The following is a 48,993-nucleotide window of genomic DNA, read 5'->3' as shown; positions in this document are numbered from 1 at the left end:
GCACCTCGACAGCTGTATCGGTCGGCGGAACCACACGAGCATGCCCGTCGATCTTGCTGCCGCACCGGGAAACTCCAAGATTCCCGACAGAGTCAAGCTCAGGGGATTGGTCGGTCGCGCTCGATGCTGGCGGCGAACGCCGCGGCCTGACGGACGCAGTCGGCGGCATCCTTGGTGATCTCCGAGCCGCTGAAGCGCACGATCCGCCAGCCGTCAAGTTCGAGTTCGCGCTGCCTGGCCCGGTCTCGGGTGAAGGCTTCGGGACTGGAGTGCCATGCGTACCCGTCGAGTTCGATGCCGATCTTCTGTTTGGGCAGAGCGAAGTCGATGCGGTACCGACCGCCGAAGACTGGGTGCTGAGCCTCCAGGCAGCGAATTCCCCAAGGACACCGGTACCCGGCCCCGCAAGACCGCAAATTCTGCACCACCCTTGCTCACCACGGCGACGGCGCCCGCCCCCTCCCTTCGCCTACACTGCCCGCGCTCTCACCTATGACACCAACGCCCTCACTCGTGAAATCAGCTCCCCCCCGCCGCCCACTGCAGTCTCGGCCCAGTCCGAAGCGCCCGCCACCGAGGAGACCGACGAAGCCGTTAGCTCCATGCCCTCCCTCGAGGAACCGCTAACCCCTGAGACACTGATGACCCGTGTCGAAGAACGGATCCGTGGCCTGCACGCGGCCTCCGCCGAAGTCGGCGAACTCCTCGGCCACCTCGCGGACCAGAGCCGGGCGGCGTCTCTCGCCCAACCTATCGGCCGACAGCAGGCCGATAGGACCGTGCGCCTCCTGAACCAGACGCTATCCAGGTTGCGCAGACTGCCCGAGCTGATGGAGGAGATGACGGAACCCGTCTGACGCACTTCGTCCGGCGGGGCCGACCTGGAATGGGACGGCGAGCGTCGAGGACGCTGCCGAGGCGTTCAGCTTGTCGAGATCGAAGAGCTATCACCTCGTTCGCCGAGGAGCATTCCCATGCCGCGCGCTACCGATAGGCCGCCCCGCCCGCGTTGTCACCGCCTCGCTCCTCCGCGTACAAGCCCCAATCCGTCATGGCCAACTGCACGACGACGCCCCGCCGCGGCAAGCCAGCGGGGCGTCGTCGTATCAGGTCCCGTCTACGCAGGGCTCCCGCCGGAGCAAGCCGACGGGGGGCCTCATGTGTCACGGACGATCACAAGCGTGTCACCAACCCCGCGGACGCACTCACGTAACAAGGCCCTGACCTGGACTACGCGCTCACGCTGGACCAACTGGACGCCCCTGGACGGTTTCTACGACATGTGCCATGTGGTGCCGCAGCCCACTCGCTAGCACCACGTACCACTCATCAAGATCCGGACCAGGTGCGGACCGAATCAGCCTGGCACTCGGCGTTTCCATTCTTTGTCGCAGGTCAGGAGCGACGTGCTGATTTCCTGGCGATCCCCGGCCGCTTTGGCGACCCGCTACGTCTCGCCAGTTTTACCAGAAAGGCTGACTGAGCCGCTTACGGGCAGGTACAGTCCGCGCGAAGGCGCGACGGCAACAAGGATCGCCGGAGATTTCAGCATGACCGGCTGAGCCAGCGTCTCACTGGCCGGGCCTTGTCGAGTTTCCACAACTTGAGACCGTGGCCATGCGGGCACCCCCTACTCGCCTTGCCAAGTCAGCATGAGTCCAGGCTCCCGCCGCTGCGGCACCGCCTCTGCACACCCACGACCAGACAGGACGCACACAGAGCACGACCTGATGACTCGTCAGTAAAGTCAGCACTGGGTCAGCAAGAGTCCTACTACAGCCGTCCATACACGCCCACAGGCTGGAATCACGAACGGCGTCAGCGATGCCTCCAGAGGGCGGGAAGGAGGGGCGTTCCGTGGGCATGGCATCCTCCGGTTCCGCCGCCGCCGCACTCGGCCCTTGGCCCCTCTCTCACGACATGATCCCAGCTCAGCGCACCCGCCCCCGCGGCTTCAGCGGCACCGCGGGAAGCGTAGGAGCAGGCAGCGGCCCCCCGTCGTACCCCTTCACCTCACCGAAGCGGGAGCCCGTCATCCAGTCGGCCCGCGCCTGCTCGATCTCCGCCTGCGTGCGCCCGATGAAGTTCCACCACATGATCAGCTCCTCCTCGAACGGCTCGCCGCCGAGGAGCATCAGGCCGGCGTCGGACTCGGCGCGCAGGGGAAGTTCGGTGCGGCCAGCAGCCCAGGTACAGCATGGAGCCGGGGAGGACCGGGACGCCGTCCACGTGGGCCTCGCCCGTCATGGACAGGACGGCGTACTCGAAGTCGGGCCGCAGGGGAAGGCGTGTGTCCGTTCCCTGGGTGAGGGTCAGGTCGGCGCCGACGAGGGGCGTGTAGGTCGTGCCGGGCGACTCGGCGCCGTCCAGGGCGCCGAGGAGGACCTTCGCGCTCAGGCCCGGCGCGGTGACCACCGGCAGGTCCGCGTGGTGCTCGAAGTGCGCCTCGGTGTGCCGGTGGGTGTCCGGCAGGGCGACCCAGAGCTGCGCGCCGTGCAGGAGGCGGGCGTGCGCCTTGGGGCTTTCCTCTGAGTGGGAGATGGCCCGGCCCGACGTCATGAGCCCCAGTTCGCGGGGGCGGATCGTCTGGAGGCTGCCGGTGCTGTCCCGGTGCAGGACCTCGCCCTCGTGCAGCCAGGACACGGTCTGGAGACCCATGTGCGGGTGCGGCGGCACCTGCATGCCGGGCTCGTCGGCGATGTCGTCGGGACCGTAGTGATCGACGAAGCACCAGGCGCCGACCATGCGACGCCCCAGGTTCGGCAGCAGGCGGCGTACCTCGGTCGCCTCGCCCAGCTTCACACGCCGTGGACTGAGGAGTTCCCGCACCGGCTCCGCGACGACGAACCCGCGGCCGCCGCAGAGCGCGGGCACCGCCTCACGATCAAGATTGCTCATGGCGCCCAACTTAGCCCGGGGCCCCCGGAGCGGACAGGGCAACTCCCCGCCCCGGGGCTCCGCGGGCCGGTCAGAGCTCGGAGCCGGTGTCCAGCGTGGCGTAGTACGCGCCCACCTCGTTGAGGTACGCCGGATCCCTCGTCTCGCTGTCGGTGGTGAACTGCGGCGCCTCCTTCACCTGATCCTTGGAGTGACCGACCGTCACCGTGCCCGCCTCGCGGTCGATGCGGGTGACCGCGCCGGCGGGAATGAGCACACTCTTGCCGAAGACCCACACGCCGGTGTCCACCACCAAGTGCTGTCTGCCCAACTGGTCCACGTGCCGGTCCACCTGTCCGATGACTCCGTCCGTCGCCTCGACCGTGAATCCGGTCAGGGACTCCTGCTGCTCGCCTTGGTGACCACTGCCGGGCGGGTAGGCCCAGATGTCGTTCACGGCATGCGCTCCTGGTTCTCGCGGTGTACGCGGTTCGACTCGTTCGGTGTACGCGGTGTGCGGTGCGCCCGGTGTGCGGTGTACGGGGTTTGTGGTGTACGTGGTGTGCGGTGCACGCGGTGTGCGGAGGCGGCCCATTGTCCACCCCGCGCCGCCGCACGCCCGCCGGTGTCCGGCACAACTCCGTTTTCCCGTTCCCGGCGATGCATGCGGCCCCGGGGCGGGCCGCTCCCCGCACCGGTGGCCGCCCGGTCGCGGCACCGTACGGAGGGCATCACCATGGACGGATGGGGAAGAACGGATTCCGCGTCCTGGTGACCGGAGCCACCGGCTACATCGGCGGCCGTCTGGTGCCAGAGCTGCTCGACGCCGGGCACCGCGTGCGCTGCCTCGCCCGCTCCCCGGAGAAGCTGCGCGACCACCCCTGGTCCGGGCGCGCCGACGTCGTCCGCGGCGATGTGACCGACGCGCGGTCCGTGGGCGACGCGATGCGGGACATCGACGTCGCGTACTACCTGGTGCACGCGCTCGGCACCGGCTCGGGTTTCGAGGAGACGGACCGGCGCGCCGCCCGCGTCTTCAGCGAGGCGGCGCACGCCGCCGGGGTCCGCAGGATCGTCTATCTGGGCGGGCTCACCCCAGCGGGGAAGCCGGAGGCGGAGCTGTCCCCGCATCTGCGCTCCCGCGCCGAGGTGGGGCGGATCTTCCTGGACTCGGGCGTCGAGAGCGTCGTGCTGCGCGCCGCGGTCATCATCGGCTCGGGCTCGGCGTCCTTCGAGATGCTGCGCTACCTCACCGAGCGGCTGCCCGTCATGGTCACCCCCAGTTGGGTCCGCACCCGCGTCCAGCCCATCGCCGTACGCGACGTCCTGCGCTACCTGGTGGCCGCCGCCCACCTGCCCGCGGGCCTGAACCGCACCTTCGACATCGGCGGCCCCGACGTCCTCACGTACCGCGACATGATGCGCGCGTACGCCGTGGCCGCGGGCCTGCCGCGGCGGGTCATCCTGCCCGTGCCCGTCCTCAGCCCGACCCTGTCCAGCTACTGGATCGGCCTGGTCACGCCCGTCCCGCACGCCATCGCACGGCCGCTCGCGGAGTCCCTGCGCCACGAGGTGGTGTGCGCGGAACACGACATCGCGAGGTACGTGCCCGACCGGCCCGGACAGCCGCTGACCTGCGCCGCCGCACTGCGCCTTGCCCTGCGGCGCATCCACGAGGCGCAGGTCTCCACCCGCTGGTCCTCCGCCGCCGTGCCGGGCGTACCCAGCGACCCGCTGCCCACGGACCCCGACTGGGCCGGCGGCAGCCTCTACACCGACCGCAGACAGCTCGCCGTGGACGCGTCGCCCGAGGCGCTGTGGCGGGTCATCGAGGGCATCGGGGGTGACAACGGCTGGTACTCCTTCCCGCTGGCCTGGGCGGTGCGCGGCCGGCTCGACCGCCTGCTCGGCGGGGTCGGGCTGCGGCGCGGGCGCAGGGACGCCGCGCAACTGCGGGTCGGGGACTCCCTGGACTTCTGGCGGGTGGAGGAGATCGAACCCGGCCGGCTCCTGCGGCTGCGCGCCGAGATGCGGCTGCCCGGCCTGGCCTGGCTCGAGATGTACGCGGAGCGGGGCGCCGACGGCCGTACGCGGTACCGGCAGCGCGCGCTGTTCCACCCGCACGGGCTGCTCGGGCACGCCTACTGGTGGAGCGTCGCGCCCTTCCACACCGTGGTCTTCGGCGGCATGGCCCGCAACATCGCGCGGGCCGCGACCAGGGAGCCGAAGACCGGGCGGAGCGCCCCCGCCACCTAGGCGGTGGAATATTCAACCACTGGGTCCCGTTGTCGCCGCCGAGGAGGCACACAGTGGAGTTCACCTACTTCGACCACGGCACGCCCGCCGAGCGCTGGGAGCGTGCGCAGCAGTTCTTCGACGCCAAGGAGTACGCGACGGCGGCGCGCGTCCTCGCCCCGCTGGCCGACGAGGTGCCCGAGCAGGTCGCCCCGCGACTGCTGCTCGCGCGCGCCTACTACCACTCGGCGCAACTGCGGCGCGCGGAGGCCGCGTTGCGGATGGTCGTCGACCTCGACCCGGTCGAGGGGTACGCCCGGCTGATGCTGGGCCGCACGCTTCAGCGCCAGGGCAGGGACGACGAGGCGGCGGCGCACCTGCGGATGGCTGCGGCGATGTCGGGCGAGTCCGTGGCCTGATCCCTCGCGCGCGGGGGCGGGCTCTGCCCCTGGGGCAGCCGGACAGGTGCGAGATCCTGCTCCCCCGCATCCCCCACGCGCCCGGGCGGGCTCACGCCGGGCCGACCGTGAAGCCCACCACCGTGCCGCCGCCCGGCCGCGCGTGCGCGAACACCCGGCCGCCGTGGGCCGTGGCCACCTCCCTGACGATCGCCAGACCGAGGCCGGAGCCGGGGAGGCTGCGGGCGTCGTCCGCGCGGTAGAAGCGGTCGAAGATCCGGCCCAGATCACCCGCGGAGACGCCCGGGCCGCGGTCGCGTACGTCGATGCGGGCGCCGCGGACGGTGAGCTCGATGGGGGCCGTGCCGTCGCGGTCGAATTTTGCCGCGTTCTCCAGGAGGTTGGTGACGGCGCGCTGCACGGCGACGGGGCGCGCCCTGACGACGGCGGCACCCGCCGCGTCCACGGTGATGGTGCGGCCCGTGCGACGGCGCGCGAGGGACGCCGCCTCTTCCGCGAGGCCTGCGAGGGCGACATCGGCCGGCTGCTCGTCGTCCTGCCGGCCGGCCGCCAGCTCCACCAACTCGTTGACCAGGTCGGTCAGTTCGCGGGACTCGTCGGCGAGGTCGGTCACCAGTTCCGTGCGCGCCTGCGGCGGCAGCGCGTCGATGCGGTCGAGCAGCGCGATGTTCGTCCGCAGCGAGGTGAGCGGGGTGCGCAGTTCGTGGCCCGCGTCCTGGACGAGCCGCCGCTGGTCGTCCTCGGCCCGCGCGAGGCGGCCCAGCATCCGGTCGAAGGAACGGCCGAGGCGGCCGACCTCGTCCCGCCCGGCCACCGGCACCGGCCGGTCGACCCTGCCGGTCGCGGCGACGTCCTCCGCGGCGCGGGCGAGGCGCACCAGGCGCCGGGTGACGCGCCGCGCGAGCCACCAGCCGCTGAGGCCCGCCGCGACCACCACGAGGGAAGCGAGCAGCAGGGTGCGCCGCTGGAGCGAGTGCAGCAGGTCCTCGGTGTCGCTGTAGCGCTGGGCCAACTGCACGGCCCCGCGGCCGCCGCCCAGGGACACCGTGGCCATGCGGTAGTCCCCGTCGCCGAGTTCGAGGTCGCGGCGCGTCACCATGCCGGGCTGACGGTGGGCGGCGACCCCGCGGTCGGCGCCGGAGACGGGCATCCGCGGGGTGCCGCGGCCGACGACCCTGCCGCCGGGGTCGATGATCTGGGCGTCCGAGCGGGCGGGCCGGGTCAGGTCGTCCCGTACCCCGTCGTGGTCCAGATCGGTGACGATCACGTAGTCGTCGGTGTCGATGCTGCGCTGCCGGACCTGGGAGCGCAGTTCCTGGACGACTTCCGCGAACTGCGTCTGCTGGTCCCTGCGGACGAGACGCGCCGCGGCGTCGTAGCTGAGGAAGCCCACGAGCAGCGTCACGGCGACGGCCACCGCCGCGAACAGCGCGGCGAACGTCGTGGCCAGGCTGGAGACGGGGGCCACGGGCCACCGCATGCCCCGCACACCCCTCATGACGCCCGCAGCACGTAACCGACACCCCGCACGGTGTGGATCAGCGGGACCGCGCCGGGAACGTCGATCTTGCGGCGCAGATAGCCGACGTACACGGCGAGGTTCTTGGAGGCAGGGCCGAAGTCGTAGCCCCAGATGCGGTCGTAGATGGTGCCGTGGTCGAGGACGATGCCCTCGTTGCGGGCGAGGAGTTCGAGGAGGTCGAACTCCGTGCGGGTCAGCTCGACCTCGCGCGCTCCGCGCCAGGCCCGCCGCGCCCGCGGGTCGATGCGCAGGTCGGCGGCCACGAGCTGGCCGCCGGGGCCCTCGCCGCCGGGCCCGGCCGCTGCCCTGCCGCCGGGGCCTTGGTCCGCCCGGCGCAGCAGGGCCCGCAGCCGGGCGAACACCTCCTCGACGTCGAAGGGCTTGGCGACGTAGTCGTCGGCGCCGGCGTCGAGCCCGGCTATGCGGTCGGCGGTCTCCACCCGTGCGGTGAGCATCAGGACCGGGGTGCGGTCGCCCTCGGCGCGCAGCACCCGGCAGACCTGGAGGCCGTCGATGCCGGGCATCATCACGTCGAGGACCAGCAGGTCAGGCGGGTCCGTGTGGGCGTGGGCGAGGGCCTGGACGCCGTCGGGCACGGACGTGACGCGATAGCCCTCCAGGGTCAGCGCGCGCTCCAGGGAGGTGCGGATGGCGCGGTCGTCCTCGGCGAGCAGCACGGTGTGAGGCATCGGGCCAGTCTGCCAACCGCGGGGCGCGCCCCGGGCGGGGGCCGTCCACCGCGCCCACCAGGGATGGCGTGTTCTTACCGCCCTCTCACCTTGGCCGGATTCCCGGCTTACCCCGGGGCACAAGAGTGGCCTTTCGTTTCCCGTACCGCCGCACACCGTTCACCGACCCGCACCGCTTTACTCTTGATCGTACATATCCATGCAGAACCGAACGCTCGCACGGTTCCGTCGAACGTCACCGAGTTCCACCCAGGGGGACCTCTCCGCATGAAGGCTCTGAAGGTCGTGTTCCTGCTGCACAACGCCTACGGCGTGGGCGGCACGATCCGCACCACCCTCAACCTCGCCTCCGCGCTGGCCGACCGCCACCACGTCACCATCGTCTCGCTGCAGCGGCACCGCGAGGTGCCGCGCTTCACCGTTGACCCGCGCGTGACCCTCGTACCGCTGGTGGATCTGCGCCCCGACAGCGCGGACGCGGCGGATCCGCTGTTCGATGAGCCCGCCAGGGCGTTCCCGTCCGCGGAGGGCCGGCACCGGCAGTACTCACGCCTGCACGACGTGCGTGCCGCGGCCTGGCTGCGGGACTGCGACGCCGACGTGATCATCGGCACGCGCCCGGGCCTGAACGTCTACCTCGCCCGCTACGGGCCCCGTCGCGCGCTGCGCATCGCCCAGGAGCACCTGCGCCACGACGCGCACAGCAAGCGGCTGCGCGGACAGCTCGCGCCGCACTACCGGAAGCTGGACGCCCTGGTCACCACCACGGAGGCCGACGCCGCGGTCTACCGCGAGCGGATGGCGCTGCCGGGCGTGCGGGTGCTCGCCGTGCCCAACATGGTGCCCGACCCGGACGTGCCCCCGTCCGACGGCACCGCGAAGGTCGTCGCCGCGGCGGGGCGGCTCGCCCCGGGCAAGCGGTTCGACCTGCTGGTGCGGGCGTTCGCGACGGTGGCGGAGCAGCACCCCGACTGGCGGCTGCGGATCTATGGCGCCGGCACGCAGCAGGAGCCGCTGCGGGAACTGATCGACGAGCTCGGGCTCGGCGAGAACGTGGAGCTCGCGGGGGTGCGCTCCCCCATCGAGCCCGAGTTCGCCCGGGCGTCGATCGTCGCTTCGGCCTCGGACGCGGAGTCGTTCGGCATGACACTGGTGGAGGCGATGCGCTGCGGGGTCCCCGTGGTGTCCACCGATTGCCCGCTCGGCCCCGCCGAGATCATCACGGACGGACACGACGGCAGGCTCGTGCCGCGCGGCGACGCCGCGGCGCTCGCCAAGGCCCTCGTCGAGCTGATCGAGGACCCCGGGCTGCGGCGGACGATGGGCGCCGCCGCCCTGGAGAGCGCCCGCCGCTACGACCCGGGGCCGATCGCCGCCCGCCACGAACGCCTCTTCGCCGAGCTGCGCACCGCACGCCGCAAACGTGCTTTCCGGAGCGCGCCGAGACGGTCCGTGCGGCGGGCGCGGAAGCTGGCGGGACGGGTGCTCCGGCGGCTGCGCCCCGCTCACTAAAGCGCATTAGTTCTCTCCGTGCTCTAGCCTCCGCTCGCCCCGCTCGCCAGAATTGCCGGCACCCGGAGCGGCATTACCCGGGCAATTCCACGTACCCGGAGGAGAGTTCAGGATGAAGAGACGGAGCGTCCTTCTCGGCGCCCTCGCCCTGACGGTGGCGACGGGCGCGACGGCGACGGCCGCGCCCCGCGCCGCGGCGGGCAGGCGCGTCGTCGTCTATTACCAGACGCAGTACACCAACGGCAGATATGTCTCGCCGCTGGGTCTGACCAGGAACAACACCGGTGTGACGGATGTGCTCGTGGCCGCCGTGCACCTCAACGACATCAACGGCCCGTATGCGCCGGTGCATCTGAACGACGATCCACCGACGGCCGCGAAGTTCGACCAGATGTGGCGCGACCTGAAGACGATGCAGGGGCAGGGCGTGCATGTCCTGGCGATGGTCGGCGGTGCGGCGCCGGGCAGTTTCACACGGCTCGACACCGAATTCGACACGTATTACCCGTTGTTGCGCGACTTCATTCGGCGGTACGGGCTCGACGGTGTCGATCTGGACGTGGAGGAGCGGATGTCCCTCGCGGGCATCGAGCGTGTCATCGACGCGCTGCGCGCCGACTTCGGTCCCGGGTTCCTCATCACGCTCGCCCCGGTGGGCTCGGCACTCAGCGGCGGCGGCAATCTCTCCGGGTTCAACTACGAGCGCCTCTACCGGGACCGGGGCAAGGACATCGCCTGGTTCAACGCCCAGTTCTACAACGGCTGGGGCAGCATGACGTCCACCGCCAGTTGCGACGCGGTCGTGCGGCGCGGGGTCGTCCCGGTGTCGAAGGTCGTCGCGGGCACCCTGACGGACCCCTCCAACGGCGGCAGCGGCTATGTCGACCCGGCACGGCTGAAGTCGACGGTCCGCAGCCTGGTCGCCAAGTACCCGGACATGGGCGGCGTCATGGGCTGGGAGTACTTCAACTCGCAGCCGGGCGGTACGGCGGAGCCGTGGCGGTGGGCGGCGGAGGTGTCGTCGGCGCTGCGGGGCTGAGGTGTCGTCTGCGCTGCGGGGCTGAGGGTACGGGGACCGTCCCGGTGGGGGGCGCCTGCGCAGGGCTTCGCCGCTCACCGGGCCTGGTCGGGTTTCTCACGCCCGCCGGGTCCGGACGGGTTTCTCACGCCCGCCGGGACCGGTCGGGTTCCTCATCCCCACCAGGCCTGCGCGCAAGCGGCTCCCGCGAACGCGGCCCCGAGCCCGGCGAGCACACTCGCGACGGCGTTGACGAGGGCGGGGAGCCGGGCGCCCTCCTCCGCGAGCCTGAGGGTCTCGTACGAGAACGTCGAGTACGTGGTCAGGGCGCCGCACAGGCCGGTGCCGAGGAACAACTGCGTGTGCGCGGACGCGGCCCCCGCCACCGCCGCGCCCGTCACCAGGCCGAGGACGAGGCTGCCCACGACGTTCACGGCGAACGTGCCCCAAGGGAAGAGGGTGTCGTACCGCGTCCGGACCGCGCGGTCGGTGAGATATCTGAGGGGCGCGCCGATCATCGCCCCGGCCACCACCAGGAGCCAGCTCACCGGACCTCCCCCGGGCACGGGCGCCGTCTCGCCACGGCGCGCCGCGTGACCGCTGTCGCGCACCACACGGCCGCGAGTGCCGCGAGCAGCGTCAGGGCCAGGTAGGCGAGGCCGGTACGGACGTGTCCCGCGTCGGCGAGGCGCTCGACGTCCACGGTGTACGTGGAGAACGTCGTGAAGCCGCCGAGAACCCCGGTGCCGAGGAACGGGCGCAGCAGCGGGTGCGCCGGGCCGCTCTCGGGGGTGACGTCGGTGACAAGGACCATCAGCACGCCGATCGCCGCGCACCCGACGGCGTTCACCGCGAACGTCGTCCAGGGGAAGCCGCCTGCGGCGACCGGCCAGATCAGCGCGGCACCGTACCGGGCGGCGGCGCCCAGCGCGCCGCCGATGGCCACGACCGCGAGGACGTGCCCTTGCCCGCGCAGCAGGGCGGGGTGCCGACCGGGTTCCGTGGACATGCGTACGTCTCCTACTCGCCGCGCGCCCCGCACCGGGCGCGCTCCGTCGCAAGCAGGGACCGTTGGCGGCGCCGTCGCCGCGGTTCGGGTGCGGCGGGCCCCACCGCCGCGCGGCGTCCGCAGAAGATCACCGCGGGGACCAGGCTAGCCGCCGCCCCGGGGGCCGGGCCACTCGGGCCGTCCGGGCGGCGTACGGAAACTCGGTGGACATCCTTTCGCCCGGTGGGTGGGATGAGCGTCCGTGTGTCCGGCTGCCGCCGGGCCCGGTCCGGTTGAGGTCCGCAGAGGAGAGTTCGTGTCAACAGGTGGTGGCGAGGAGCCGACGGCGTACGCGGAGTACGCGGACCACGACGAGTTCGAGGACCACGAGGACGTCGACGAGGTCGACGGCGCCGACGGGGCCCTGGGCACGGCCGGCAGGCACGATGGAGGTTCCGGAGGTTCCGGACGTGCCGGAGGTTCCGGACGTGCCGGAGGTTCCGGACGTGCCGGAGGTTCCGGACGTGCCGGGGACGACGGGGACGACGAGGTCGACGGGGGTCCTCGCATCGACGAGTCGCTGTTGCGGCGGCTGCTCACCGCGCAGTTCCCGCAGTGGGCCCATCTGCCGATCAGGCCGGTGCCGCGCTCGGGGATGGACAACGCGACGTACCGCCTCGGTGACGACATGGCGCTGCGGCTGCCCCGGTACGAGCGCTGGGTCGGGCAGGTCGAGCGTGAGCAGCGCTGGCTGCCGTGGCTGGCGCCGCAGTTGCCGCTGGAGGTCTCCCGGCCTCTCGCGCAGGGCGAGCCGGGCGAGGGCTATCCCTTCCCGTGGTCGGTGTGCCGGTGGCTGGAGGGTGTGCCCGCGACGACGGACGGCCTGGCCGATCCGCACCGTACGGCGGCGGAGCTCGGGGCGTTCGTGACGGCTCTGCGGGGGATCGACGCGACGGGTGGCCCCGGACCGCAGTGGAGCAACGCCTTCCGCGGCGCTCGGGTCGGTGCCGAGTGCGACGCGCTGACCGCCGACTCCTTGGTCCGCGCCAAGATCGCGAAGCTGCGGGGAATGGTCGACACGGACGCGGTCACGGCCGTGTGGGAAGAGGCGCTGGCGGCGCCCGCGTGGGACAGGGCGCCGGTGTGGCTGCACGGGGACCTCGCCACCGGCAACCTCCTCGCCGTCGAAGGCCACCTCTCCGCGGTGATCGACTTCGGCACGCTGGCCGTGGGCGACCCCGCCTGCGATCTGATCCCGGCGTGGCTGTTCCTGCCCGCCGCGGCGCGTGCGACGTTCCGTGCGGCGGTCGGCGCCGACGACGCGACTTGGGCGCGGGGCCGCGGGATCGCTCTGGCCGGGTCGCTGCCGGTTCCTGACGACCCGTTCTTCCAGCAGGACCCGGCCCGGGTGACGACGGCGCTGCGCCATCTGGAGGCGATCCTCGCGGACGGGGCGTGAGGCCGGGGGCACGCGATTTTCCGAACTCCGTTTGTCCATCGATGCGTCGGGCACCCGCCGTCGCATGGATGAGGTACCCCTGCGACAGGAGTGGATCCACGAGGCCGCGTGTGCCGACGAGGATCCGGAGCTGTTCTTCCCGGTCGGCACGACCGGCCCAGCGGAACGTGATCAGGAGGAGGCGAAGCGGGTGTGCGAACGCTGCCCCGTGGCACGCCAGTGCCTCACGTACGCACTGCGGACAGGCCAGATGTCGGGCGTGTGGGGCGGCAAGGACGAGAGCGAGCTGGCGGCACTGCGCCGCAGGCGCCGCGCTGCGGAGCGACGCGGGGCGCCTCCCGGGGCTGCGGCCCGGGAGGCGGCGGAGGCGGGCTTCCGGCGCGCGGGCTGAGCCGGGCTTGCGGCACGCGGGCTGAGCCGGGGCCCGACCCGCCGGGTCACCCCTCGGCTGCTGCTGAGCGCGAGCCGGCCGCCGGACAGCCCGCCGACCGCCGCCCGACCCGCCGGGTCGCCCATGGCCCACGCGGGGCCCGACCCGCCGGTAAGTCCGTCGGCTGCCACTGGCCCAACCCACCGGGCCGCCCCTCGGCTGCTGAGCCCAACCCGCCGGGTCACCCGTGGCCTACGCGGGGCCCGACCCGCCGGGCCGCCCCTCGGCTACCGCTGAACCCGACCCACCGGGTCACCCATGGCCCACGCGAGGCCCCACCCGCCGGTAAGTCCGTCGGCTGCCACTGACCCAACCCACCAGGCCGCCCCCCGGGCTACCGCTGAACCCGACCCACCGGGTCACCCATGGCCCACGCGAGGCCCGACCCGCCGGGTCACCCCTCGGCTGCCGCTGAGCCCGACCCCGCCGCCGGGTAACTGGCCACCGGACAGCCCGCCGACCGCCCCCGCGCCCGACCCCCAGGCAACCCCTGCCTGAGCCAGGCCCGGCCCGGCCGGGCAGGTAGCCCGAGGACTGCCGCCAGGCCCAACCACGAGGCAGCCATCGGCTGGCGCCGGACCCGGCCCGTGCGGCAGTTCGCCGACTGGTGCTGCGCCGGGTGCGCCGGACAGCACGTTGGCTGACGCCAGGCCCGGCCGGTCCGGCAGCAGCTCGCCGCTGCCCCGGACCCGAGCCGCTCAACCGCCTGCGGCTGGTGCCAGGCCTGGCCCGCCAGGTAGACCGTCGCCAGAACCAGCCCGCCCGGCAGGCTGCCCCTGGCCTCGGGACCCGACCGCCGGGCCACCTGTCGGCTGGCCCCGGGCCAGATCCGCCGGGCGGTTCACCGGCTGGTACCTGCCCCCAACCGCCAGGCAGACCGGGGCTGGCGCCGGACCCGGACGGTCCGGCGGTTCGCCGACCGGCGCTGCACCCGGCCCGCCGGACAGCACGTCGGCTGACGCCGGGCCCAGCCCGTCCGGCAGGTCACCCCAGCCGCCGGACCCGACCGCCAGGCCGCCTCCGCCAGGCAGCCCGGGCGGCTGGCGCCGAACCCGGGCCGCCGGACAGCACGTCGGCTGACGCCAGGCCCGGCCGGTCCGGCAGCAGCTCGCCGCTGCCCCGGACCCGAGCCGCTCAACCGCCTGCGGCTGGCGCCAGGCCTGACCCGCCAGGCAGACCGTCGACGGACGCCAGACCCAGCCCGCCCGGCAGGCCGCCCCGGCCCCGGACCCGTCCGCTCGGGCACCCAACCGGCCGGTCCCCCACCCGCCGGGCAGCCCGGACCCCCCGGGCCCGCACCCGCCGCCCCGCGGCCCCCTCACCCCCGATACGTCTCGAGCAACCGCAACCAGATCTCGCTGATCGTCGGATACGCGGGCACCGCGTGCCACAGGCGGTCCATGGGGACCTCGGCGGCGATGGCGATCGTGGCCGAGTGGAGGAGTTCGCTGACGCCGGGGCCCACGAAGGTGACGCCCAGGAGGATCTCGCGGTCGAGGTCGACGATCATGCGGGCGCGGCCTCGGTAGCCGTCGGCGTACAGGCCGGAGCCCGCGACGTTCGCGAGGTCGTAGTCGACGGCTCGTACCCGGTGGCCGGCGGACTCGGCGGCGGCGAGCGTGAGGCCCGCCGATGCCGCCTCGGGGTCGGTGAAGACGACCTGCGGCACCGCGGCGTGGTCGGCGGTGGCGCTGTGTGCGCCCCAGCGGTCGGTCTCCAGGAGGGGGACCCGCTGGGCGCGGGCGGCGATGGCGGCGCCCGCGATGCGCGCCTGGTACTTGCCCTGGTGCGTCAGGAGTGCCCGCCGGTTCACGTCACCGACGGCGTACAGCCAGTCCTTGCCGGTCACCCGGCAGCTCTCGTCGACGGGCAGCCAGTCGCCGGGTTCCAGGCCGACGGTGTCCAGGCCGATGTCGTCGGTGCGCGGGGCGCGGCCGGTGGCGAAGAGGATCTCGTCGGCCTCGACGGCGCTGCCGTCGTCGAGGCCGACGGTGACGGTGTCCCCGTTCCGGCGGACCTCGGTCACGGAGACGTTCGTGCGTACGTCGGCACCCGCCTCGCGCAGCGCGTCCGCGACCAGTTCCCCGGCGAACGGCTCCATCTTCGGCAGCAGCCCCCCACCGCGTACCAGCAGCGTCACCCGGGAGCCGAGTGCCTGCCAGGCGGTGGCCATCTCCACGCCGACCACCCCGCCGCCCACCACGACAAGGCGCCCGGGCACCCGGTCCGCGCTGGTCGCCTCCCGGCTCGTCCACGGCCTGGCGTCGGCGACGCCCGGCAGGTCGGGCACGACGGCGCGGCTGCCGGTGCACACCGCGACGGCGTGCCGGGCGGTCAGGCGCACGGTGGTGCCGTCGGCGCCGGTGACCGTGACCTCCTTGGTGCCCGTGAGGCGGCCGTGGCCGCGGTGCAGGTCGACGCCGACGGACTCCAGCCAGCCGACCTGGCCGTCGTCCTTCCAGTGCGAGGTGTAGTCGTCACGGTGGGCGAGGACGGCGGCCGCGTCCAGGTCGCCGTCGACGAGGTGGCTCAGGCCCGGGACCCGGCGGGCGTCCGCCCGGGCCACGACCGGGCGCAGCAGGGCCTTGCTGGGCATGCAGGCCCAGTACGAACATTCGCCGCCGACGAGTTCGCTCTCCACGATCGCGGCGCTCAGACCGGCCGCGCGGGCCCGGTCGGCGAGGTTCTCGCCGACGGGTCCGGCGCCGATGACCACGACGTCGTAGGGAATCGTCCGGCTGGCTTGTTGGGCTTCCGTCATGGGGACAGTCTGGTCCCAGGTGTGCGGCGTGGCCACACGGGTACGCGCGCGGAATACGGCCGTCCCCCCGGCCGTTGTGCACGACGGCTTCGCCCTCATCAGGAAGAGAGACAGACCATGAGCAGCACGACAGTGGAGCTCACGAAGGAAAACTTCGACCAGACGATGACGGAGCACGACTTCGTCCTGATCGACTTCTGGGCGTCCTGGTGCGGGCCCTGCCGCCAGTTCGCGCCGGTGTACGAGAAGGCCGCGGAGGCCAACCCCGACCTCGTCTTCGGCAAGGTCGACACGGAGGCCCAGCCGGAGCTGGCCGCCGCGTTCGGCATCCAGTCGATCCCCACCCTCATGATCGTCCGCGATCAGGTGGCGGTGTTCGCGCAGCCCGGCGCCCTGCCGCAGGAGGCCCTGGAAGACGTCATCGGTCAGGCCCGCAAGCTGGACATGAACGAGGTGCGCAAGTCCGTCGCCGAGCAGCAGGCCGGCGAACAGGGGCAGTGAAGGGCCACAGGGCCTCGGAGCCGAGCGGAGTCGGGTGGGGGCGGCGAAACATATGTTTCGCCGCCCCCACCCGACTCTGTGCGTGCGGTCAGCTCGACTCGCGGTGCACCACGCCCGCGCCGAGCACGTCGTGCACCTCCGGCCGTCCGCCGGGCTCGCGCACCACCCGGTCGACGAGCTCGGCGAGCTCGCGGCCCGAGGGCAGCTCGATGCGCACGCTGCTCAGGCGGGGTCTCAGGAGCCGGGCCAGCATCAGGTCGTCGGCGCCGACGACGGCGGTGTCCTCGGGGACGGCGACGCCACGGTCCTGGAGGGCGCGCGTCAGGAGCATGGCGTAGTCGTCGTTGTACGCGAAGACCGCGTCGAGGCCGAGCGCGGACCAGTGGTCGGTGAGGTGGGCGGCCGACTCCTCCGTGTAGGCGAGCGGCAGCTCGGTCACCTCGCAGTTGTCCGCACCGCGCACGGCGGCGCGGACGCCGTCCAGCCGCGGCCGGGAGAAGACTTCGAGCCCTGGTTCCTCGGGGACGACGACGCCGATGCGGCGGCGGCCGCGGGCCAGCAGGTGCTCGGCGGCGGCGCGGCCCACCAGACGCTGGTCCATGAGCAGGGCGTGCGCGCCGTCGGCCCGCTGCGGGCCGAGGGTGAAGACGGCCTTGGCGCCGGAGCGTTTGAGTACGGCGACGCCGCGGGCGCCGAGCGCGGTGGCGTCGGGCGCGAGGACGGCCACCGGACGCAGTTCGGCCCAGGCCCGGGCCGCGTCCTCGCCGGTCAGGCCGAGGCTGCCGTACTGCACGACCGTGTAGTCGAACCGGCTGAGCGCCCACTGGAGTTCGTTGAGGAACGCGCTGAACAGCGGCCCCACAGCGATCTGTGGCGTGGGCATGAGGACCATACGGGAGTGCCCGGCACGCAGGCTGCGGGCGGCGGCGTGCGGGACGTAGCCGAGTTCCTTGGCCGCGGCGCGCACACGGCGGCGGGTCGGCTCGCTGATCCGGACGGCGCTGGTGTTGTTCAGGACATAGCTGACGGTGGCGCGCGAGACGCCGGCGAGGCGGGCGACGTCGGCGCTCGTCGGCACGGAGTGCGGCGTGCCCTGCGGCACGGGGTCGGGCGGGGGGCTCGGCGCGGCCGGCGTCGGGCCCGGCACGGGCTGCTGCTTCGGTATCTGCACCATGACGTCCGCAATCCTTCCAGACGAACCCGGGGCGCACCCAGGCGGGCGCGGGGGCGCTGCCGGGCAGGCGGCGGGGCATGGCCGCGCACAGCCTCCTGCCTGGTCGCGCGCCTCGTCATGCGCGCCCCGCAGCGGCGCACACGCGACCCCGGCGGGGGGTCGCACGCCGCCCTCGCGCGCCTCCGCGGTGGTCGCCGCGCCCGGGGGCGGCGTGAACTCCTCCGCGCGGATGGCGCGTTGGGACGCCGGAGGCTACCGTGCGCTCACCCACACGCCCACCCGGTCCCCGACCCGGCGCCCGCCCGGCCCCCGACCCGCCCCCGCCCACCTGCCCGGCCACCGACCGGTACGCCCGTCCGGTCACCGCCCCGCCGCCCCGCCGCCCGAATAAAGGTGCCGCCACATGACCGCCGACCGTTCCGCGGGACTCGCCGAGACCGCCCGTGCCCTCGCCGAAGGGGAGGTGTCCGCGCGGGAGGTGATCGAGCGGGCGCTCGTCCGGGTCGAGGCGGCGCAGCCCGTGCTCAACGCGTTCCGGGTGGTGCGCGCCGAGGCCGCGCGGGCCGAGGCGGACGCGGCCGACCGGCAGTTGGCGGCGGGGGTGCGGGCGCCGCTGCTCGGCGTGCCGGTGGCCGTGAAGGACGACACCGACGTGGCCGGTGAGCCCACCGCGTTCGGCTGCCCGGGGGACTTCCCGCCGAAGGCCGAGGACGCGGAGGCGGTGCGCAGGCTGCGGGCGGCGGGTGCGGTGATCGTCGGCAAGACCAACACGTGCGAGCTGGGGCAGTGGCCGTTCACGGAGGGCCCGGCCTTCGGCGACACCCGCAACCCGTGGCACACCGGGCACACCCCGGGCGGCTCGTCGGGGGGTTCGGCGGCGGCGGTGGCCGCGGGCCTCGTACCCGCCGCGCTCGGTTCGGACGGTGCGGGATCGGTGCGGATACCGGCGGCGTGGACGCATCTGATCGGTATCAAGCCGCAGCGCGGGCGCATCTCGACCTGGCCGTGGCCGGAGGCGTTCAACGGCATCACCGTCAACGGCCCGCTGGCCCGTACCGTCGCCGACGCCGCGCTGCTCCTTGACGCGGCGAGCGGCAACCACACGGACGACCCGCACCGGCCCGCCGCCATCCGGGCCGCCGACGCGGCGCGGCGTGACCCGGGGCGGCTGCGGATCGCCCTGTCCCTGCGCATGCCCTTCACCGCCACGCCGAAGCAACTGCACCCGCTGGTGCACGGCAAGGTCGTCGAGCTCGCGGAGCGCCTCGCCGCGCTCGGCCACGAGGTGGCGGAGGCCGATCCGCACTACGGCCAGATCGGCCTCGCCTTCGTGCCGCGGGCCACGGCGGGCGTCGCCGACTGGGTGCGCCGGGTGCCCGACCCGTCGCTGCTCGACCCGCGCACCAAGGAGGCCGCGCGCCTCGGCCGTCTACTCGGCGGCGCGCCGCTGCGGCTCTCGCGCCGCGCCGAGGCGACGCTGCACCGCCGGGTCGGCGCGGTGTTCGACACCTACGACGTGGTGCTCGCGCCGACGACGGCGACCCCGCCGCCCCGCGTGGGCGCCATGGCCGAGCTCAGCGGCTGGCGCACCGACCAGGCGATGATCGCGGCCTGCCCGTACGCGTGGCCGTGGAACGTGCTCGGCTGGCCCGGCGTGAACGTGCCCGCGGGCCGGGTCGCGGGCGGTCTGCCGGTCGGCGCCCAACTCCTTGGCCCCGCGGGCAGTGAACCCCTGCTCATCTCGCTCGCCGCCCAGTTGGAGGACGACCTGCGCTGGCACGAGCACTGGCCCGAGCCGCTCGCCGACGCCCGGGCGACGCCCTGACACCGGCAAGCGGTGAAAAACCTGTGCGTACGCGCTCCCGTGCGCCTAACGTCCAGAACGTGCAGATCTACGAAATCCACATCCACGGATGCGCCGGGACGGACGAGGCCCTTGCCCTCCAGGAACCCCTGGCCCGGCTCCTGTGTCCCGTCGAGGACCACGAGGGCCCCTGCGAGGTGCCGTGGGGCTGCACGCTGCGCGACAAACCGGGCAACGGCGACGGCGAGGGCGACGGCGATCGCGATCGCGACGGCCATGGCGAGCCGGAGCATGTCCTCGTGCTCGGCATCTTCGCGGACGCCCGGAAGGCCGCGGAGGTCCTGGCGCGGGTGCGGTCGTTCGTCGGCGCCGCGCACCGGGTGGTGCTCCGTGAGGCCGTCACGGACACCTTCGACGAGCTGGCGGAGCAGTACCGCATCGAGCAGGGCCTCGGCACCACCTGAGCCGGGCGCTCACCCTCGCCCGCCCCGGACGCCCCCCAGGTCGCGAAGACACGCCCGGACGGCCGGCGCGCCCGGCAGCGCGCCGGCCCGCTCGGGCGCCGTGCGCCGCACCACGCCCGCGTTGGGCGCGGGCGAGGTGCGGAACCCCGCCTCGTACGGTGTGTCGAGGAGCCGGCCGCGGTCGTCGCGGAAGACGGGGACGGCGGGCGCGTGGACGACGCGGTCGCTGTACGCTCACCGCCGCCCCGGCGCCCCGCGCCGCACTCCACGTGCCCCGCGCCGCGACCTCGCACATCCTGTACATGAACCCGTCCGTCGGACCGATCTCCCCCGTGCCGTGCGTGAACAGATGGTGTGCCGCTCCTGACGGCCGTCGCAACAGCGTTTCCCGGCCATGAAGGCAGTCTTGTGCGAAATAGCTTCAAGGTCTTGGGTGTTACGAGCGCTGCCGGGCAGTTCGCCCGTGCACACCGGAACAGGAGGATCCCCGACATGCCAGAGGGAGACTGTACGGAACGCCCCGCGCGGCTCGGCCGAGCCGTGACGGAGCCGGAGATCGAGGCCCTGGTGCGCGGCATCTGTTTCAAGACGGGGCCGCCCACCGTCACCGGTGTGGAGCTCGAATGGCTCCTGCACCGACCGGAGGCACCCGGTTCCCCCTTGACGTCCGCCCGCGTCGAAGCCGCCCGCGCGGCCCTCGGGACGAAGTCCCTGCACTCGGCGGTCACCGTCGAACCCGGCGGCCAACTGGAGCTCAGCTCGCTGCCCGCCGGCTCGCTCATGGAGTGCGTCGCAGCCGTATCGGCCGATCTGGCCGTCGTGCGCGACACCCTGAGACACCTTGATCTCACCCTCACCGGCCTCGGCGCCGACCCCTGGCGCGCCCCGAGCCGCATCCTGCACGAGCCGCGCTACGACGCGATGGAGTCCTGGTTCGACCGGGCGGGTGACGCGGGGCGCCGGATGATGTGCTCCACGGCGTCCGTGCAGATCTGCCTGGACGCGGGGTACGAGGAGCCGGGGCCCCTCGGCTACGCCCGCCGCTGGCGGCTCGCGCACCTGCTCGGGCCCGTCCTGGTCGCCGCCTTCGCCAACTCCCCGTTGCAGGAGGGCCGGCGCACCGGCTGGCGCTCCACGCGGCAGGCGGTGTGGGCGGGCATCGACCCCGGCAGGTCGGGTGCTCCCGCCCTCGACGAGGAGCCGCGGGCGGCCTGGTCACGGCACGCCCTGGACGCGCCGGTGATGTGTGTGCGTACCGAGCCCGCCGACAGCGCGCCGTGGCTGGTGCCCGAGGGCCTGACCCTGCGGTCCTGGGCGCGCTCCAGGGCACCCCGTGCGCCCACCCGCGAGGACCTCGACTACCACCTGACCACGCTGTTCCCGCCGGTCAGGCCGCGCGGGCACCTGGAGCTGCGGATGGTCGACGCGCAGCCCGGCGACGACGGGTGGATCGTGCCGCTCGCGGTGACCTGCGCGCTGTTCGACGACGCGGAGGCGGCCGAGACGGCCTACCGCGCCGTCAAGCCCCTTGCCGAGCGCGCGGGGGCCACGCCGCCGCCGCACAGCCCGCTGTGGCTGGACGCGGCCCGGCACGGCCTCACCGACCCGGAGCTGCACGAGACCGCCGCGGTCTGCTTCGCCGCCGCGCTCGACGCGCTGCCGCGGCTCGGCGCCGACCGGCAGGTGCTCGCGGCCGTCGCCGCGTACGCCGAGCGGTACGTGGCCCACGGCCGCTGCCCCGCCGACGACCTGCTCGACGGCGAACCCGCGCACGGGACACACGAGACACACGGGACGCATGGGGCACAGGGACTTGGCATGCCCCTCCCGGGAAGGACGCACACCGATGACCGGTGACAGGACCGGAATCCAGGACGACGTTTCGACCGCCCCCCACGACGTTTCGACCACCCCCCACGACGCCCCGGCCGATCCCGAGGCGCTGCGCGAGCGCGCGCACACCGCGCTGCTCGCCGCGCGGGAGCGCACCGCGCTGCTCACGTCCTGCGTCGAGGACCCCGAACTGACCGCACAGCACTCACCGTTGATGTCCCCGCTGGTGTGGGACCTCGCGCACATCGGCAACCAGGAGGAGCAGTGGCTGCTGCGCGCCGTCGGCGGCCGTGACGCGCTGCGGCCCGAGATCGACTCGCTGTACGACGCCTTCGAGCACCCTCGGGCCGCCCGCCCCTCGCTGCCCCTGCTCGCGCCGGACGAGGCGCGCCGCTACGCCGCCGACGTGCGCGGCCGTGCGCTCGACGTCCTTCGGAGCACGCCGTTCCACGGCTCGCGGCTCACCGACGCGGGCTTCGCCTTCGGGATGATCGCGCAGCACGAGCAGCAGCACGACGAGACCATGCTGATCACGCACCAGTTGCGCGCGGGCTCCCCTGCGCTCACCGCCCCCGATCCCGAGCCCGCTCCCCCGTTCACCGGCCCCGCCGAGGTCCTTGTCCCCGGCGGCCCGTTCCGGATGGGCACGACGACGGAGCCGTGGGCGCTCGACAACGAACGGCCCGCGCACCGGCAGGTCGTGCCGCCGTTCTTCCTCGACACCACACCGGTCACCAACGCCGCCTACCGGCGCTTCATCGACGCGGGCGGCTACGACGACCCTCGCTGGTGGGACGAGCGCGGCTGGGACACCGTACGCCGCGACAAACTGACGGCGCCGCTGTTCTGGCGGCGCGAGGCGGGCCAGTGGCTGCGGCGCCGCTTCGGCCACATCGAGCCGGTGCCCGACGACGAACCGGTCCTGCACGTGAGCTGGTACGAGGCGGACGCCTACGCGCGCTGGGCCGGGCGGCGGCTGCCCACGGAGGCCGAGTGGGAGAAGGCCGCCCGCCACCACCCCGGTGAGGACCGCTCGACGCGCTACCCGTGGGGGGACGCCGACCCGACGCCGGACCGGGCCAACCTGGGCCAGCGGCACCTGCGTCCGGCGCCCGCGGGCAGTTATCCGCAGGGCGCGTCGCCGCTCGGCATCCGGCAGTTGATCGGCGACGTGTGGGAGTGGACGGCGAGCGACTTCCTGCCCTACCCGGGCTTCGTCGCCTTCCCCTACCCTGAGTACTCGGCAGTCTTCTTCGGCGACGACTACAAGGTGCTGCGCGGCGGCGCCTTCTCCGTGGACGCCGTCGCCTGCCGCGGCACGTTCCGCAACTGGGACCACCCGGTGCGGCGGCAGATATTCTCCGGCTTCCGCACCGCGCGCGACCTCACGGCGGCCGAGACCGCCGCGGGACTCGCCTGATGTGCCGCCACCTCGCCTTCGTCGGCGAGCCCGAGACCCTTGGCGCGCTGCTCGTGACGCCCGCGCACAGCCTCTTCCGGCAGTCGTGGGCGCCCCGCAGACAGCGGTACGGGACGGTCAACGCGGACGGCTTCGGTGTGGGCTGGTACGCGGACGGCGATCCGGTGCCCGCGCGCTACCGCAGGGCCGGGCCGATCTGGGCCGACCAGTCGTTCGCCGACCTCGCCCGCGTGGTGCGCTCGGCGGCGGTGCTCGCCGCGGTGCGCGACGCCACCGAGGCGGGCGCGGACGGGGAGGCCGCGGCGGCGCCGTTCGGCTCGGGGCCCTGGCTGTTCAGCCACAACGGCGCGGTGTCCGGCTGGCCCGGCACGCTGGCGTCGGTCGCGACCGCGCTGCCGCCCGCCGACCTGCTGTCCCTGGAGGCGCGCTGCGACTCCGCCCTGGTGTGGGCCCTGGTCCTGGAGCGGCTGCGGCGTGGCGACGCCATGGCGCAGGCGCTCGGTGACGTCACCGTCGAGGTCGCGGGGGCCGCGCCGGGCTCCCGGCTGAACCTGCTGCTCACCGACGGCGAGACGATCGCCGCGACGGCCTGGGGCGACACCCTCTGGTACCGCGCCGAGCCCGGCCGGAGCACCGTCGTGGCCTCCGAGCCGTACGACGAGGACCCGCGCTGGTGCGAGGTGCCCGACCGCACCCTGCTCGCCGCAGGGCGCACCGACATTCTGCTGACCCCGCTCAAGGAGCCCACCGCGTGAGCCCGTTCCTGCTGACCCGCACCCTGCCCGAGGACGCCACCGGCGCCGCGCTGCGCGCCGACGTCCTGCACGGCCTCACCCGATCCGCCGCCCACGACCCCGCCCAGGACTCCGCCCGCCCCGGCCCGGCCCCGACGGTGAAGTCGCTGCCGCCGAAGTGGTTCTACGACGCGCGCGGCAGCGTCCTGTTCGAGGAGATCACCACCCTGCCCGAGTACTACCCGACGCGTGCCGAACGGGAGATCCTGGTGGCCCGCGCCGCCGAGATCGCCGAGGTGACGGGCGCGCGCACCCTCGTCGAGCTCGGTTCGGGCTCCTCCGAGAAGACCCGGCACCTGATCGACGCGCTGCCCGCCCTGCACACCTATGTGCCCGTCGACGTCAGCGAGTCCGCGCTCACCGGCGCGGCGAACACCCTGCTCGCCGAGCGCCCCGCCCTGAACGTGCACGCGCTCGTCGCGGACTTCACCCGCGGTCTCGCGCTGCCCGGCACGCCGGGGCCGCGTCTGGTCGCGTTCCTCGGCGGCACCATCGGCAATCTCCTGCCCGCCGAGCGCGCCGCGTTCCTCGGCTCCGTACGCGGCCTGCTGTCCCCAGGTGACGCGCTGCTCCTCGGCACGGACCTGGTCAAGGACGAGTCGGTGCTCGTGTCGGCGTACGACGACGCGACGGGGGTGACGGCCGCGTTCAACAAGAACGTCCTGCACGTCATCAACCGCGAGCTGGGCGCGGACTTCGATCCGGACGCGTTCACGCACGTCGCGGTCTGGGACTCCGCCCGCGAGTGGATGGAGATGCGGCTGCGCTCGGGCGTGGACCAGACCGTGAAGATTCCCGCGCTCGACCTCGCGGTGCACTTCGAGCGGGGCGAGGAGATGCGTACGGAGATCTCCGCGAAGTTCCGTGCGGAGGGCGTACGCGCCGAGCTGGCCGATGCCGGTCTTTCGCTGACCCACTGGTGGACGGACGAGCGGAACCGCTTCGCGCTGTCGTTGAGCACACCGTCCTGAGCGGCCGACCGGAGCGGGTCGCCTTCTGACCGTGCGCCGGGGGGTGGGGCACACCACGCGCCCCGACCCCCGGCGTCGCGGTCAGGAGGCGTCCAGTTCCTCGGTGAGCCGGGCGGACGCCGCCCTGGCCGCGGCGGGCGCGTCGGCGCCGCCGAGCACCTTGGACATGTACTTCTTGATCGGGTTGTCGGCCTCCACGGCCGCCCACTGGGGCGAGTTGGGCGTGGCCCGGCCCTGCGCGGCCCCGGTGGCCATCGCGGCGACGGCGGCCTCCCCGGCGACGGCGGAGGCCAGCGTCGTCTTGTTCGGCACGTAGTCCATGGTGCGCGCGAGGTCCCGCTGCCACTTCTCGCCCGCGAGTGCCTTCACGACCTCGACGGCGCCCTTGCGCTCGCCGGTGCCGTCCCGCACGACCAGGTCGGAGCCGCCGGTGAAGACGGCGCCGGGCTTGCGGGCGGTCTTGCCGGGGACGGGGAAGTAGCCGAGCTTGCCCTTCAGTTCGGGGTTCTTCTCCTCGATGGCGCGGGCGACACCGGGCACGGCGATGAGCTGCGCGACGTCGCCCTTGGCGAACACGCCTGCCTGCGGCGGGTGTTCCTCGTCCGCGTTCGGCGGTCCTTCACCGAGTGCCTGCAACTGCCGGTAGAAGTCCATGCCGCGCAGCGCGGCGGGCGTGTCCAGGGCGCCCTGCCAGTTGCCGGAGCTCTCCTTGGCGAGGTCGCCGCCCTCGTCCCAGATGAAGCCGGCGAGGGTGTACCAGTCCTGGCCCGCGAGGTAGATCCCCTGGGTGGAGCCGGAGTTGAGCCGCTCGGTGTCCGCGAGCCACTGCTGCCGCGTCTTGGGGGGCTGCTTGATCCCGGCCTGCGCGAACAGGTCCTTGTTGTAGATCACGACACGGTTCGCCGCGTACCAGGGGATGCCGTACTGGCCCCCGTCGTAGCGGCCCGGCTCGGCGAGGCCCGGCAGCCAGTCCTCCATGCCGAGGTCGCGGGCGGACTCCAGGGTGAGGTCCTCCAGGCCGCCCTGGTCGACGTACTGGGCGACCTGGGTGTTGCCGACCTCGATGACGTCGGGCCCGTCGTCGTCCTTCAGTGCCGTCTTGACCTTCTCGCCGATACCGGTCCACTCCTGGAGCTCGATCTCCAGGTCGAGGTTGCCGTGCTGCTTCTCGAAGTCCTCGGTGAACCGCTTCAGGAAGGCGTCCGAGGCGCTCCCCCGCATCAGCCACACCGTGACGGTGCTGCGGTCGTCACCGCCACCGGGCAGATGGCTGCAGCCGGGCAGCAGGGCGGTGGAGGCGAGAGCCAGGGTAAGGGAAAGGGCGATACGGAGGCGGCGCGGGTTCACGTCGGTCACTTTCTGACTGCGGACAGCACGGGGGTAGCCCGACGTGGGGAAGAGCTCAAGCTCGAAGGAGCACAAGCTCGAACGGGTGTGCAGGATTTTGGTATGGACCAACTCGCCGGTCAAGGGGCGTGCGCACATTTGTGGCACATCTGTGGCACTTAGGTGGACGCGTGCCCACAGATTCCCACGATTCCTCCGGGAGGCCCGCACACGTACCCGGCACTACCGTGGAGGGCACCGCACTGCCGCGGAGAGGAGAAGCCCGCCCATGTCCGACCACACCTACCGGGTCACCGAGATCGTCGGCACCTCGCACGAGGGCGTCGACCAGGCCATCCGCAACGGCATCGAACGCGCGTCACAGACCCTGCGCGGCCTCGACTGGTTCGAGGTCACCCAGGTACGCGGCCACATCGAGGACGGGGAGATCCAGCACTTCCAGGTCGGCATGAAGGTCGGTTTCCGCCTGGAGGACGCCTCCTAGGCCCCGCGTTCGAGGACGCGTCCCGGGCCCCCGCGTTCGAGGACGCGTCCCGGGCCGCCCCGTTCGAGGTCGCGTCCCGGGGCGCGACCGGCCCGCACGGCTCGGCTGTCGGTCGCGCGCCTCTCACGTACGCCCCTGCCGCTCCTGCGCGTCCCGCAGCTCCGCCGACGCGCTGCCCCAGCGCGCCCGCACCACCGTGAACCCGGCCCGCTCCGCGTCGGCGCACACCAACTCGTCGTCGTCCACCAGCATCCGGACCTCCCGGTTCCGGGCGAGGCGGCGCAGGATCTCCAGCTTGGTGTGGCGGGCGGGGCGCCGGTCCTGGTCGCCGCGCATCCAGACCCGCCCGGCTGGCAGGCCCTGCGCGGCCAGCCAGGCCTCGGTGTCGGCGCGGCAGCGCTCGGGCCGCCCGGTCAGATAGACGACCTCGCACTCATCGGCGCTGTCGCGCGCGAGCCGCACACCCCGCTCGAGCGGCGGGTCGGCGGAGGCGGCCGCGAAGAACGCGTTCCAGTCACGCGGTCTGCGCCGCAGATGGCGCTGGCGGTGCGCGGTGTCCGCGAGCGTGTTGTCGAGGTCGAACACGGCGAGGGGCCGCTCGCCCCAGCTTTTGTCGTACGTCACGCGGCCAGCCTAAGGAACCCGCCCGTCACCTGCCCGTCGGGCACCACTCAAGGAGCAACAGCGTCGCGTCGTCGCGCAGTTGGTTCCCCTGCCGGTCGAGGATGGAGTGGATGAGCTGGCGCAGCGCCTCCGGGGCCGACTCACCCGCGGCCGTCGCCCGGATGATGCTGTCGGTGAACCGCTCCAGACCGAACTGGGCGCCGCCGCCGGTGCGCAGCTCCGTCACGCCGTCCGTGTACATCAGCACCCGGTCGCCGGGTTCGAGGGGCTCCTCGTGGACCACCCACGGGACGTCGGCCAGCAGGGCGGGCGTGCCGAGGGGCGGCTGCGGCGGGCGTTCGAGCGCGCCGCCGAGCACTCGGTGGTCGCGGATGAGCAGGGGCGGCGGGTGCCCGCAGTTGCACCACCGCAGCACCCCGCTCGCGAGGTCGAGCTGGCCGAGGATGCCCGTGCAGAACTGCTCGGGCAGCCACCGCGCGAGCGCGTGCTGGATGGTGTCGACGAGCTCGGGCAGCTCGGCCTCGGCCCGCCGGGCGTTGCGGCAGCCTGCCATGGCCACGGACGTCGTCAGGCCCGACGCGAGGTTGTGGCCCATGGCGTCCAGGATCGCCACGTGCAGGGTGGAACTGGTCAGGGAGTGGTCGAAGACGTCGCCGCCGATGTTGTAGGCGGGTTCGAGTACGGCGGTCGAGACGACCTGGGAGTTGCCGACCGTACGGGGCGGCAGGAAGGCCCGGAGCATCTCGGCGGGGAGCTGCATGGGCTGGGAGCGGGTGCGGAGCGCGAAGCTGTCGCTCGACGCCCGCTTCGAGGTGATCACCATGGCCAGGATGGAGGCCAGTATGCGGCAGCGCCGCAGCAGCACCCCGTCGATCAACGGTGCGGTGGCGCCGATCACGCCGAGCCGCTCGGCCCCGTCGATCAGCGGCAGCCACGTGGTGATCTTGCCGCCCCTGGCCAGTTCCTCCACGCGCAGCTCCTGCGCCCGATAGGCCGATCCGGCGACGGACGCGGACACGCTCAGGGCGGGCGGCCCCTGCGCCAGCGGCACCAGGGACCGCTGCTGGAGGTCCACGAGGTACACGTCGATCCGGTCCAGGCCCTCGACGTCGGCGAACCGCTGCACCAGGGCGGGCAGCTCCGCCGGGGTCGCCGCGTGCGCCGCGGCGAGGAGCTCTTCGAGCAGTTGCTCCCCCGGCCCGGACGCCCTCGGTTGGCTCACCATCTGTGATCACCGCCTCGGGAGCAGTCTCACACCGGGCTCCGGATCCCGCCCGTGCTCGGCCCCGGTGCGTGCGCGGGTCCTCTGGCCTCCCGGCCGAGGGGCCATGGTCCCGGCGGTTCGTGCGCAAGGTCCCCGTGTGCGGCGCCGCCGATCGCGGAACCAGACGCCAGACCGCACGAACCGGCTGAGGGAGTTAGGGCTGTGCCAAGCAAGACCGGTATGCGCCACGCCAGGGGGCACGCACGCTCCCGTACGGCCGACGTCGACCTGCCGTGGATCGAGGAGGCGGTCCAGGTCGCGCCGCGCGACGCGCGGGAGCTGACGAAGCTCTTCTTCGACCGGCTCCAGAGCCTGGAGCCGGACACGCCCGAGTACGCGTACGCGCGCGACACCCTGATCGAGATGAACGTCACCCTGGTGCACTACGTGGCGAGCCGGTACCGCAACCGCGGCAGCGGCCACATGGAGGACATCGTCCAGGTCGGGACGGTGGGGCTGATCAAGGCGATCGACCGGTTCGACGTGGGCCGCGGCTTCGAGTTCACCTCGTTCGCCGTGCCCTGGATACTCGGCGAGATCAAGCGCCACTTCCGTGACACGAGCTGGGCCGTGCACGTGCCGCGCAGACTCCAGGAGCTGCGGTCCGAGCTGTCCAGGTCCCAGGAGCGGCTCTCCTGCGTCCTCGGCCGTGAGCCGACGGTCAAGGAGCTCGCCGCCGACCTGGGAGTGCCGCAGGAGCAGGCCCTGGAGGCGATCGTGGCCGCCAACGGATACGCCGCCGGGTCCCTGGACGCCCCGAACGATCCGGGCGAGGACGGCGACACCCGGAGCGGCGGCCGCTCGGTCGCCGATGTCATGGGCGCGCCCGACCCCGCCCTGGAGATCGTCGAGCAGTTGCACGCCCTCGCCCCGCTCCTGGCGGAGCTCGGCGAGCGGGAGCGCCGCATCATCGAGATGCGGTTCGGTCAGGAGCTGACCCAGGCCGAGATCGGCCGGGTCCTCGGCCTCTCGCAGATGCATGTGTCGCGGCTGCTCTCGCACACCCTGGCACGACTGCGCGCGGGCCTGCTCACCTGCGACTAGCGGGCAGGGGCACGGCTGGCGGGCAGGGGGCACGGCTAGCGGGCAGGGGCACGGCCGGTGTCCAGGGGAGCCGACCCGGCCCACACGCCCGGGACGCGGTGGGCCCAGGGGGCGGCGCGCTCCAGTTGCCCGGCGAGGCGGAAGAGGGTGTCCTCGCGGCCGTGTCCGGCGGCGAACTGCAGGCCGACGGGCAGGCCGGTGGCGGCGTCGGACTCCAGCGGCACGGACATGGCGGGGGTCCCGGCGACGTTGTGGACGGCGGTGAAGGGCGAGCGGTCGAAGATCCGGTCGATCCATCCGGCGCCGTCGAGGTCCTCGACTCCTTCGGCGTACTCGCCCAGGCGCGGCGGCAGTTCCGGCAGGGTGGGGCTGAGCAGCACGTCGTACCTCAAGAAGTGGCGGCCGACGCTGCGGGCGACGGTGTTGCGCACACCGAGCGCGCGGACGAAGTCGGCGCCGGTGACGCGGCGGCCCCAGAAGTAGCCAGCGAGCGTCTCGGGCTGCACGGTGCTCAGGCCGACGGTCCTGCCGGTGGCGGCGGCCAGGCCGTCGAGCCAGGGGACCAGGTTGGCCGTCCACAGCCGGGCGTTGGCGAGCACGTACTCCGCCCAGCTCACGCCGAGGTCCAGCGTGGCCTCCGACACCTCGTGGCCGAGCGAGGCGAGGAGTTCCGCGGTGCGGGACAGGGCGGCGGCCACCGGGCCCTCGGTGCCGCGGCCCCCGCCCGCCCCGGCGACGACGCCGACGCGCAGGCGGCCCGGGTCGCGGGTGACCTCGTGGGCGTAGACGCGGTCCGGCTCCGCGGCGAAGTACGGGTCGCCGCTCTCGGGCCCCCGCATCCGGTCGAGCAGCGCCGCGCTGTCGCGCACCGTGCGGCTGACGGAGCCCTGTACCGCGAGGCCGTTGAAGATCTCGTCGGCGTCGGGCCCCAGGGAAACCCGGCCCCGGGTCGGCTTCAGACCGAACAGTCCGGTACCGGACGCCGGTATGCGGATCGAGCCCGCCGCGTCCGTGCCGTGGGCGATCGGGACGACACCGGCCGCGACCGCCGCCGCCGCGCCGCCGCTGGAGCCACCCGCCGAACGGCCGAGGTCCCAGGGGTTGCGGGTCGGCCCGTACAGGACTGGCTCGGTGGTGATGCCATAGGCGAACTCCGGGGTCGCGGTGCGGCCGAAGGTCGCGAGGCCGGCCGCGCGGAAGCGGCGCATCAGATACGAGTCGTCCGGCGCGATCAGGCCTTCGGCGAGGCGGCTGCCCAGCTCCGACCGCTTGCCCGCCATGGTCACGCCCACATCCTTGATCAGGAAGGGCACCCCGGCCAGCGGCGCCTGCCCGGCGGCCGCCGGGCCCGCCGTCTCGCCGCCTTCGGCGGGCCAGGTCTCCACGACCGCGTTGACCAGCGGGTTGACGGCGGCGACTGCCTCCAGCGCGACCGCTTCGAGTTCGGCCGCTGTCACCTCACCACGGGCGACGAGCCCGGCAAGCCCCACGGCGTCATGGGTCACGTACTCCGACAGCTTCATGGGAATCCCTTCACAGCCAGTACCGTTCGGTTCCGAATGATACCGATCGGTATCATGCAAGACCGGACGGTACCGTAGCATGGGATCTCGCCGACGGTCGGACGGGGTCCTTCCAGCCCGTCAGGCGTTTGCGGACGAGGCGCGAAGCGCCGATTGTCTGAACGGATCCCAACGGAAGGGGGCAGACATGCCGGAAGCAGCAGAAGAGGCGAGGCCCGGCCGCGCGAACCGCGTGGCCAAACTGCCACCCCGTGAGCGCATCCTCGACGCGGCCGAGGAGCTGTTCCACGCCGAGGGGATCAGGGGCGTCGGCGTCCAGGCCGTCGCGGACAGGGCCGGGACCACCAAGGCCGCGCTGTACCGCCATTTCGGCACCAAGGACGCGCTGGTCGCGCAGTGGCTGCTGATCGTCGCCGCCGACTACGTGGCGGCCTTCGACCGGGTCGAGGAACGGTGGCCGGACGAACCCCTGGCGCAGATCAGGGGAGTCGCGGCGTTCGTCGTCGACACCCTGTCGACGATCTCGCACCGGGGCTGCCCCTTCATCAACTCCCTGGCCGAGCTGCCCGACCGCGACCACCCGGCGCGCCAGGTCATCGAGGCACACAAGGCGCGACAGCTCCGCCGTCTCACCGCCATGTGCGCGGCGGCCGGTCTCACGGACCCCGAGGGGGCCGCGGCGGAGATCACCTTCGCCCTGGAGGGGGCCCAGGTGAGCGCGCAGAACGGCAGCGTGGACCGCATCGGCGAACGGCTCGTCACGTTCGTCGACGCCGTACTCGTACGGCACACGGCATGAGCGGCGGCACGCGGGACCGAGAGCCGGGCGGCTCCCCCGCGGCAACGGGCCGGGCCCCCGCCGTCCCCAGGGTGCGGTTCTCGGTGCTCGACCGCTCCCGCACCCGGGAGGGGCACGACGACACCGCGGCACTGCGGGACTCCGTGACGCTCGCGCGGGAGCTCGAAGACCTCGGCTACCACCGGTTCTGGGTGTCCGAGCACCACGGTGTGCCCGGGGTCGCGGGTTCGGCGCCGACCGTTCTCGCGGCGGCGGTCGCCGCGGCCACGCGCACGATCCGCGTGGGCACCGGCGGTGTGATGCTGCCGAACCATCAGCCGCTGGTGGTGGCCGAGCAGTTCGGGGTGCTCGAAGCGCTCTTCCCGGGGCGGATCGACATGGGGCTCGGCCGGTCCGTCGGCTTCACCGACGGTGTGCGCAGGGCGCTCGGCCACGACAAGCACGACGCGGACGACTTCGCCGCCGATCTGACCGAACTCCTCGGCTGGTTCCGCGGCACGTCGGGCACGGGCGTGCACGCCCGTCCGAGCGAGGGCCTGAAGGTCCCGCCGTTCGTCCTCGCCATCGGCGAGGGCGCCGCGATCGCGGCGGCCGCGGGTCTGCCGCTGGTCATCGGCGACATCAGGGGCCGCGAGAAGATGCTGGCCGCCATCGACCGCTATCGCGCCGCGTTCCGGCCCTCCGTCTGGTCGGACGAGCCGTACGTGGTGGTCTCGGGCACCGTCGCCGTCGCGGAGTCCGAGGCGGCGGCCCGCCGCCTGCTCGTGCCGGAGGCCTGGTCGATGGCCCACTCGCGCACCCACGGCACGTTTCCGCCGCTGCCGCCCGCCGAACGCGTCGAGGAGCGCGCGGCGACCGGCGCCATGGGCCAGAAGGAGCGCGACCTCTACGAGTCGGGGCTGCGCGGGCACATCCACGGCACCGAGGACCAGGTCGCCGAGGCCCTTGAGACCCTGATCGGGGAGAGCGGCGCGCAGGAGGTCCTGGTGACCACCAGCAGCTACGACCGCGAGGGCCTGCGCGACTCCTTCCGGCGCCTCGCCCGGATCACCGGACTGACCCCGCCCGCCCCCTCGCCCACCCCCGTCGCGTCCACGCCCACGTCCGCACCCGCCCTCGCGCAAGGCACCGGACGCCCCCGGGGTGCGGAAAACCCCCCGGCCTAGAATCGTGGGGTTTGCCCCCGATCCGCGTACGGAGCCCGCCCCATGCACAGTCGCCCCGACCACGGCCACGATCCCTTCGTACGGGTCCGGGGTGCCCGGGAGCACAATCTGCGCGGGGTCGACGTGGACGTGCCGCGGGACGTCCTCGCCGTGTTCACCGGGGTCTCCGGGTCGGGGAAGTCCTCGCTCGCCTTCGGGACGATCTACGCCGAGGCCCAGCGGCGCTACTTCGAGTCCGTCGCCCCGTACGCGCGCCGCCTGATCCACCAGGTCGGCGCGCCGAAGGTCGGCGAGATCACGGGGCTGCCGCCTGCCGTCTCGCTCCAGCAGCGCCGCGCCGCCCCCACCTCCCGCAGCTCCGTGGGAACGGTCACCACGCTGTCCAACTCGCTGCGGATGCTGTTCTCCCGCGCGGGCGACTACCCGCCGGGCGCGGAGCGGCTCGACTCCGACGCCTTCTCGCCCAACACCGCGGCCGGGGCCTGCCCCGACTGTCACGGCCTCGGCCGGGTGCACCGCACGACCGAGGAACTCCTGGTCCCCGACGCCTCCCTGTCCATCCGCGAGGGTGCCGTCGCGGCCTGGCCGGGCGCCTGGCAGGGCAAGAACCTGCGGGACGTCCTCGACGCACTCGGCCACGACGTGGACCGCCCGTGGCGCGAGCTGCCGAAGGCCGACCGCGAGTGGATCCTGTTCACCGACGAGCAGCCGGTCGTCACCGTCCACCCGGTGCGCGACGCGGGCCGCATCCAGCGCCCGTACCAGGGCACGTACATGAGCGCCCGGCGCTACGTCATGAAGACGTTCGCCGACTCCAAGTCCCCGACGCTGCGCACGAAGGCGGAGCGCTTCCTGACCAGCGAGCCGTGCCCGGCGTGCGGCGGCACCCGGCTGCGCCCCGAGGCACTCGCCGTCACCTTCGCGGGCCGCACCGTCGCGGAGCTGTCCGCGCTGCCCCTGACGGACCTCGCGCGGTGCCTGCGGGACGCGGCGGGGTCGGGGGCGGGAGCGGCGGGCGCGCAGTTGGCGAGGGTCCTCACCGACGACCTGCTCGCCCGCATCGCCACGATCACCGACCTTGGCCTTGGCTACCTCTCCCCCGACCGCGCGACCCCCACCCTGTCCGCGGGCGAGCTGCAACGCCTGCGCCTGGCCACGCAGTTGCGTTCGGGGCTCTTCGGCGTCGTCTACGTCCTCGACGAGCCGTCGGCGGGACTGCACCCCGCCGACACGGAGTCGCTGCTCACCGTCCTCGACCGGCTCAAGGCCGCGGGCAACTCGGTGTTCGTGGTCGAACACCACCTCGACGTGATGCGGCACGCGGACTGGCTGGTGGATGTGGGCCCGCGGGCGGGCGAGCACGGCGGCCGGGTGCTGCACAGCGGCCCGGTGGCCGACCTGGAGACGGTGACCGAGTCGGCGACGGCACGCTTCCTGTTCGACCGGACACCCGTGACGGCACGTCAGGCGCGGGTGCCACGGGGCTGGTTGAAGGTCGGGCCGGTGTCGCGGCACAACCTGCGGGACGTGACCGCGGAGTTCCCGCTCGGCGCGTTCACGGCGGTGACCGGCGTGTCGGGGTCGGGCAAGTCCACGCTGATCGGCGAGCTCACCGACGGCCTCGCGGGCGTGGACCGGCTCGTGTGCGTGGACCAGAAGCCGATCGGGCGCACCCCACGTTCCAACCTCGCCACGTACACCGGGCTCTTCGACGTCGTCCGCAAGGTCTTCGCCGACACGGACGAGGCGCGGGCGCGCGGCTACGGCGTGGGGCGCTTCTCCTTCAACGTGGCGGGCGGCCGCTGCGAGACCTGCCAGGGCGAGGGGTTCGTGAGCGTCGAGCTGCTCTTCCTGCCGAGCACCTACGCCCCCTGCCCGGACTGCGGGGGCGCCCGCTACAACCCGCAGACCCTTGAGGTCACCCACGGCGGGCTCACCGTCGCGGACGTACTCGACCTGACCGTCGAGGCCGCCGCGGGCTTCTTCGCCGACACCCCGGCCGTGCTGCGCAGCCTGCGCACGCTCCTTGACATCGGGCTCGGCTATCTGCGGCTCGGGCAGCCCGCGACGGAGCTGTCCGGCGGGGAGGCGCAGCGGATCAAGCTGGCGAGCGAGTTGCAGCGGGTGCGCCGCGGGCACACCCTCTACCTCCTCGACGAGCCCACCGCCGGGCTGCATCCCGCGGACGTGGAGGTCCTTGTGGGGCGGTTGCACGAGCTGGTGGACGCGGGGCACTCCGTGGTGGTCGTCGAGCACGACATGTCCGTGGTGGCAGGGGCGGACTGGGTGATCGACCTCGGGCCCGGCGGTGGCACGGAGGGCGGGCGCGTGGTCGCGGCCGGAACGCCCGCGGAGGTGGCCGCGGTGGCGAACAGCCGGACGGCGCCCTATCTGGCACGGGCGACTTCTCCCCGTGCATGACCCTCAAGGCACGGCCTCTGACCTGCTGTCATATCGGAAACCATATGGACTCCGGATCGATCAGATCTTGGACATGGCGGCTTCCGGCCTGGTCTCCTGCCGCCATGCACACCGACGAGCGACACCTCAGTCCCGGCCGCCGCACCCTGCTGCGCGGCGCCGCCATCGGCGCGGCCGTCCCCCTCCTTCCGGGCACCGCGGTGGCCGACACCCCCGCGCCGGCCACCGGAAAGCGGACCGCGGGCTCCGTCTCGTACCGCTGGCTCGGCACCTCGGGCTGGCGGATCGACCTGCGGCGGCAGGACAAGCCGTCGGCGACCGTGCTCGTCGACCCCTATGTGACCCGCTTCCCCACGGGGTTGTTCACCGGCGCGTTCGACCCCGGAACCCAACTGCGCACCGACAAGGCGCTGGTCCGCGGGCACGCGGGCACACCGGAGCTCATCTGCGTCACGCACACCCACTGGGACCACCTCAACGACGTGCCGTTCCTGGCCCGCTCGACGGGCGCCCGGGTCATCGGCACCGAGACGACGTACCACGTACTGCGCTCGTTCGGGGTGGACGCGGCACGGATCATCGTGGTCAAGGGCGGGGAAGTCCTGGACTTCGACGGGTACGTGGTGGAGGTGGCGAGCTCCCGGCACAGCCGCAACGGCTCGTACTCCTACTTCGCCCCCGGCACTCTCAACGCGCCGCCCGCGACCGCGCCGCGTACGGTCTCCGATCTTCCGGAGGGCGACACGCTCGCTTTCAAGGTGACCCCGGACGACGCCCCTTCGGCGCTGTTCATGGGCGCGAGCGACTTCGACGAACGGTCCTTCGCCGGGCTCGCGCCGGACATCGCGATGGTCGCGGTGGCATCGACCGCGTCGACATACCGCTATCTGCCGCGGCTGCTCGACACCCTCGGCCGTCCCGGTGTGCTCGTGCCGGTGCACTGGGACGACTTCGAGCGGCCGCTGAGCCTGCCGCCCCGCAAGGACGGCGCGGGCCTGGACGACTTCCTCGACCGGGCCCGCGCGGTCAGCCCCGGCTCCCGGATCGTGGTGCCGGACTACGAGACGGCGTACGGGGCGGATCTGCGGCCCCGCGGGTAGCCGCGGGAAGCCGCCGCCGTCAGCGCCGGGCCTTGCGCGTGGCCCGCAACCACTCCTTGTTCATGGCCGTGATCGACGGCAGCGGGATGCCCTTCGGGCAGGCGGTGGCGCACTCGCCGGTGAGGGTGCAGCCGCCGAAGCCCTCGGCGTCCATCTGCGTGACCATGTCGAGGACCCGGGTCTCGCGCTCGGGGGCGCCCTGCGGAAGGACGTTGAGGTGGTTGACCTTCGCCGAGGTGAACAGCATCGCCGAGCCGTTGGGGCAGGCCGCGACGCAGGCGCCGCAGCCGATGCACTCGGCGTGCTCGAAGGCGAAGTCCGCGTCCGGCTTCGGCACGGGGGTGGCGTGCGCCTCGGGGGCGGACCCGGTGGGGGCGCTGATGTAACCGCCGGACTGGATGATGCGGTCGAAGGCGGAGCGGTCGACGACCAGGTCCTTGACGACCGGGAACGCGGCCGCCCGCCACGGCTCGATGTCGATGGTGTCGCCGTCCTTGAAGGACCGCATGTGCAGTTGGCAGGTGGTGGTGCGCTCGGGTCCGTGCGCGTCGCCGTTGATGACGAGCGAGCAGGCACCGCAGATGCCCTCGCGGCAGTCGTGGTCGAAGGCGACCGGATCCTCGCCCTTGACGATGAGTTCTTCGTTGAGGGTGTCGAGCATCTCCAGGAAGGACATGTCGGCCGAGATGCCGTCCACTTCGTACGTGGACATCGCGCCGTCGGCGTCGGCGTTCCGCTGGCGCCAGACGCGCAGGGTGAGCTTCATGCGTAGCTCCGCTGGGTGGGGTGGACGTACTCGAAGACGAGGTCTTCCTTGTGCAGGACGGGCGCGGTGCCGGTGCCGGAGAACTCCCAGGCGGCCGCGTACGAGAACTCCTCGTCCCGGCGTTCGGCCTCGCCGTCCGGGGTCTGGGACTCCTCGCGGAAGTGGCCGCCGCAGGACTCGGCGCGGTGCAGCGCGTCGAGGCACATCAGCTCGGCGAGTTCCAGGTAGTCGACGATGCGGTTGGCCTTCTCCAGGGACTGGTTGAACTCCTCGCCGGTGCCGGGGACCTTGATGCGGCGCCAGAACTCATCCCGGATCTGCGGGATGCGCTCCAGGGCCTTGCGCAGCCCGCTGGCGGTGCGCGCCATGCCGCAGAACTCCCACATCAGCTCGCCGAGTTCGCGGTGGAAGGAGTCGGGGGTGCGGTCGCCGTCGACGGCGAGCAGCAGGTTCAGACGGTCCTCGGTCTCGGCGAGTACCTCGCGGACCACCGGGTGCTCGTCGTCGACCTCGTCCTGGTGCGGGTGGCGGGCGAGGTAGTCGTTGATGGTGGACGGCAGCACGAAGTAGCCGTCCGCGAGGCCCTGCATCAGGGCGGAGGCGCCGAGCCGGTTCGCGCCGTGGTCGGAGAAGTTGGCCTCGCCGATCGCGAACAGGCCCGGGACGGTGGTCTGGAGGTCGTAGTCGACCCACAGGCCGCCCATCGTGTAGTGCACGGCGGGGTAGATCCGCATCGGCACCTCGTAGGGGTTCTCCGCGGTGATGCGCTCGTACATGTCGAAGAGGTTGCCGTACTTCTCCTCGACCGCCGCCCGGCCCATGCGCCGGGTCGCGTCCGCGAAGTCCAGGTACACGCCCTGGCCGCCGGGGCCCACTCCCCTGCCCTCGTCGCAGACGTTCTTGGCCGCGCGGGAGGCGATGTCGCGGGGCACGAGGTTGCCGAAGGAGGGGTAGACGCGCTCCAGGTAGTAGTCGCGCTCGTCCTCGGGGATCTCGTTGGCCGGCCGGGTGTCACCCTTGGCCTTCGGCACCCAGATACGGCCGTCGTTGCGCAGCGACTCGCTCATCAGGGTGAGCTTGGACTGGTGGTCGCCGGTGCGCGGGATGCAGGTGGGGTGGATCTGGGTGAAGCAGGGGTTCGCGAAGTACGCGCCGCGGCGGTGGGCCCGCCAGACGGCTGTCGCATTGGAGTTCATGGCGTTCGTCGACAGGTAGAAGACGTTGCCGTAGCCGCCGGTGGCAAGGACGACAGCGTCCGCGAAGTAGGTGTCGATCTTCCCGGTGACGAGGTCCCGGGCGACGATGCCGCGGGCCCGTCCGTCGACGACGATCACGTCGAGCATCTCGGTGCGCGGGTGCAGCTCCACGTTCCCCGCGGCGATCTCCTTCGACAGGGCCTGGTAGGCGCCGAGCAGGAGCTGCTGGCCGGTCTGGCCGCGGGCGTAGAAGGTGCGGGATACCTGGACGCCGCCGAAGGACCGGGTGTCGAGGAGCCCGCCGTACTCGCGGGCGAAGGGCACGCCCTGGGCCACGCACTGGTCGATGATGTTGACGGAGATCTGGGCCAGGCGGTGCACGTTGGACTCGCGGGCGCGGAAGTCGCCGCCCTTGACGGTGTCGTAGAACAGGCGGTGCACGGAGTCGCCGTCGTTGCGGTAGTTCTTCGCCGCGTTGATACCGCCCTGCGCGGCGATGGAGTGGGCGCGGCGCGGCGAGTCCTGGTAGCAGAACTGCACGACGTGGTAGCCCTGTTCGGCGAGGGTGGCGCCCGCGGAGCCGCCCGCGAGGCCGGTGCCGACGACGATGACGGTGTGCTTGCGGCGGTTGGCGGGGTTGACCAGCTTGGCCTCGAAGCGGCGGGTGTCCCAGCGTTCGGCGACGGGGCCCTGCGGCGCCTTGGTGTCGGCGACCGGTTCCCCGGTGGTGTACGCGGCGTATTCCGCGTACTCGGTGTTCTCGGTGTTCTCGGCGGAGGAATTCATCGGTCAGCTCACCACTCCGGTCATGACACCGACGGGTACGGAGACGAAGCCCACGGTAAGGAGCAGCGCGAGCCCGTTGGCGCAGGTCTTCAGGACGCGGTCGCGGGCCGCGCTGCCCACGCCGAGGGTCTGGGCGGCACTCCAGAACCCGTGCCGCACATGGAGGCCGAGGGCGCAGACGGCCACGATGTAGATGACGTTGCCGTACCAGGTGGAGAAGGTGTCGATGACGTTCTGGTACGGGTGCAGATGCTCGTAGCCGCCCGGGTGCACGGTGCCCGTCGTCAGGTCCAGGATGTGCCAGACGATGAACAGGCCGAGGATGATCCCGCCCCACCGCATGGTGCGGGTGGCGTAGCTCGCGCGCGGCTTCTTGTGCACGTACTTGCTCGGACGTGCCCCGATGTCGCGGCGGCTGAGCTGGTACGCGGACACGGCGTGCGCGACGACGGCGACGACCAGGCCGAAGCGGACGACCCACAGGGTCCACTCCCAGCGCATGACGGGCGCGCCGAGGGTGCGCAGCCAGTGCGCGTAGTGGTTGAAGTCCCCGGGCCCGAAGAAGATCTTCAGGTTCCCGATCATGTGGGCGACCAGATAGAGGAGCATGATCAGGCCGCTCACCGCCATCACGGTCTTCTTGCCGACGGTGGAGTCCCACACCGTGCGCGGGAGGGACGGCCGTCGGTCCGTCCGCGTTGCCAGAGCCATGTCAGGCACGCTACGGCCGAAGGTCCCCATCAGTCCAAGAGATGGTTCTGCTCATCTTCATAGCCAATACCTATGAAGGCGTATCGTGGCGCCCATGCAGTTCCAACAGCTCCTCTACTTCGTCGCCGTCGCCGAGACCCGGCACTTCACGCGCGCCGCCGAGCAGGTGCACGTCTCGCAGCCGTCGCTCTCGCAGCAGGTGCGGGCCCTGGAGAACGAGCTGGGCGCCGAGCTGTTCAGCCGGGCGCGCGGCAACATCGCCCTCACCGACGCGGGCGAGGCGCTGCTTCCACTGGCTCGCCGCATCCTCGCCGACGCCGACACGGCCCGGATCGAGGTGCAGGAGCTGGTGCAGTTGCGCCGGGGCCGGGTGCGGCTCGGGGCGACGCCGAGCGTCTGCACGGGTCTGCTGCCGCAGGTCCTGCGCGACTTCCACGACCGGCACCCCGGCATCCAGCTCCTGATCGAGGAGGGCGGCAGCCACGACCTGGTCCGCCAGCTCGCGCGCGGCGCCCTGGACCTGGCCCTGGTCGTGCTTCCGCTGCCGACGGCGTCGCCCGCCCTGACGACGGTGGAGCTGCTGCGCGAGGACCTGGTGGTGGTGTCCGCGCCGAGCGCTCCGGGCCTCGGCGCGTCCGCTCGGGTCGCCGACCTCCAGGGCGAGCGCCTCGTGATGTTCCGGCACGGGTACGACCTGCGGGAGCTGACGGTCGCCGCCTGCCGCGCGGAGGGCTTCGAGCCCGAGTTCGCCGTCGAGGGCGGCGAGATGGACGCCGTCCTCGGCTTCGTCCGCGCGGGACTCGGCGTCGCCGTCGTCCCCCGCATGGTCGCCGAGCGCGCGGGCAGCGACCTGCGCATGACTCCCCTGTCCCGCCCACGGCTGCGCCGCACCATCGCGCTGGCCCACCGCAGCGACGTCGCGCCGCCGCGGGCGGCGCGCGAGTTGCAGCGGATGCTGTTGTCGCGTTGAACGGCCAGGGGGCGCGAGCCGTCGCGCGCGCCCCGGGACAGTGCCCTGCGCGCTGGGTATTTCACGCCATCCCGAGGGTGCCGCGAGCCGTGCGCCCGGCTCTAACCTGACTCTCCTTGAGCGGGAGGGGGCGCCCCATGGCAACGGCTCAGGGCGGGGGCACGGCGGCGGGCAGCACCGCCGCGGGCAGATCTGCGGGCGGAGCGGCGGGCCGGGCGACGGCCGTGGTGCTGCTGTGCGCGGTGGTCGTGGGGTGTGCGGTGTGGGCGTCGAACGAGTGGGGCGACACCACTCGGCGCCAGGTCGCCGGGCAGCAGGTGGAACGCGCGCAGGCCGGGCTCAGGACACTGAAACCCACCAACCCGTCGGTCCTCCCCGTGCCCACGGCGAACGACAGGCCGGGCAAGGGCAGCAGCGGTGAGATCGTGGTGCGCGTCAGCCGTGCCAAGGGCGCCGACTGGCGGGTCACAGCACATTACCGGCTGCTGCTGCGCGAGTCGGACCCGCTCGTGGCCCGGCTCAGGGCCCAGCCGGTCCTCTTCGGCCGCGTCTCCGCCATCATGCCGGGCGGCTACGCGACCGCCCTCGCGGTCCGGCGCAACGACACGGACCGGACCTACCCCGAGCGCGGCACCGTCAGCCAGGCGTCCGCCCACGGCACCGTGACGGTCACGGCCGAGCACAGCATGACGTTCACGAACCTCCAGCGCGGGGCCCAGATGGCCTACCGCCTCGGCACCCTGCCCGTGGACACCGAAGCCAAGCCCGTACCGCGCCCGCCGGGACGCTGGCGCTGGCGCATGGACGTACCCGGCGGCTGGGGTTTCAGCGTGAGCGGGCGGCCGACCCTGCAGACGGCGAGAACGGTGCGGTACACGCTGCCGGAGCGGCCTGCGCCGATGTCGGTCGTGGCCGAGCTCATCGGGCCCCGCACCACGCAGAAGGGCGAGCGCCGCCCCGCCTGGCAGGTCCGTCCGGGCAGCAGCCAGGAGGCCCTGCTCTCACTGCTCGCCCTGGCCGCCGTCACCGTAGGCGCGCTGTCCGCCTTCCTCACCGCACCCGGCGGCTCGGCCGCGAGCCCCAGGCGGACCCGTGCCGCCGTCGCGCTCACCGTCACCGCGCTGCTCGGCGCCGTCGCCGCGCTGCTCGTGCACTCCTACTCCAGCAAGTGGCGGGTCCTGTTCTGGCTCTGGGGCGCCGTCAGCTATCCGCACAACGCGCTCGTCCCCAACACCCTGCCCCTGGAGTCCCGCACCCAGGGCACGCTCCTGGGTGCGGTCCTGTTCGTCCTGCCGGTGCTCGCGGTCACCGTCACACTGCGTCTGCGCGCCGGCCGCTTCCCGCACCGCGCCGAGCTCTGCCTCCTCGCCGCCCCCGCACCGGCCCTCGTCCTGATGGCCTGGCTCATGGGCGGCGGCCACTGGACCCGGGCCGTGCTGACCTGCGTCGTGACCGCGTCGGCCGCCGCCTGCGCCGTGTACGCGGCGCTGCGGTGGCGGCTGTGCGGGTCCGCCGCGCGGCCCTGGGCCGCGCCGCTCGCCGTGGCGGCCTGGACGGCGGTGGCGGCCGTCGTGGTGCTGCAGGTCCTGCCGTGGGAGTTCCAGCTCTCACCCGTCGACGGAACCGTCACCCTCACCGACCGTGTTGTCGGCGTCTCCTGGCCCCTGGCATTCCTGCTTCCCGTGCCCTGGGTGACCGCGCTGCTCCTGCTGGCCTGCCCGCTGCTGCCACCGGTGATCCGCCCCGCCTGGAAGGGGCGCCTCGCCCTTGGCGCGGTGCTCGTCACCGCCCTGCTCCCGTGGTGGACGTCGCTGCGCAGGACCGACCGCCCGGCCACCAGCGACCTCTTCGCCCAGCTCGCGGGGCAGTGGCCCGGCGACGACTTCATCTACGGAGTGCGCACCATCGCCCCCGCCGTCCAGGTGATGTGGTGCGCCGCCGTCGTCGTGCTCCTCGCCCACCTCTACGCCGGCGGCACCGATCGTGGCCGCTGGGGCCCCGGGGCCCGCCGCGACTGCGTCACGCTGCTCCTGTTCGCCGCGTCCGCGACCGTCATCGGCTCACCCGACAGTTGGCTGCCGTACTGGACCACGGCAGCCGCCCTGCTCACCGCCTGGGCGGGCGCGCACCTGCTGCTCCCGCCCGCCCGCGCGGCCCACGCCGAACGCCTGCACGCGCTGTCCGGCGCCGCCCACGCCAGGCTGCTCAACTCCCTGGCCCGCGCGCTGCTCTTCGCCGAGGGCAGACACCGCTTCCTCACCTCGTCCCGCTCCACCCTCGCCGACACCTCGCTGGCCGCCGACAGTTGGGAGGAGACCTGGCAGAGCCTGCGGCAGCCCACCGCGGCGGACGCGGCACGCGAGACGGCGCGGCTCAAGGCCGTCGCGCTCGGCGGCTCCGCGGGCCGTACCGCCTGGCGCAACGGCATCACCGCGGCCGCGGTCACCGCGCTGCTCACCCTGCCGTGGACGGCGTGGACGCTGTGGCAGGCCGACGGCTACAGCGGGGTGCCCGAGGCGGTGACCGTCGCGGGCGCGCCGACCTGCGTCTGGCTCGCGCACGGCTTCGCCTACGGCTATCTGTATCCGTGGCTGCGGGGCAACACCCCGGTGGCCAAGGCGGGTTGGCTGTGGGCGGTGATGTCGGCGGTGCAGGTCCTGCTGCTCGTACCGCGGCTGCGCGTGCCGCAGGGGCCGATCGCGCTCTCGGTGTTCCTGCTGCTCGCCCAGAGCACCGTCCTGGCCCTCGGCCTCGCCCTGTACTGGGAGATCCGCCTGGTGCGCAGGGCGGACCTGCTGTGGGGCCACATCCGCAACTTCCGCCGCCTCTCCTCGCTGGCCACCCCGCTCAGCGCGGTACTCGTCGCGACCATGGCAGCCGTGGCCACCGTCCTCGCGACGACATGGGCGAACAACGTCACGTCCCCGGTCGAAACCCCGAGCCCGTCCCCGTCGACGACATCGACCCCGGAGCGCCCTTAGGCCGGAGCACCCTTAGCCGGAGCACCCTGAACGACGCGCCCCGAAGGGGCGCGGGGAACAGCGCGCCCAGCCGCAACACACCCGCAGCCGCGCAGCAAGCCCCAGGCGGCACCCCGAGGCGCAACCGCCCAAGGCGCCCCCGCCAGCTACCGCGTGTCGGCGAGCGCCAGCTCGTGCAACCGATCCGGCGGCCCGGGCCGCGCGTAGTACCAGCCCTGAGCGGTGTCGCAGCCCAGCTCACGCAGTTGGTCGGCCTGCGCGCCGGTCTCGACGCCCTCGACCGTGACGGCCAGGTCCAGGCTGTGCGCGAGGGACACGATGCCTTCGATGATCTTCAGGTCCACCGGGTCGGCGGGGAAGTGCTGCATGCCCTGGGTGAAGGCGCGGTCGAGCTTGAGGATGCTGACCGGCAGGCGGCGCAGATTGGCGAGGTTGGAGTAGCCGGTGCCGAAGTCGTCGAGCGCGATGTCGACGCCCATCTCGGCGAGCCTGCGCAGCGGCTTCAGCAGGTCGTCGTCGGCGCCGATGAGCGCGGACTCGGTGACCTCCAGGCACAGCGAGTCCGGTGCGAGGCCCGCGCGCTCCAGGATCTCCACGGTGTCGGAGACCAGGCCGGGGTGGGTGAGCTGGCACGGTGACAGGTTCACATTGACGCGCAGCGGGCTCACGGCCTGCTCCGCTCCGGTGCGCGCCTCCCAGGCACGCGCCTGCCGCACCGACTGTTCGAGGACCCAGCGGCCGAGCGGCACGATGAGTCCGGTGTGCTCGGCGAGCGGAATGAAGCGGTCCGGACTGATGACGCCGTGCTGCGGGTGCAGCCACCGTACGAGGGCCTCCGCGCCGCGCACGCTGCCGTCGCCGAGGTGCACGAGGGGCTGGTACTCGATGAAGAACTCGCCGCGCTCCAGGGCCACCGGCAGCGCCGTGGTGAGCCCGTGCCGGGTGATGGCGCGGGCGTCGGCCTCCGGGTCGGCCAGTTCGTAGCGGTTGCCGCCCGCGTGCTTGGCGCGGTACATCGTGATGTCGGCGCTGCGCAGCACCTCCGCGGCCCCGCGGTCGGCGGCGGGTCCCTCGACGACGCCGATGGAGCCGCGCACGGTCAGCTCGCGGCCTTCGACACGGATCGGGGTGGCCAGCGCGTTCATGATGCGGCCCACGAGGTCGTCGACCTCGCGCTTGGTGTCGGGGCCCGTGGTCAGCGCCACGAACTCGTCGCCGCCGAGCCGCGCCACCATCTCCCCCGGCGCGGTCGCGCAGGCCTGCAGCCGGTCCGCGACCTCCACCAGGAGCCGGTCGCCCGCCGCGTGCCCGAGGCTGTCGTTGACGGTCTTGAAGCCGTCGAGGTCGAGATAGCAGAGCCCGAACCGGGCGCCTTCACCGGCCGCGAGCGCCTTCTCCAGGCGCTCGAAGAACAGCGTCCGGTTGGGCAGTCCGGTGAGGGCGTCGTGGGTGGCCTCGTAGCGCAGGCGCAGGTTCAGGAGCCTGCGCTCGGTGGTGTCCTCCATCAGCGCCAACTGGTACTGCGGCGCCCCGTCGGCGTCACGCAGCAGGGACACCGTCAGATTGGTCCACAGGACCGTGCCGTCGGGACGGTAGAAGGCCTTCTCCACGCGGTAGTGCTCACGGTCGCCGCGCACCAGCTCCTCGTACAGCTTCCACACGTGCGGGGAGTCGTCGGGGTGCGTCCACTCGGCCATGTTGCGCCCGCGCAGGTGCTGCTCCAGGCCGCCGAACATACGGATCAGCGCGTCGTTGGCCTCCAGGACCGTGCCGTCGAGGTCGGCGATGCCGATGCCGACGGCGGCGCCGTGGAACACCGCGCGGAACCGGGCCTCGCTGGCGTGCAGGGCCTCCGCGACGGTGCCGCGCGCCTCCAGGGCGGCCCGGGCGATGGCCTCCTGCTCGATCAGGGTCCGCTCGCGCAGCGCCCGGGCGAATCCGGCCGCGACGGCGTGCTGGATCCGGGAGCAGCGCGCCCGCAGCTCCTCGCGTTCACCGGTGCCGCCGTCCGCGCCGCAGTAGAGGACGAGGTAGGCGTCGACGACATCGAGGGTGCGGCTCAGCGCCTCCGGCTCGGTGCAGTGCGCGGCGACCAGGGACTCGCCCACGGCCTCACTCCCGGCGGCGACGAACACCCGCTCGTCGAGGGCGGCGCGCAACTGCCGGGCGAGCGGCAGCAGCAGGCGCTCGAAGTCGGGTCGGGTGATCGAGGTCGCGGTCACCGGGAACAGCGCACGGCTCCAGATCGTGGCGAACCTGCGCAGTCTGTCCTCCGGCCCGTCCGGTTCCGCGCTCAACGCTTGCGTCCCACGCCGGCGAACCCGGAGAAGGACCACGGGTCCTCGTCCACGAGCTCCGTGTCGGCCCGCCAGTGCGGCATCGGCACGAGGCCGGGTTCCACCATGTCGTATCCCTCGAAGAACCGCGCGATCTCGGCACGCGATCGCATGATCAATGGATTGCGGATGTCCTTGTATACGCCGACGGTCCCGCCGGCCTGTTCCTGCGGAACCGGTATCCCTTCGTACGAGGCATGTGTCACGGCGATCAGGCTGCCGGGCGCCAACGCGTCCCGCAGTTCGGCGACCGCCGCGTAGGGATCGTACGCGTCCTCGACGAAGTGGAGTATGGCCACCAGGAGAAGCGCGACCGGCCGGTCGAGGTCCAACTGGTCCCGCACCTCGGAACTGCCCAGGATGTCGCGGGGTTTTCGCAGATCCGCGTAGGCCGCAGCGGCCTGGTCATTGTCTTCGAGAACCGCACGGCTGTGCGCCACGGCGACCGGATCGTGGTCGACGTACACGACGCGCGCGGCCTCGTCGGCCCCCTGGGCCACTTCGTGCACGTTTCCGAATGTAGGGATTCCCGAGCCGATGTCGAGGAACTGGGTGACGCCCTCGCCGACGGCGAAGCGCACGGCTCGGCGCATGAAGGCACGATTCGCCTGCACGATCTTGGGCAGTCCCGGCATGAACTCCATCGCCCTGCGCGCGGCCACCCGGTCCACCTCGAAGTTGTGGGAGCCGCCCAGGTAGTGGTCGTACACCCGGGCCACGCTCGGCATCGCGATGTCGATGCCCGGCGGGGCCCAGTCGGGACGCTCCATCAACACTCCAAGGATCGGGCAAAGATCGTTGTCAAGGCGAGCCGGTGTTCGAAGGTGAGGCTACTGATCGTCGGCCAACGGAGCGAGTCAAAACGGAAATTGGCCGTCCGTTCTCGGTCACTGCCGTTGGCAAGTGCCGTACACACACCGAAGAACCGGCCCATTCCTTCCCTTTGGTGCGGAAGGAACGGACCGGCCGAGGGGTGGCGGGGCCTTCGGGGCCCGGCGGGCTACTTGGTGGCGCCCACCGCCTTGCCGTTCGGTGCCGCGGCGTACCAGGTGCCGCCGACGCCCTGACCGTTGGTGTCGCCGGGCTTCTTGTCACCCGCGAACGTGTACAGCGGCCAGCAGTCGATCGTCTGCTGCTTGATGCCGTCGGGCCGGTCGAAGGTGACGAAGCCCTTCTTCAGGATGCCCTTGGTCTCGTTCTTCCCGACGGGTTCGACGACCGGCCACTTCTTCAGGCAGGCGCCGGTGCACGCCGACTTCATGGGCCAGGCGGAGTCCTTGGTGAAGCGGTAGACCGTCATGCCGTTCTTGTCGACGACGATCTCGCCGAGCTTCGGGTCGTTGCGGGTGGAGAGCCCGGCCGGGTCGGCGGGCCGGGCGGCGTCGTCCCCGGCGTCCCCCGCGTCGTCCCCGGCGTCCGCGCCTGCGTCCGCGCCGCCCCCGGCGCCGGGTGCGGCCTTCTTGCCGTCGGGCGCCGCCGCGTACCAGGTGCCGCCCACGCCCTGTCCCTTGGCGTCGCCGGGCTTCTTGTCCTTGGCGAAGCGGTACATCGGCCAGCCGTCGATGGTGAGCTGCTCGGTGCCGTCGGCGCGGGTGACCTCGCCGAGCAGCGACTTGTCGACGCCGGGGGCGGCCTCGGAGCCCTTGGCCGCGACGACGGGCCAGGCGGTCTCGCAGGCGCCGTCGCAGTTGGACTTGGGCGGCTGGGCGGTGTCCTTGTCGAACCGGTAGAGCGTCAGGCCCGCGCTGTCGGTGACGACCTCGCCGAGCTTCTCGCTGTCCCACACGGCCAGTTTCCCGGCGGACTTGGCCTTGCTCGCGCCCTCGGCGCTCCCCGAGTCCGAGCCGTAGCCGTTGCCCGAGCCATAGCCGTCGCCCGCCCCCGCCCCGTCCTTGACCGGGGCCTCGTTGCCCACGTTCTGGCCCTTGGGGGACTGCTCGCCCTTCTCCTGACCGCACGCCGTCGTCAGCGCCAGCAGGGCCGCAGCCGCCGCTACGAGCGAGGCGCTCCGCCGGGCCCGGAGGGAGCCCCCTGATACATGCCGCATCTCTTACTCCTGCTGTCGCTCAGCCGTGGTGACGCCACTCGCGTCACGGTGACGCCTGCTGCGTCACGCATGGCCCTAGGTACGAGAAGGAACGGGCGCAGCGTTCAACGCGCCCGGGAAAAAATTTCCTGTGGTGTACGGGTGTGGGATCGCTCGGCACGCGCTCCTCGGGGTGGCGAACCCCCGTCCGACCGCTCCCCCCTTCGAGCGATCGTGCGCCTCCTCGCGCCCGCGCGGGCGGCGCACGCCTCATGATCTGCTCGTGCCCGGATCCTCCCGGGGCCGTTCGGCCCCCGTCACCCGTGCCCTCGCGCTGCTCACTCTGGCCTTGCTACTCGGCGCTCCGGCGGGCGCCGCGGCGGCGCCCGCCGACGCCTGCGCGTACGCGTCGGGCGGAACCGCGACGGCCGCCGCAGGCAGCGGTGTGCGGTGCACGCCGTCCCCGACGCCCCCGCCGAAGCCGACGCCGAAACCCCCCAAGCCCCCCAAGCCCACGCCCCCCAGACCCCCCGAGCCCACTCCCCCGCCCAAGCCGACGCCGACGCCGCCACCGAAGC

Annotated in this window: 40 protein-coding genes and 3 pseudogenes; 23 read left to right on the top strand and 20 right to left on the bottom strand. The window is 72.9% G+C overall.

Going from position 1 to position 48,993, the window contains the following annotated elements; genetic code table 11:
* Window positions 1-98: 98 nt before the first annotated feature.
* The gene (locus IG78_RS43180; protein WP_078965870.1) at window positions 99-428 is read right to left on the bottom strand and encodes an endonuclease domain-containing protein; all 330 of its coding nucleotides are present in this window, start codon (window positions 426-428) and stop codon (window positions 99-101) included.
* A gap of 213 nt (window positions 429-641) precedes the next feature.
* On the opposite strand from IG78_RS43180, the gene IG78_RS0135610 reads away from it, so the two are divergent.
* Window positions 642-857: a hypothetical protein gene (locus tag IG78_RS0135610; RefSeq protein ID WP_157855990.1), complete on the top strand. Its 216-nt coding sequence runs from the start codon at window positions 642-644 to the stop codon at window positions 855-857.
* 1,074 nt (window positions 858-1,931) lie between these two features.
* On the opposite strand, the pseudogene IG78_RS43175 reads toward IG78_RS0135610, so the two are convergent.
* Together IG78_RS43175 and IG78_RS0135600 are read right to left on the bottom strand one after the other, a co-directional pair.
* A pseudogene (locus tag IG78_RS43175) lies at window positions 1,932-2,898 on the bottom strand (pirin family protein).
* Between the two features lie 70 nt (window positions 2,899-2,968).
* Entirely contained in the window at window positions 2,969-3,334 is a 366-nt protein-coding gene (locus IG78_RS0135600) for a hypothetical protein (protein ID WP_030571892.1), read from the bottom strand.
* Window positions 3,335-3,621: 287 nt separating this feature from the next.
* Between IG78_RS0135600 and IG78_RS0135595 the strand changes: the two genes are divergently transcribed.
* Together IG78_RS0135595 and IG78_RS0135590 are read left to right on the top strand one after the other, a co-directional pair.
* Window positions 3,622-5,133 (top strand): SDR family oxidoreductase, encoded by a 1,512-nt coding sequence (locus tag IG78_RS0135595; RefSeq protein ID WP_030571889.1) that lies wholly within the window; start codon window positions 3,622-3,624, stop codon window positions 5,131-5,133.
* Window positions 5,134-5,186: 53 nt separating this feature from the next.
* Window positions 5,187-5,531, top strand: a complete 345-nt coding sequence (locus tag IG78_RS0135590; RefSeq protein ID WP_030571886.1) for a tetratricopeptide repeat protein — start codon at window positions 5,187-5,189, stop codon at window positions 5,529-5,531.
* A gap of 91 nt (window positions 5,532-5,622) precedes the next feature.
* Here IG78_RS0135590 and IG78_RS0135585 read toward each other — a convergent pair whose 3' ends face one another.
* Window positions 5,623-7,011: a HAMP domain-containing sensor histidine kinase gene (locus IG78_RS0135585; protein ID WP_030571882.1), complete on the bottom strand. Its 1,389-nt coding sequence runs from the start codon at window positions 7,009-7,011 to the stop codon at window positions 5,623-5,625.
* 14 nt (window positions 7,012-7,025) lie between these two features.
* Window positions 7,026-7,742 (bottom strand): response regulator transcription factor, encoded by a 717-nt coding sequence (locus IG78_RS0135580; protein WP_030571880.1) that lies wholly within the window; start codon window positions 7,740-7,742, stop codon window positions 7,026-7,028.
* Window positions 7,743-8,009: 267 nt separating this feature from the next.
* Here IG78_RS0135580 and IG78_RS0135575 point away from each other — a divergent pair, with 267 nt between their 5' ends.
* Both IG78_RS0135575 and IG78_RS0135570 read left to right on the top strand, forming a co-directional pair.
* On the top strand, window positions 8,010-9,254 hold the full coding sequence (locus IG78_RS0135575; RefSeq protein WP_430739063.1) for a glycosyltransferase family 4 protein: 1,245 nt from the start codon (window positions 8,010-8,012) through the stop codon (window positions 9,252-9,254).
* 112 nt (window positions 9,255-9,366) lie between these two features.
* Complete coding sequence (locus IG78_RS0135570; RefSeq protein WP_030571875.1) at window positions 9,367-10,293, top strand: glycoside hydrolase family 18 protein; 927 nt, start codon at window positions 9,367-9,369, stop codon at window positions 10,291-10,293.
* Window positions 10,294-10,445: 152 nt separating this feature from the next.
* Here the strand turns inward: IG78_RS0135570 and crcB (IG78_RS0135565) are convergent, their stop codons facing one another.
* Window positions 10,446-10,820 carry a fluoride efflux transporter CrcB gene (gene crcB / locus IG78_RS0135565; RefSeq protein ID WP_030571872.1) on the bottom strand — a complete coding sequence of 125 codons (375 nt, stop codon included), beginning with the start codon at window positions 10,818-10,820 and terminating at the stop codon, window positions 10,446-10,448.
* The gene (crcB, locus tag IG78_RS0135560; RefSeq protein WP_030571868.1) at window positions 10,817-11,281 is read right to left on the bottom strand and encodes a fluoride efflux transporter CrcB; all 465 of its coding nucleotides are present in this window, start codon (window positions 11,279-11,281) and stop codon (window positions 10,817-10,819) included. The genes crcB (IG78_RS0135565) and crcB (IG78_RS0135560) overlap by 4 nt, the downstream gene beginning before the upstream one ends.
* A 295-nt stretch (window positions 11,282-11,576) precedes the next feature.
* Between crcB (IG78_RS0135560) and IG78_RS43170 the strand changes: the two genes are divergently transcribed.
* Both IG78_RS43170 and IG78_RS0135550 read left to right on the top strand, forming a co-directional pair.
* On the top strand, window positions 11,577-12,719 hold the full coding sequence (locus IG78_RS43170; protein WP_030571866.1) for an aminoglycoside phosphotransferase family protein: 1,143 nt from the start codon (window positions 11,577-11,579) through the stop codon (window positions 12,717-12,719).
* Between the two features lie 64 nt (window positions 12,720-12,783).
* Window positions 12,784-13,110, top strand: coding sequence for a WhiB family transcriptional regulator (locus tag IG78_RS0135550; protein WP_051853248.1), 327 nt, complete (start codon window positions 12,784-12,786; stop codon window positions 13,108-13,110).
* 1,357 nt (window positions 13,111-14,467) lie between these two features.
* Here the strand turns inward: IG78_RS0135550 and IG78_RS0135545 are convergent.
* Window positions 14,468-15,910 carry a dihydrolipoyl dehydrogenase family protein gene (locus IG78_RS0135545; protein WP_030571862.1) on the bottom strand — a complete coding sequence of 481 codons (1,443 nt, stop codon included), beginning with the start codon at window positions 15,908-15,910 and terminating at the stop codon, window positions 14,468-14,470.
* A gap of 117 nt (window positions 15,911-16,027) precedes the next feature.
* Between IG78_RS0135545 and trxA the strand changes: the two genes are divergently transcribed.
* Window positions 16,028-16,411: a thioredoxin gene (gene trxA, locus IG78_RS0135540; RefSeq protein ID WP_030571859.1), complete on the top strand. Its 384-nt coding sequence runs from the start codon at window positions 16,028-16,030 to the stop codon at window positions 16,409-16,411.
* A gap of 88 nt (window positions 16,412-16,499) precedes the next feature.
* Here trxA and IG78_RS0135535 read toward each other — a convergent pair whose 3' ends face one another.
* Window positions 16,500-17,585, bottom strand: a complete 1,086-nt coding sequence (locus IG78_RS0135535) for a LacI family DNA-binding transcriptional regulator (protein ID WP_030571856.1) — start codon at window positions 17,583-17,585, stop codon at window positions 16,500-16,502.
* Window positions 17,586-17,988: 403 nt separating this feature from the next.
* Between IG78_RS0135535 and IG78_RS0135530 the strand changes: the two genes are divergently transcribed.
* Entirely contained in the window at window positions 17,989-19,410 is a 1,422-nt protein-coding gene (locus IG78_RS0135530; protein ID WP_030571853.1) for an amidase, read from the top strand.
* A 59-nt stretch (window positions 19,411-19,469) separates the two neighbouring features.
* Complete coding sequence (locus tag IG78_RS0135525) at window positions 19,470-19,853, top strand: hypothetical protein (RefSeq protein WP_030571850.1); 384 nt, start codon at window positions 19,470-19,472, stop codon at window positions 19,851-19,853.
* Between the two features lie 51 nt (window positions 19,854-19,904).
* Here the strand turns inward: IG78_RS0135525 and IG78_RS46760 are convergent.
* A pseudogene (locus IG78_RS46760) lies at window positions 19,905-20,084 on the bottom strand (TIGR02452 family protein); the annotation flags it as partial.
* Between the two features lie 261 nt (window positions 20,085-20,345).
* Here IG78_RS46760 and egtA point away from each other — a divergent pair.
* From egtA to egtD, 4 genes are read left to right on the top strand one after another with little or no spacing between them, the layout of a single operon-like run.
* On the top strand, window positions 20,346-21,710 hold the full coding sequence (egtA, locus tag IG78_RS0135520; protein WP_078965868.1) for an ergothioneine biosynthesis glutamate--cysteine ligase EgtA: 1,365 nt from the start codon (window positions 20,346-20,348) through the stop codon (window positions 21,708-21,710).
* Window positions 21,700-23,106: an ergothioneine biosynthesis protein EgtB gene (gene egtB / locus IG78_RS0135515; protein ID WP_051853246.1), complete on the top strand. Its 1,407-nt coding sequence runs from the start codon at window positions 21,700-21,702 to the stop codon at window positions 23,104-23,106. The genes egtA and egtB overlap by 11 nt, the downstream gene beginning before the upstream one ends.
* Window positions 23,106-23,861, top strand: a complete 756-nt coding sequence (egtC, locus tag IG78_RS0135510) for an ergothioneine biosynthesis protein EgtC (RefSeq protein ID WP_030571841.1) — start codon at window positions 23,106-23,108, stop codon at window positions 23,859-23,861. The genes egtB and egtC overlap by 1 nt, the downstream gene beginning before the upstream one ends.
* Complete coding sequence (gene egtD / locus IG78_RS0135505) at window positions 23,858-24,871, top strand: L-histidine N(alpha)-methyltransferase (protein WP_030571837.1); 1,014 nt, start codon at window positions 23,858-23,860, stop codon at window positions 24,869-24,871. The genes egtC and egtD overlap by 4 nt, the downstream gene beginning before the upstream one ends.
* Before the next feature lie 81 nt (window positions 24,872-24,952).
* On the opposite strand, the gene IG78_RS0135500 is transcribed toward egtD, so the two are convergent.
* Window positions 24,953-26,218, bottom strand: coding sequence for an extracellular solute-binding protein (locus IG78_RS0135500; protein WP_455430823.1), 1,266 nt, complete (start codon window positions 26,216-26,218; stop codon window positions 24,953-24,955).
* Between the two features lie 268 nt (window positions 26,219-26,486).
* Here IG78_RS0135500 and IG78_RS0135495 point away from each other — a divergent pair, with 268 nt between their 5' ends.
* Entirely contained in the window at window positions 26,487-26,702 is a 216-nt protein-coding gene (locus tag IG78_RS0135495) for a dodecin (RefSeq protein ID WP_030571831.1), read from the top strand.
* A gap of 123 nt (window positions 26,703-26,825) precedes the next feature.
* Here the strand turns inward: IG78_RS0135495 and IG78_RS0135490 are convergent, their stop codons facing one another.
* Together IG78_RS0135490 and IG78_RS0135485 are read right to left on the bottom strand one after the other, a co-directional pair.
* Window positions 26,826-27,326, bottom strand: coding sequence for a phosphatase domain-containing protein (locus tag IG78_RS0135490; protein WP_030571828.1), 501 nt, complete (start codon window positions 27,324-27,326; stop codon window positions 26,826-26,828).
* 25 nt (window positions 27,327-27,351) lie between these two features.
* Window positions 27,352-28,551 (bottom strand): PP2C family protein-serine/threonine phosphatase, encoded by a 1,200-nt coding sequence (locus IG78_RS0135485; protein ID WP_030571825.1) that lies wholly within the window; start codon window positions 28,549-28,551, stop codon window positions 27,352-27,354.
* Between the two features lie 219 nt (window positions 28,552-28,770).
* On the opposite strand from IG78_RS0135485, the gene IG78_RS0135480 reads away from it, so the two are divergent.
* A complete protein-coding gene (locus IG78_RS0135480; RefSeq protein ID WP_037687371.1) occupies window positions 28,771-29,634 on the top strand; it encodes a SigB/SigF/SigG family RNA polymerase sigma factor in 864 nt (287 codons plus the stop codon).
* A 35-nt stretch (window positions 29,635-29,669) separates the two neighbouring features.
* On the opposite strand, the gene IG78_RS0135475 is transcribed toward IG78_RS0135480, so the two are convergent.
* Entirely contained in the window at window positions 29,670-31,157 is a 1,488-nt protein-coding gene (locus IG78_RS0135475) for an amidase (protein ID WP_030571820.1), read from the bottom strand.
* A gap of 187 nt (window positions 31,158-31,344) precedes the next feature.
* On the opposite strand from IG78_RS0135475, the gene IG78_RS0135470 reads away from it, so the two are divergent.
* The 4 genes from IG78_RS0135470 (at window position 31,345) to IG78_RS0135455 (ending at window position 36,643) form a co-directional block, all read left to right on the top strand.
* Window positions 31,345-31,956: a TetR/AcrR family transcriptional regulator gene (locus IG78_RS0135470; RefSeq protein ID WP_030571817.1), complete on the top strand. Its 612-nt coding sequence runs from the start codon at window positions 31,345-31,347 to the stop codon at window positions 31,954-31,956.
* Complete coding sequence (locus IG78_RS0135465; RefSeq protein WP_078965867.1) at window positions 31,953-33,122, top strand: MsnO8 family LLM class oxidoreductase; 1,170 nt, start codon at window positions 31,953-31,955, stop codon at window positions 33,120-33,122. The genes IG78_RS0135470 and IG78_RS0135465 overlap by 4 nt, the downstream gene beginning before the upstream one ends.
* Window positions 33,123-33,164: 42 nt before the next feature.
* A complete protein-coding gene (locus tag IG78_RS0135460; RefSeq protein WP_030571811.1) occupies window positions 33,165-35,543 on the top strand; it encodes an excinuclease ABC subunit UvrA in 2,379 nt (792 codons plus the stop codon).
* Window positions 35,544-35,647: 104 nt separating this feature from the next.
* Complete coding sequence (locus IG78_RS0135455; protein ID WP_051853245.1) at window positions 35,648-36,643, top strand: MBL fold metallo-hydrolase; 996 nt, start codon at window positions 35,648-35,650, stop codon at window positions 36,641-36,643.
* 19 nt (window positions 36,644-36,662) lie between these two features.
* Here IG78_RS0135455 and IG78_RS0135450 read toward each other — a convergent pair whose 3' ends face one another.
* Genes IG78_RS0135450 through IG78_RS0135440 form a run of 3 tightly spaced genes read right to left on the bottom strand, consistent with a single transcriptional unit; the run spans window position 36,663 to window position 40,102 of the window.
* The gene (locus tag IG78_RS0135450) at window positions 36,663-37,409 is read right to left on the bottom strand and encodes a succinate dehydrogenase/fumarate reductase iron-sulfur subunit (RefSeq protein WP_030571804.1); all 747 of its coding nucleotides are present in this window, start codon (window positions 37,407-37,409) and stop codon (window positions 36,663-36,665) included.
* Complete coding sequence (locus tag IG78_RS0135445) at window positions 37,406-39,391, bottom strand: fumarate reductase/succinate dehydrogenase flavoprotein subunit (protein WP_030571801.1); 1,986 nt, start codon at window positions 39,389-39,391, stop codon at window positions 37,406-37,408. Before IG78_RS0135445 ends, IG78_RS0135450 begins: the two co-directional genes overlap by 4 nt.
* A 3-nt stretch (window positions 39,392-39,394) precedes the next feature.
* Window positions 39,395-40,102: a succinate dehydrogenase gene (locus IG78_RS0135440; protein ID WP_051853250.1), complete on the bottom strand. Its 708-nt coding sequence runs from the start codon at window positions 40,100-40,102 to the stop codon at window positions 39,395-39,397.
* Between the two features lie 94 nt (window positions 40,103-40,196).
* On the opposite strand from IG78_RS0135440, the gene IG78_RS0135435 reads away from it, so the two are divergent.
* Window positions 40,197-41,072 carry a LysR family transcriptional regulator gene (locus IG78_RS0135435; protein ID WP_030571795.1) on the top strand — a complete coding sequence of 292 codons (876 nt, stop codon included), beginning with the start codon at window positions 40,197-40,199 and terminating at the stop codon, window positions 41,070-41,072.
* Window positions 41,073-41,209: 137 nt separating this feature from the next.
* A complete protein-coding gene (locus IG78_RS0135430) occupies window positions 41,210-44,053 on the top strand; it encodes a hypothetical protein (RefSeq protein ID WP_157855989.1) in 2,844 nt (947 codons plus the stop codon).
* 146 nt (window positions 44,054-44,199) lie between these two features.
* Here IG78_RS0135430 and IG78_RS0135425 read toward each other — a convergent pair whose 3' ends face one another.
* From IG78_RS0135425 to IG78_RS0135415, 3 genes are all read right to left on the bottom strand, one after another.
* Window positions 44,200-46,350, bottom strand: coding sequence for a putative bifunctional diguanylate cyclase/phosphodiesterase (locus IG78_RS0135425; protein WP_030571789.1), 2,151 nt, complete (start codon window positions 46,348-46,350; stop codon window positions 44,200-44,202).
* Window positions 46,347-47,159 carry an SAM-dependent methyltransferase gene (locus tag IG78_RS0135420; RefSeq protein ID WP_030571786.1) on the bottom strand — a complete coding sequence of 271 codons (813 nt, stop codon included), beginning with the start codon at window positions 47,157-47,159 and terminating at the stop codon, window positions 46,347-46,349. Before IG78_RS0135420 ends, IG78_RS0135425 begins: the two co-directional genes overlap by 4 nt.
* A gap of 230 nt (window positions 47,160-47,389) precedes the next feature.
* The gene (locus IG78_RS0135415; protein WP_030571783.1) at window positions 47,390-48,436 is read right to left on the bottom strand and encodes an SCO0930 family lipoprotein; all 1,047 of its coding nucleotides are present in this window, start codon (window positions 48,434-48,436) and stop codon (window positions 47,390-47,392) included.
* A 262-nt stretch (window positions 48,437-48,698) separates the two neighbouring features.
* On the opposite strand from IG78_RS0135415, the pseudogene IG78_RS50735 reads away from it, so the two are divergent.
* Window positions 48,699-48,993: pseudogene (locus tag IG78_RS50735) on the top strand (hypothetical protein); the annotation flags it as partial.

It is taken from the genome of Streptomyces aureocirculatus, assembly GCF_000720475.1.
GTDB classification, from domain to species: Bacteria; Actinomycetota; Actinomycetes; order Streptomycetales; family Streptomycetaceae; genus Streptomyces; species Streptomyces aureocirculatus.
Note: the sequence above shows the minus strand (reverse complement) of the source record. Positions and strands in the feature narration are given on the sequence as shown.

Excerpts from the sequence above, each read along its gene's own strand:
- IG78_RS0135420 (WP_030571786.1), bottom strand. The coding sequence starts at position 47,159 with ATGGAGCGTCCCGACTGGGCCCCGCCGGGCATCGACATCGCGATGCCG.
- IG78_RS0135485 (WP_030571825.1), bottom strand. The coding sequence starts at position 28,551 with ATGGTGAGCCAACCGAGGGCGTCCGGGCCGGGGGAGCAACTGCTCGAA.
- crcB (WP_030571868.1), bottom strand. The coding sequence starts at position 11,281 with ATGTCCACGGAACCCGGTCGGCACCCCGCCCTGCTGCGCGGGCAAGGG.
- IG78_RS0135440 (WP_051853250.1), bottom strand. The coding sequence starts at position 40,102 with ATGGCTCTGGCAACGCGGACGGACCGACGGCCGTCCCTCCCGCGCACG.
- IG78_RS0135595 (WP_030571889.1), top strand. The coding sequence starts at position 3,622 with ATGGGGAAGAACGGATTCCGCGTCCTGGTGACCGGAGCCACCGGCTAC.
- IG78_RS0135465 (WP_078965867.1), top strand. The coding sequence starts at position 31,953 with ATGAGCGGCGGCACGCGGGACCGAGAGCCGGGCGGCTCCCCCGCGGCA.
- IG78_RS0135460 (WP_030571811.1), top strand. The coding sequence starts at position 33,165 with ATGCACAGTCGCCCCGACCACGGCCACGATCCCTTCGTACGGGTCCGG.
- IG78_RS0135470 (WP_030571817.1), top strand. The coding sequence starts at position 31,345 with ATGCCGGAAGCAGCAGAAGAGGCGAGGCCCGGCCGCGCGAACCGCGTG.
- IG78_RS0135550 (WP_051853248.1), top strand. The coding sequence starts at position 12,784 with ATGGATGAGGTACCCCTGCGACAGGAGTGGATCCACGAGGCCGCGTGT.
- IG78_RS0135495 (WP_030571831.1), top strand. The coding sequence starts at position 26,487 with ATGTCCGACCACACCTACCGGGTCACCGAGATCGTCGGCACCTCGCAC.
- egtB (WP_051853246.1), top strand. The coding sequence starts at position 21,700 with ATGACCGGTGACAGGACCGGAATCCAGGACGACGTTTCGACCGCCCCC.
- egtC (WP_030571841.1), top strand. The coding sequence starts at position 23,106 with ATGTGCCGCCACCTCGCCTTCGTCGGCGAGCCCGAGACCCTTGGCGCG.
- IG78_RS0135445 (WP_030571801.1), bottom strand. The coding sequence starts at position 39,391 with ATGAATTCCTCCGCCGAGAACACCGAGAACACCGAGTACGCGGAATAC.
- IG78_RS0135430 (WP_157855989.1), top strand. The coding sequence starts at position 41,210 with ATGGCAACGGCTCAGGGCGGGGGCACGGCGGCGGGCAGCACCGCCGCG.
- IG78_RS0135580 (WP_030571880.1), bottom strand. The coding sequence starts at position 7,742 with ATGCCTCACACCGTGCTGCTCGCCGAGGACGACCGCGCCATCCGCACC.
- IG78_RS0135455 (WP_051853245.1), top strand. The coding sequence starts at position 35,648 with ATGCACACCGACGAGCGACACCTCAGTCCCGGCCGCCGCACCCTGCTG.
- trxA (WP_030571859.1), top strand. The coding sequence starts at position 16,028 with ATGAGCAGCACGACAGTGGAGCTCACGAAGGAAAACTTCGACCAGACG.
- egtA (WP_078965868.1), top strand. The coding sequence starts at position 20,346 with ATGCCAGAGGGAGACTGTACGGAACGCCCCGCGCGGCTCGGCCGAGCC.
- IG78_RS0135475 (WP_030571820.1), bottom strand. The coding sequence starts at position 31,157 with ATGAAGCTGTCGGAGTACGTGACCCATGACGCCGTGGGGCTTGCCGGG.
- IG78_RS0135450 (WP_030571804.1), bottom strand. The coding sequence starts at position 37,409 with ATGAAGCTCACCCTGCGCGTCTGGCGCCAGCGGAACGCCGACGCCGAC.
- IG78_RS0135610 (WP_157855990.1), top strand. The coding sequence starts at position 642 with ATGACCCGTGTCGAAGAACGGATCCGTGGCCTGCACGCGGCCTCCGCC.
- IG78_RS0135535 (WP_030571856.1), bottom strand. The coding sequence starts at position 17,585 with ATGGTGCAGATACCGAAGCAGCAGCCCGTGCCGGGCCCGACGCCGGCC.
- IG78_RS0135530 (WP_030571853.1), top strand. The coding sequence starts at position 17,989 with ATGACCGCCGACCGTTCCGCGGGACTCGCCGAGACCGCCCGTGCCCTC.
- IG78_RS0135570 (WP_030571875.1), top strand. The coding sequence starts at position 9,367 with ATGAAGAGACGGAGCGTCCTTCTCGGCGCCCTCGCCCTGACGGTGGCG.
- IG78_RS0135480 (WP_037687371.1), top strand. The coding sequence starts at position 28,771 with ATGCGCCACGCCAGGGGGCACGCACGCTCCCGTACGGCCGACGTCGAC.
- IG78_RS0135575 (WP_430739063.1), top strand. The coding sequence starts at position 8,010 with ATGAAGGCTCTGAAGGTCGTGTTCCTGCTGCACAACGCCTACGGCGTG.
- IG78_RS0135435 (WP_030571795.1), top strand. The coding sequence starts at position 40,197 with ATGCAGTTCCAACAGCTCCTCTACTTCGTCGCCGTCGCCGAGACCCGG.
- IG78_RS0135415 (WP_030571783.1), bottom strand. The coding sequence starts at position 48,436 with ATGCGGCATGTATCAGGGGGCTCCCTCCGGGCCCGGCGGAGCGCCTCG.
- IG78_RS0135585 (WP_030571882.1), bottom strand. The coding sequence starts at position 7,011 with ATGCGGTGGCCCGTGGCCCCCGTCTCCAGCCTGGCCACGACGTTCGCC.
- IG78_RS0135545 (WP_030571862.1), bottom strand. The coding sequence starts at position 15,910 with ATGACGGAAGCCCAACAAGCCAGCCGGACGATTCCCTACGACGTCGTG.